This is a genomic window from Azonexus hydrophilus (assembly GCF_905120355.1).
Classification (GTDB): Bacteria; Pseudomonadota; Gammaproteobacteria; order Burkholderiales; family Rhodocyclaceae; genus Azonexus.
The window spans coordinates 1-41,129 of sequence record NZ_CAJHOB010000020.1 but is presented as its reverse complement, the minus strand read 5'-3'; the positions used below and the strand labels follow the sequence as shown (position 1 = coordinate 41,129).

At 62.0% G+C, this 41,129-nt stretch carries 2 protein-coding genes; both read left to right on the top strand.

Features of this window, described 5'->3' with window-relative positions; genetic code table 11:
• Positions 1-130: 130 nt before the first annotated feature.
• On the top strand, positions 131-970 hold the full coding sequence (locus JYJ39_RS12970; protein WP_205204874.1) for an efflux RND transporter periplasmic adaptor subunit: 840 nt from the start codon (positions 131-133) through the stop codon (positions 968-970).
• A 132-nt stretch (positions 971-1,102) separates the two neighbouring features.
• A complete protein-coding gene (locus JYJ39_RS12965; protein WP_205204873.1) occupies positions 1,103-40,762 on the top strand; it encodes a tandem-95 repeat protein in 39,660 nt (13,219 codons plus the stop codon).
• The last annotated feature ends 367 nt before the right edge of the window (positions 40,763-41,129 follow it).

Here is a 41,129-nt window from a genome sequence, read left to right as displayed (position 1 = left end):
ACAATCTTCAGCTATTGAAACTTCGGCGAAAAGACGGTGGTGGCCGGACGGTTACAATAATTCACAAATGACACGTGTATCTAGGCTATAATAAGAAGACATATTCCAATGTTGTTATCAAGGATGCTACATGAGTGCTGCTGCGGGGGGAGGGCGCGTTGCAATCCAAGTTCTGTGCCTAATTTTTAGCATTTCCTCGAATGCTGCAGATTGTCTTATAGAACCCCCTCAGATTGTCGATTTGGCCAGCCCAGTGACCGGCATGCTGGACAAGGTTCTGGTCAAGCGGGCAGATCGCGTAAGTAAGGGACAAGTCCTGGCAACGCTCGAGTCGCGAGCCGAGCAGGCGGCCAGCGAATTGGCCCGCTTTAAATCGGTGCAGGTCGGGCCCAGCCAGATGGCGGAAAGCAAGATCGAATTTGCCAAGCGCAAATTTACCCGCCGCCAGGCCATGAGCAATGAGAAATTGATGGCCGCGCAGGATCGGGATGATGCGGAAGCAGAACTGCGTTTGGCCGAATCGGAACTCCAGGTCGCTTCCGAAAATCGTCAGATCGCCAAGTTGGAACACCAGCAGCAAAGCAGCCTGCTCAACCTGAGGACAATTCGCAGCCCTTTTGAGGGCGTGGTGGTCGATGTGCTGTCCTTTCCCGGCGAGGTCGTCGAGCCGGGTTCGAATAAAAAATCCGTAGTGAAAGTAGCGCAACTCGACCCCCTGAAAATTCAGGTGGTATTGCCGAAAGATGCCTTCGGCACTGTCTTGTCGGGTACGTCGGTCGAGGTTTTGCCGGAAATCCCCGCGAAGGCTCGCTACACGGCCAAGGTCAAATCTGTGGATCGCTTGATCGACGCGGCCAGCGGCACATTTGTCGTGCTACTCGAATTGCCCAATCCAAAGCTAGAAATACCTGCTGGGGTCAAATGCAAGGCCAATTTTCCCAAGGCGCAGGGAGGTGCTCTGGGAAAGTAGTGGTCCCGTGCCGTCAGGGACATGAACAAATAACAATCAAACGAGGCCGTTATCGGGCCACCGTTTTGCCTGGATTTTAAATTCAAGAATTGGGCAGGAAAGAGATGCCCAGCATTATTTAGGGGAAATGCAATGCGTAAGTCTGTCGAAAAGAATGATCGTCCGGATCGTAGCCGCAATCTCTCACTCTCTCCGTTGATGCATGCCCTGCTGGGGGCCTTCCGTCCGGCCAGGCAAGCACCCGCAAAGGCTGCGAAAGCTCGTCAGCCCCAGGCGGCAGCCAGCCAGCCGGCCGTCCGTTTCGAAGCGCTGGAGCCGCGCGTGCTGCTCTCGGGCGATGTCAATCCCTCGGCCCTGTCGATCAACGGAGCGATCTCCGTTCAGGGTGAGCAGGACCAGTACGAATTTTCGGTCGAGGAATCCCGGCGCGTGGTTTTCGACAGCCTGACCAATCGCAGCGACCTCAACTGGAAGCTGGAAGGCCCCAATGGACAACTGACCAGCCGCAGCTTCAGCAATACCGATTACCAGGCCGAATCGCCGGCTTTCGAGCTGACTCCCGGCAAGTACAAGGTCACCGTGGATGGTAATGCCGATGCTGTGGGCGACTATTCGCTGCGCATTGTCGATGCCGATGCGGCGGCGGATTTGACGCCGGGCACCGAGGTCAGCGGCACGCTCGATGGCGGCAACAAGTCGGCGGTTTATCGTTTCCAGGCCAAAGCCGGCGACAAGTTCTTTTTCGATGCGCTGACGGCCAGCGGTAGTGCAGATTGGCGCCTGATCGACCCCTATGCTCGGCAGGAAGGTAGTTATAGCTACCTGGGGAATGACCGCGATACTTTCGTGATCCAACGCACCGGCGAGTACCTGATGGTCGTCGAGGGCGCGGTCGGCAATACCGCGGCGCTCAATTACAGTTTCAATCTGCGGCCTGTCGCCGATACCACGGAAGCACTGGTACTGGGCGCGACGACGACCGCCAATATCGACCAGCCGGGCAAGACCGGCAATTTCACCTTCTCGCTGGCCGAACCGCAGACAGTCTTGTTCGACCGTCTGACCAATAGCGATTTCTTCTGGTCGCTGAGTGGGCCGGAAGGGGTTGTGGTTTCGCGGACTTACGCCAGCTATGGTGCCAGCAATTATGCGGGCGGCTATGGTCGCCTGCTCCTGCCGGTCGGCGACTATGTCTTGTCGGTCGATACCAGCGGTGCGACGACGGGGGTCTTCCCCTTCCGTCTGCTTGCCGACGAAGCCGCCGAGGCGCTTGAGATCGGCGTTGCGACCAGCGCGGTGCTCGACAATGCGCGCGGCACGAAGCTCTACAAGCTCGCCCTGAGCGAAGGCGACAAGATTTTTGTCGATGGCCGTTCACTCGCGGGCGGGGCGCTCAACTGGACTCTGGTCAATCCTTATGGCCTTCAACAGGCGAGCAGTGCGCTGATGACGGCGCAGGCGCCATTGACGGTCGGTGCCAGCGGCGATTACTGGCTGGTCGTCGAGGGCAGCGACGGCAATACGGCCGGCGCGAGCGTCAGCTACCAGCTCGCGGTCAACAAGGTGCCCGATGTCACCGCCACCCTGACCCTGGGCAGCCAGGTTTCGGGCAGCGTCGATCTGGCCGGGCAGGCGACGGTCTATTCCTTCGAGCTGGCCGCCGCCACCCAGGTGGCGTTCGATGCGCAAAGCAATCGTTCGGACATGCTGTGGTCCCTGATCGGTCCGCGCGGAACTGAAATCTCGGCGCGCCGTTTCGACCAGAGCGATGCCGGCAGTGCGCTCAGCGTACTGAACCTGCCGGCCGGCAGCTATCGGCTGGTGGTGCAGGGCAGCGGTCGGGCAAGCGGCAACTACGCTTTTCAGCTGGTTGATCTGGCGGCGGCGCAGACGCTGACCCTGAATACTGCACTGAGTGGAACGCTGACGCCGGGCAATGCCGTTCAGGCTTATCGCTTTAGCGTGGCGGCCGGCGATATGCTTGCCTTCCAGACCAACGGCGTTGCCGGCGGCCATGCCAGCTGGCGCCTGGTCGACATTTACGGACGCGATGTCGTCGGAACGAACAATCTGGCGAGCAACCGCGCCACTTTCGTGCTGACGACCGGTGGCGTATATACCTTGCTGGTCGAGGGGCGCCTGGACAATGCCGCGCCGGTCGATTTCAACATCCAGTTCAATGCGGTCGGCAACCAAGTGCCGACGCCCCTGCCGGCAGGCGATGACCTGACTTTCGGCACGGCGGTAGCCGGCACTCTGGCGACCTGGGACGCAACCAAGACCTACCGTTTCACCCTGGCTACCGATGCGCTGGTGGTCATGGACACGCAGAGCCTGAATTCCAGCAGTGCCCAGTGGTCGCTCGTCGGTCCGCGCGGCACCGAGGTGAGCCTGCAGGATTTGTACTCTAGCGACGCCAACAACCGTTATCCCGTTTTCAGCCTGCCGGCCGGAAGTTATGCATTATCCGTACAAGGGGCGCGCTACTCCGGTTGGCTCTCCAATAACGGCGCCTACAGCTTCCGCCTACTCGACGCCGCGAATTTTTCGGCGCTGACGCTGGGGCAGCAGGTTTCTATCACGCGTTCGCCCAATAACGCGACTTTGGGCTACCGTTTCGAGGCCAGCGCGGGTAGCACGATGGTACTCAACTGGAGTGACAGCTACAGCAGTTCCGTGTGGACCCTGGTGGATCCCTACGGACGCAAGGTCCAGAGCATTAGTGGCGACAATTCCGGAACTTCCTACGTGATTTCGGTTTCGGGAAGCTACACGCTGCTGAACGAGGGGTACTACTACAACTCCGGTACCAACAACGTTACCTTTACGCTCGCCCAGCAGAGCCTGACCGTTGCGCCCCTGGTTTTCAACGATCAGGCCTACGGCACCCTGAACGGTCGCCAGGCCATCGCGCGCTACGATTTCACGCTGGACGAAATTTCGCCGGTGATTTTCGACGCGCTCAATACCTCGGCAGCCAATGTCGGTAACCTGCAATGGCTGCTGCGCGGTCCGCGCGGGAATGTCTCCGGCTGGAACTCGTTTACCGATTATTACGCCGGTTCGGGTCTGGGCAAGCTGCCGCCGGGCAAGTATTCACTCTTGGTCCGGAATACCACCGATACCTCGACCGATTACAGCTTCCGAATGCTTGATCGCGATGCGGCACTTTCGCTGGTGCCGGGCACGGCAGTCAATGAAACGATTCCGGTCGGCGAATCGCGCGTCTATCGTTTCAATGGCAACGCCGGGGATAGTTATTACTTCGATGGTCAAAATTCGTCGAACTACTCCTACGTCAACGGTGGCTACCATTACGAATATGCTTACTGGTCCCTGCTCGATCCGTTCGGTCGCTCGGTCACGAGCGGCTATACCTACGGCGATAGTTCAAATATCGGCTTGACGGCCAGCGGCGAATATTTGCTGGTGGTGAGTCCCATTGATTCCGTTGCTGCCGCCAATGTGCGTTTCAACCTGCTCGCCAAGACGACGGTCAGCGAGGCCCTGATCCTCGATCAGGACATGGCAGGTTCCATTGCGATGCCCGGCCAATCGGTCAAGTACGGTTTTACGCTGGCCGCGCCGACGCGCGTCATGGTCGATGCCTGGGATGGTTCAGGGTTTTACTGGAGCCTGAGCGGCCCGCGCGGCAGCGAAGCCAGCGGCAACGGATTTGGCAATTCCCCGCGCTACTTCGATCTGCCGACAGGCAATTACGAATTCACGGTGAATGCGAATGATCCAAGGACCGGGGCATTCCATTTCCGTCTTTCCGACCTGGCTTCGATTGAAACCATGGCGCTCGATAGCGATACGCTGCTGAGCAATGTCGCCGGCGACCGTTCGCAGACCTATCGCCGATTCGAACTCGGCGAAAGCACGGAGTTGCTGTTCGATGCCGTTGGCAGCAGCAATCCCTACGCTTCCTGGTCACTGTACGATACCCGGGGACAAGTGCGTTCAAGCGGCGACGTTCGCTATGACTCCTCGCGCTTTACACTCGCTGCAGGTAGCTATTACTTGGTCGTTTATACGAACGGAACGGTCGCGGCCGAATACAATCTGGCGCTGCGCCGCCCGACGGTGAAGAGCGAGTCGCTTGTGATGGGCAGCCAGATCAGCGGCAGCGTGTTGCCGGCCCAGGAAAGTCGTTATAGCTTCGAGGCAAGCAGCCCGACCTCGCTCCTGTTCGAGAGCCAGACCGACAGCAACGACCTGCGTTGGGAATTGAGCGGACCGTCAGGTGTCGTGCGTAGTGCGACCAGTTTCAGTTCCCTGGGCGTTCTGACCCAGATTAGCAGTGCCGGCACTTATACCTTGCGCGTCTATTCGCAGAGCAATGCCGCGAGTGATTTTGCCTTCCGCTTGCTCGATCTGCACGCGGTAATGCCGCAAGCCCTGCCGGGGTCCGTGAACCTCGCGCTGACGCTGGAGAAGCGCACGCAGGCGTATGCCTTCGACAGTGCGGCCGGCGACTTCCTCAGTTATCAGGTGAGTAGCCTGAGCGCCGGTGCAGCGCTGAACATGCGCCTGGTCGATGCTTCCGGCAATGTGCTGGATTCCCGGGACGCCAGTTACGGCTACAGCCGCCAACTGAGCAATCCCGGTCGCTACTATCTGCTGATCCAGGCCGGGCCGGCCATGCAGGAAACTGTTGACCTGGTCGGCAAACTGCTGCTGACGCAAAACCATGAATTTCCGTTGACCGTAGATGCCGTCTGCGAAGGCAGTCTCGATTCAGGCCAGACCAGCGACACCTGGAGCTTTACCCTGGATGCCGGCAAGCGCCTGCTGCTGGACGGCCTGGCAAGTTCGCGCGTGAACTGGGCGCTCGAGGATGGCTTCGGGAATAGTCTCAACCGTTCCGGATGGTTTTCCGGCCCGCTCCTGCTCGATCTGGCGGCGGGTAGTTATCGCTTGAAGATTACCGGCAATACCGGTAGCAACAGCGTCCCGGGCAGTTACGGTTTCCGCCTGTTAGACACGGCGGGGGCGACCAGTCTTGTCGACGGCGTGGCCGCAACAGGCAGCCTGGCAACGCATGCCGCCGCAGTCTTCCATCTGGCCGGGCAGCCCGGCGAGTTGCTGAACCTGGCGTCCGAACTGACGGGCGGCGAGGGGCGGGTGACACTATTTAATGCAGCGGGCAACTACGTCTGGTCGAGTTATGCCGGCGGCGATACGCGTTTCACGGTGGGCGATCAGGCGGGGGATTATCTGCTTGTTGTCGAAAGCGAACTGGCCACGACCGAGAGCGTCGCCTACAGCGTTCTGCTCAGCAAGCCGCAGGAGCAGTTCGCGGATGCCGCGATCGGTGACGTACTCAGCGGGCATCTGGCGGCTTCCTACGAATTCCATAGCTATCGTCTCGACCTGACGACCGAGCAGCGCTTGCTCATTGCCGATACCGGCACGGACGGTGGCCTGACCTGGCGCATCGTGCCTGAAGGCATGGGCCTGCAGCAGGGCGGTTGGCGTAGCGGCAGCAACTTTGAATATCTGGGCGCCGGTCGCTATGTGCTGACCGTTTCCAGCAGCAATCACACGGGTGGGGATTACCGCATTCAGTTGCGGGATCCGCTGGCCGCAACGGCATTGCCCGAAGCCGGCTTCGCTGGCCAGTTGGCCGATGGCCGGGATGCCGCAATCTACACGTTTGAAACCACGAGTGCACAGCGCCTGACGGTCAATCTGGCCACGGCTGATCCGAGCCAGCTACGCTGGGCTCTGTACGACAATAACTATTATCCCCTGCTGAATGTTTCTTCGGGTGTGGTGCGCGACACGCCGGAACTTTCCGCCGGGCGCTATTTCCTGGTTGTTTACGGCATGGGTGCTGCGACCGATATCGTCGATTACGCCATCAATGTGGCACCGATTGCGCCCACCGTGCTGACGCTCGGCGAGTCGGTCCGCGACAGTTTCCCGCTCTCCGGCGATCAGGTGGATTACAGCTTCAGCCTGACCGAGAACACGACGGTCCTGTTCGATGCCCTGCAAGGGGCGTCATCCGGTATTTCCTACTCGCTCTACAACGAATCTGGCAGCCAGATCGCGTCGGCGATGTTCTACGACAACAACATCATGCCGCGGGTGCTGGAAGCCGGCGATTATCGCCTCCGAATCCAACGCTACAGTACCCTGAACGGTGTGGCCGTGGCAGAGCCCTTTGCCTTCCGTCTGGCGAGCATGCCCCAGTTGCAGCAGGGAATGATCGAATATGATGTACCGGTGAGCGGAACGCTTGCCGACGGGACGCAAACGGCGGCCTACCAAATCGATATGCAGGCTGGTGACTGGACCGCCTTCACCGTCGATAGCGTCAGTGCCGGCAGCCTGAACTGGCGTCTGCTCGATGCCAGCGGCAATGTTTTCTATTGGGCGAGCAGCGGTAATCGCAGCAATATTCACATTTCCTCGAGCGGGCGTTATACCGTGCTGATCAATGGCGATATAGCCAACAGCGAGTCGCTCGATTACCAGTTCACGATGGCCCTGGAGCGCCATGTCGACAACCGCCCGGCTGGCGATCCACTGCCCTTGGGCACCTTGACCGACATCGTGGTGCCGGCTGACGACAGCACGAGCTATCGTTTCCATGTGGATGCCGATACGGTGATTGCCATTTCGGGCAAGACAGCGGATGGCCGTTCACTGCAATGGCAGTTACAGGGGATCGAATCCAGCCTGGGTTGGGGTAATTTCTCGGGTACGAGTGCTAGCGCAGGTATTTATCGACTGGCGGCCGGCGATTATGCGCTGACCTTGAACGAGACTTCCGGTGATAGTGATGCGGAGGTCTCTTTCATCCTCGAAGACCGGGCACATGCCCAAAGCGTTGCGACCGAGGGCGATATCGTCAGCACCGGCGCGCACATGTTCAAGGCTGCGCTGGCTGCCGACGAAACCCTCTATTTCCGTTCTTCCGGCCAGGCGAACTGGCGCATCTACGGACCGGATAACAATTACAACTACTGGAGCGGCGGTGAAAGTGCCGGTTTCTCGAGCTTCACGGCCGGGACGGCCGGAGAATACCTTTTCATTCTCGAAGAGGATTACTCGGCACTGCCCGTCAACGCCAAGCTCGAGTTGCGTCACCAGACCGACCGGAGTGACGTACTTGACCTGGATACGGCTGTCTCGGGCAGTATCGAGTCTTACCAGACGGACAGCTACACCTTTGCCCTGGCCGAGAGCCGGCAGGTGTTGTTTGATCTGCGTTTCGCCACGGGGTCCTTTTCCTGGGAACTGTCCAGCAATGGCGAGGCGCTTGCCGACGGTTATTGCTACGGCAATGCCACACCCTATGCTTCGAGTAATCCATTGCTCGATCTGGCGGCAGGCGACTATGTACTGAAGGTCGTTCCGTCGTCATGGCAAACCACAACCTACGAATTCAGCCTGCGCGACCTGGCGCAGGCCGCTGCGCCCAGCCTTGATGGTGACACCCTGATCAGCGCCGTTCCCGGTATCGCCCAGGTTTTCAAATTTGAAGCACAAGCCGGGGACAGTTTCGTTTACCAGCCCGGTGATGTTTCCGTCTGGGGTTACTGGCGTTTGGTCGCTGCAGACGGCAGCGTGCTCGGCGATTCTTACTCGAATTATCTCGATAGCACACAGATCATCTACGATCTGCCGGAAACAGGTTCCTACTACCTGATCTGGGATAGCCAGAATAACGGCGAAACCGACGTTTTTGACAGCGACTTTGCCGTTCGTGTCATCACACCGGCGGCGCCGGCCGTGATTCCCGCGCTAGGCCAGGCCGTAAGCGGCAATCTGGCGGACGACGGGACCCTCCGCTACAGCTTCCATGTGGATGCCGAGAGCAATCTGTTTATCGACGCGCTAGATGCCGCCTCAGTCGATTCCTGGAAAATCGCCAATGCACTGGGCGAGGTTGTTGCCTCTGACCAGTGGGGCGGCGGGGCATCAATGCTGGCGCATGTCTATGAGGCCGGCGACTATACGCTGACCCTGAAAGGCCCGATTTTCGATGGTTCGGCGGTCGCGTTCCGCCTGCTCGATGTGGACGCGTCGGCTGTCACCGGCGGCGTCAGTGGCGAGGTAAGTGGCTTAGCAGCTGCCGGACAGGCCATCGTGGCGCGTGTCGATGTATTGGCAGGGCAAAGCCTGGTTTATGAACCGACCGATCTGGGCGGATTGACGGGCCGTTATCTGGTCTTCGATGCATACGGGAATCTCCAGCTCTCAGGTGATGCCAGCCAGAGTTGCGTGCTGCGCGGATTGGCAAGCGATAGCACCTATTTCCTGGTGTTCGATACCGATTTTAATGCCGACCTGACAGCGGCCACCTATGCCTTCAAGCTGCAATCCGTGCTGCCGGCAACGCCAGTGGATCTGATCCTGGGGGCCTCTGTCGAGGACACGCTGGGGGCAGATGGCTCGCGCAGCTACCAGTTCGAAATTACGCGCAGCAGCCTAATGTGGCTGGATATGCTCAATTCCATGCAAGGCAGGTGGTCGATTTCCAATGCCTTGGGAGATGTGCTCAATAACGGCTGGTTGAACGGCTCTGACGGTGTACTGATCAGTCTCTCATCCCCGGGCAGGTACGTGCTGACCCTGAATTCGGGCGAGCGCCTGCCGGTCGACGGCAACCTGGCTTTCAAACTGCTTGATCTTGCCGACAGCGCCCTGACCATTAACCCAGAAACACGGGTCGATGGCGAACTCAATCCAGGCAGCAGTACTCAGATTTACCGCTTCAATGCGCTAGCCAGCGACAGCTTCAAGTTCGTCTCCTATGGTTCCAGCCTGAGCGGCGGCCTCTGGCGCCTCTATAACCGGAACGGAAGCCTGTTAAGCAGTGGCGATATCAATAACAGCGGCAACATCATCAATCTGAATAATTCCGGCTCCGGTCAATACTACTTGGTGATTGACGGTTCCACCGCAAATTCGAACGCCGGAACCTACGGATTTGCCGCCAGCCTGAATCGCATTGCGCTGGACACCGTTTATAGCGGCACGGCCACCTATTATTCGCCGACGAGCTACAGGCTGCACTTGGATCAGGCCGCCTGGCTGGATTTCGACGCCTTCAAGGCGAGCTCGGGTGGATATGGCGACTACTATGCCTATTGGACTCTGAGCGGGAGCAACGGCCAAGTCTTCTCGAACAATCTTTATTACTATGGCCGTGATGCGGCGCAGATGCTGGCGGCAGGGGACTACACCCTGACCGTATCAAGTTCCTATTACTACTACTCGACGCCGTACCAGTTCCGGATTCTGAGCGCGGCGAGCGCCGAAGTCATGACGCCGGGCAGCACGGTCAGTGCCACGCTGACACCGGGGAATAGCACCAAGATCTACAGCTTTGAGGGAACGGCCGGGGAGGTGCATACCTTCCGCAGCCTGCAGAGCATTTCCGGGTATTGGCGCCTGATCGATCCCGAAGGCAAGGAGCTCTTCAATACCTCATTCTCGACCACCCAGGATATGCTGAGCTTGGCGAAGAGCGGTCGCTATCTGCTACTTATCGAAGGCTACGACACATCCTTTTCGAATCAGGCCTATTCCTTCGTTGTCGCCAAGGCCATCGACAAGGGGGCAATACCGCTCAATACGACGCAAGGCAATGCCTTGGCAGCAGGTGCCGTCGAGCGCTACAGCCTGCATCTCGATCAGGCGGGCACCCTGGTCTTCGACAATCTCGGGACCAACAGCACACCGACCTGGCGCCTGGTCGACTCGGCCGGGACGGTCGTCTTCAACCAGACCATGGGGTACTACTACTCGTACGATTTCAAGGGACAACTGGCGGCCGGTGATTACACGCTGATAGTCGGCAACAGTTCGGCCTCCGCATCGCCCTATGCTTTCCGCGTTCTCGATCTGAGCGCAGCCACCGCGGTACAGCCGGGCACGCCGGTGAGCACGACGGTGACGCCGGCCAATGGCGCGCAGGTCTTTACCTTCGATGCTATTGCCGGAGAGCGCTATTACTTCGATGCGCTGTACACTCAGTCCGAGCTTTCGGATACCTACCTGTATCGTTCGGTGCCTCACTGGACCCTGCTCGACCCGACGGGACGCGCGGTTTTCAGCAATTCCACCATGGGGTCGGCATCGGTCAGTAGCTACTGGGATTCCGCCTTGGGGCGCTATCGTTATCGTGATGTGTTCACCGGATACGATCAGGAACCGGCGGCGCTGGGCATGACCGGCACCTATACCCTGGTGCTCGAGGGGGGGAATTCCGAAACGACCCCCCAGGCCAAGGTTTCGTTTAACTTGGTCAAGGTCCCGAACAACCCGGTAGTCGTGCTCGACACGCTGCTCGTCAAGCCGGCACCGGACATCACGGTCAATAGCCTAGTCGTTGATCCGGTCGACAATCTGCAGACTGGCCAGACCGTCACCCTAACCTGGGTAATCGAAAACCGGGGCGTACTGGCGACCAGCGGCAACTGGAACGACCGCATCGTGATCCGCAATCTCGATACCGGGGTGATCATTGCCAACCAGTCCGTTCCTTACGATGCGGCGGTCGATGGGGCAATTGCAGCCGGCGAGAGCCGGATGCGGACGTTCGAGTTGCGCCTGCCGGAGGGTTCGCCAGCGGCAGGGCGCTTGGGTATCACGATCCTTGCGGATGGCGACAACGCCATTCGTGAGGGCAATATGACGGGGACCAGCGAAAGCAACAACGCGCAGCAGATTGAGGTGAACGTCGCACTGGCACCTTATGCCGACTTGGCCGTGACCGACCTCATGCTCGATCCGGCCGGCAACTACCAGCCTGGGCAGGTGGTCGATGTTGCTTGGACCACCAGCAACAGTGGCACCAAGGCGGTCGATGCGCCGTGGAGCGAGCGCCTCGAGGTGCGCAACCTGTCCACCAACGAAGTGGTGGCGACGGTCGTCGTGCGTGACGAACTGGCCGATGGTGCGCTCGATGTCGGCGGCAGCCGTGCGCGGACGGCGCAATTTACCTGGCCGAGCGGCGCCTCGGCGTCCGGGCGTTTTGCCATCCGCGTGCTGGCCGACAGCCTCAATGAAATTCCCGAAGCCAATCTGGCCGGTACCGGCGAGAGCAACAATCAGGGCGAAGTGCTGCGTACGGCCGGGCCGGACATGCAGATCCGCAACCTCAAGGTAGACAGCACCGATATCCAGGCCGGCGGCTTGGTGACGATCAGCTGGGAAGACTGGAACCTGGGCAGCAGCGCGACCGGCGTCGGCTTCGACGACCGCATCGTGGTCCGCAACACGGCGGGGAACCTGCTTCTGCTCGACACCAGCCTGGCCTACGACCCGCTGCAACAGGTCGACGGTACGCCGCTGGGCGCCATCGCGCCGGGCCAGTCGCGGGCACGCAGCTTCACCTTCCGTCTGCCCTACGGCCTGAAAGGCACGGGCGACATCGCGATTGCCGTCACCGCCTACCAGAATGCGGGCGGGATTGGCGTGCTGTTCGAAACCAACCTGACCAATGACGCCGAAGCCAACAACACGGCACGCGTCTCGACCATCGCGGCGGCGGTGCCCTATGCCGATCTGCGCGTGGACAGCCTGGTGGCCCCGGTGACCGGGGTGGGCGGTGAGCCGCTTTCCTTCTCGTGGACCGTCAGCAACAACGGCGCAGTGGGCACGACTGCCGACTGGAACGACCAGATCGTGGTCAGTACCGACAACGTGATCGGCAATGCCGACGACGTGGTGATCGCCAATGTGCGCCACCAGGGCGGCTTGGGCAAGGGCGGCACGTACACCCAAAATGCGACCATCCGCGTGCCCCTGCGCAACGAAGGGCGCTATTACCTAGGCGTCAAGACCGATACGGGCAATGAGGTCCTCGAGCCCGACACCCGTGCGGACAATGTCAGCAGCGCCCAGGCCATCGACCTGGCCGCGGCCTACGCCGACCTCAACGTCCTGACGCTGAGCGCGCCGGAAACCGCGCAGAGCGGCGAGAACATCCTCGTCACCTGGGAAGTCCGCAACGACGGCAATGCCACGACCGATCTCGCCCTGTGGGGGGATCGCCTCGTGCTGTCCACCGATGCCAACCTGGGTGGCAGCGACGACATCATCCTGGCCGGCTCGGTGACCCATGCCGGCCTGCTGGCCCCGGGCGGCAGCTATATCGGCCGCGCCACCATCACCCTGCCGCGCGACCTCAACGGCGAGTTCTACGTGCTCGTCTCCACCGACATCAATCGTTCGATTACCGAACTGGGACGCACCGGCAACAACACGCGGGTCAGCGTCGCCAAGCTGCGCGTCGGTCTGGCGCCGGTCGCCGACCTCACGGTCAGCGAGGTCAGCGGTCCGGCCGTCCTGCGGCCGGGCGATGCTGCCACGGTCAGCTACACCGTCGCCAACCAGGGCGGTGCCGCCACGGCCACGGCCTGGCGTGACCGGATCTACATTGATCGCGGCGCCAACGGCTTGTACGAAGTCGCCAGCGTCTTCTCCTCGACCCCGCTCGACGCGGGGAGCAGCGTCGAGCGCACAGCCAGCTTCACGCTGCCGTCGTGGTTTGGCGAAGGCGAATTCCGCTGGGTGGTGCGTGCCGATGCCGACAACACCATCTACGAGCGTGACGGAGAGAACAACAACCAGACTGCCGCCAGCGCAACCGTGCAAGTGGTGCGCCCCGACCTGACAGTGAGTAGCTTCAGCGGCCCCGGCCTCATCGAGTCGGGCAATGCGCTGCATGTCGAATGGACGGTCAGCAACACCGGCGGTGTCGCCACCGGCGACTGGAAGGATGTCGTCGCTCTGTACAAGGACGGCGTGCTGCAGAAATCCGTTGACGTCGTCCATGCCGGCGGCCTGGCGGCCGGCGCCAGCTATGTTGCCAGCGTCGATCTCGACATCCCGTTGGGCTATAGCGGCGAATACGAAATCCGCGTGCTCACCGACGGCGCCCGTGTCGTCGATGACCGCAACCGCAACGACAACCAGGCGACGGCCGCGCTGACAGTCGGTCTGGCACCCTATGCCGACCTGGCCGTCACGGCGGTGAGCGCGCCGGAACGCATCATCGACGATCCGGCGCCGCTCGAAGTGAGCTGGACGGTGGCCAACCAGGGTACCGGGGTCGGTCGGACGACGGCGTGGACCGACCGTGTCATCCTGTCGCAGGACGACACGCTCGGCAACGCCGACGACAAGGTGATCGGCGAATATCGCCACGACGGCGCGCTGGCCGTGGGCGAATCCTACAGCCGCACGGAAAGCATCCTGCTGGCGCCGGGCAGTTCGGCGCGCTACAAGCTCTTCGTGGTGTCGGATGCCAAGGGCGAAGTCTTCGAAAACGCCTCGGAGGCCAACAATGTCGGCCGCGTCGCGCACGACGTCGATGTCATGCCGATTCCCTATGCCGACCTCCAGGTGGCCTCGGTGACGGCCACCGGCACGGCGGCCAGCGGCCGTCCGCTGCGCGTGACCTGGCAGGTGGTCAATAACGGTATCGGCCTGACCAATGTCGCGGACTGGTCCGACACTGTCTGGCTCAGCCGCAAGGCCGACGGCAGCGATGTCGTCGTCTCGCTCGGCTCGGCCAGCCATGCCGGTCAGCTCGCGGTGGGCGACAACTACACCCGGAGCATGGATATCGTCCTGCCCGAAGGCATTGAGGGTGACTATTACCTCAATGTCCGCACCGGCGGCCCCTTCGAGTTCGTCTTCGGCAACAACAATACGGGCAGCTCGGCGGCCATTCCGGTCACCCTGTCCAAATCGCCCGACCTCGTGGTCGAAACGGTTTCCCTGCCGGCGACCGCCCAGGAAGGCGCGCTCATCGACGTAACGTGGACCGTGGTCAACCAGGGCGAAGTCGCGGCCGCGGGATTGTGGGTGGACTCGGTCTGGCTGGTGCCGGCCGACGGTACCGGCAATGCCGTGGCGCTGGGCAGCTTCACCTATGATCGCGGCCTGGAATCCGGTATCCGCTACACGCGGACCGAACAGGTCCGCCTGCCGTCCAAGATCGAGGGTCTGTACCGCATCAAGGTGGTGACCAACGCCAATCTCGGCGGCGGTGGCAACCAGGTCTATGAACATGGCGATGCGCGCAACAACAATGCGCTCGTTTCCGCCGAAATGACCGAAGTCAGCATGCTTGACCGGCCCGACCTGCGGGTCTCCGCGATGACTGTGCCGGAGCACGTCACGGCCGGGACCGGCGCGGCCATCCGCTACACCATCAGCAACATGGGCGCGGTGGCGACCAGCGGCCGGTGGACCGACAAGGTGTACCTGTCGCTCGACGGCACGCTGAGCGGCGATGACCGCCTGGTCGGCCAGTTCGAGAGCGGCGCCGCGCTGGCGCCGAGCGAGTCCTACGCCAACGAGACGGGGATGGTCGATATTCCCATCCGATATCGCGGCGATGCCTACCTGATCGTCGTCGCCGACGGCAACAACAAGGTCGACGAATACCCGAACGAAGCCAACAACGTACGGGCCGCCCATCTCTTCATCGACCCGGTGCCCTTCGGCGACCTGGTGACCAGCGACGTCGTGGCGCCCGATCAGGCGGTTCATGGCTCGAACATCGAGGTGCGCTACGCGGTGACCAATCTCGGCAGCCAGACGACGCGCGGTGAGGCCGCGGCGCTCAACAGCTGGACGGACACCGTCTGGCTGGCGCGCGACAAGCGCCGTCCGGGCGCCTACAAGGGCGACATCCTGCTCGGCTCGTTCACCCACGTCGGCAATCTTGCCGTCGGTGAGGATTATCTCGGTACGGCGCAGGTGGCGATTCCCGACAATGTGCTGTCCGGCGAATACTTCATCACGGTGTGGAGCGACACCTACGACGTCATTCTCGAAGACACGCTGGCCACCAACATCAATCCCGACGACGCGGCCCAGATCGACAACAACAACTACAAGGCCCGGCCGATCAGCGTGCTCGGCATCACGCCGCCGGACCTCGTGGTCAGCAGCGTCGTGGCGCCCGATGCGCAGGATTCGGGCGGCAGCTACACCTTCACCTACACGGTGCAGAACCGTGGCGACATCTTCGAGGGCAAGTGGACGGATTCGGTGTTCATCACCGACAACCCCGACCTCAACCTGGCCACCGAAGTGTGGGCCATCGGCAGCTACGAACAGCAACGCAGCCTCGGCAACAGCGAGAGCTATACCGTGACGCAGACGGTGCAACTCGCACCGTCGGTCAAGGGGCGCTATGTCGTGGTCAAGGCCGATGCGCTGCTCAACAACCATCGTGTTGGCAATATCGGCGAAACCAACGAAGAGAACAACGCCCGTGCCCTGGCCTCGGTCGTGACGGCCCGTCCGGCCGATCTTCAGGTGACGGAGATCCATACCGAGCCGAGCAATTACTCGGGCGAGGAAACGACCATCAGCTGGACCGTGACCAATTTCGGCGATGCCGTCTGGTCGGGCACCCGCAGCTGGACGGATGCGGTATACATCAGTCGCGACCTGAGCTTCATCAAGGAGCGGGCAATTGCCCTGGGCTCGGTCGTGCACGCCAACGTTAATGGCCTGGCGGCCGGCGCTTCTTACGTGACCTCCGGCAAATTCAAACTGCCGCCGGGGACGGATGGTCAGTACTACATCTACGTGATTGCCGACAATTACGACAGTCCAAGTGATGTTAACCAGCGCCAGCCGAAGATGGAGTATTTGCGCAGTGCGAACAACAGCGATGCCTTCGAGTTCTATTCGGTCGGCCGTAACGGCGGGGCCGGCAGCGTCTTTGAGGGCCCGCGCAACGACAACAACACGGCGCGCGGCACGCTCGACATCACCTATCGTGAGCCGGACCTGCAGATCGACAGCATCGTCGTGTCCGAACCCAACCCGCACTCCGGCGAAACGATTACCGTGACCTGGACGGTGACCAACCGCGGGACGCGTGACACGCGCACCAGCGGCTGGTTCGAAGGCCTGTTCCTGTCGCGCGACGCCTCGCTCGACTACAGCGATTACCCGCTGGTCGACCGGGGCTTCGAGGCCGAAGTGATGTTGCGGGCGAAGTACGTCAGCTTCTCCGAGAATTACAAGCCGAAATACATCAAGCCAGGCGAGTCCTACACCGCCTCGGCAACCTTCACCCTGCCCGAGTCGATCAGCGGCGATTTCAATCTCATCGTCAAGACCGACACGGCCATCTTCAAGGATCCCTGGGGCTATCACCCGAGCACCATCCGCGACGGCCTGCCCGGCCTCGAACGCCTGATTGATCCGTCGGGCACGGTGCTGGAGTTCAAGGACGAAGGCAACAACGTCAGTTCCATCGCCCTGCCGATCACGCTGGCCACGCCGCCGGACCTGCAGGTTGCGTCGGTGACCACGGTCGAGCACGTCTATGCCGGCCAGAGCTTCACGGTGAATTACCAGGTGGTCAATCAGGGCGGCAACACGCCGAGCGACCAGTCGAGCTGGAACGACCTGATCTACTTGTCCAAGGACCGTTTCCTCGACGTGAACAAGGATGCCTACCTTGGCTATGTCGCGCATAACGGCGGCCTGGCCGCATCGGCGACTTACGACGCCGCGCTGACGGTGACCGCGCCGAAGAACATGGACGGCCCGTACTACGTGTTTGTCGTCACCGACCCGGCGCGCGCCTGGGGAACGGGCGAATACGGCCGGGTGCGCGAATTCGGCCGCGAGCAGAACAATGCCACGGCCGCCGCCCAGCCGATCATCGTCGAAGTGCCGCCGCCGGCCGACCTCAAGGTCACCAACGTGAGCCTGCCGGCGAGCGCCAAGGTCGGGGAGGAAATCAGTCTCGACTACACGGTGACCAACGATTCGATCAACACCGCCTACGGCCGGTGGACCGACGCCCTTTACCTGTCTTCCGACAACACCTGGGATCTCGGCGACATCCTGGTCGGCAAGGTCGACCATGTCGGCGATATCGGCGCCAACGGCAGCTACAGCGGCACCTTGCGGGCCAAGTTGCCGCCCCTGAAGGACGGCAACTGGCGCGTCATCGTGCGGCCCGATCTCTACAACGAGGTGTTCGAAGGCAAGATCAGCTATACCGCGACGGGCCTCAACCTGCCGCCGGGCGAAGCCAACAATCGTACCGCTTCGGGTGCCACCCTGCAGGTCACCGTGCCGGTACTGCAGGTCGCCAGTCCCGAAGCGACGACCCTGAGCCCCGGCCAGAGCCGGCTCTACAAGGTCAGCGTTGCGGCCGGCGAAACCCTGCGGGTCAGCCTGGATGCGGCGGCGAACACGGGCAGCAACGAAGTCTACGTTCGTTACGGCGATATCCCGACCGGCTATGTCTTCGATGCCGCCTACACCAACCCGGTGGCGGCCGACCAGGAAGCCCTGATCGGCAGCACCAAGGCCGGCGATTACTACGTGCTGGTCCGTTCCCGCCAGGGCGCGACCGATGCGCCGGTGACCGTGCGCGCCGACCTGCTGCCCCTGTCGATCAGCAAGGTCACGCCCGACCAGGGCGGGACCGGCGACGACAATCATCGCTGGGTGACGCTCGACATCTACGGTGCCCACTTCAAGGCCGGCGCGCTGGTCAAGCTGTCGCGTCCGGGCGTCTTCGAAGCCGAGCCGACGCGCTGGCAAGTGCTTGACGCCACACACATCCAGGCGGTCTTCGACCTGCGCGACTTCCCGCTCGGGCTGTACGACGTCAGCGTCACCAACCCGGACGGCCAGACGGTCACCGAGGCGCAGCGCTACCTGGTCGAACGCGGCATCGAAGCCGACGTAACCATCGGCATCGGTGGCGCGCGTACCCTGACGCCGGGCGAGAACGGCCTGTACAGCGTCTCCCTGCAAAGCCTGAGCAATGTCGATACGCCCTACGTGCGCTTTGATTTCGGTGTACCCGAAATGGGTTACAGCGCTGATGTGCTGGAAGGCCTGAGCCTGCCCTACATCGTCTTCGGCACCAATGTCGCCGGCCAGCCGGTCGGGACGACCACGGATACCGCCGGCAACACCCAGACTTACGGCCAGACGCCGACCAGCGGCACGAGCCGCAGCGACATTCCCTGGGCCAAGCTCGACGGCGCGCAGAACACGGCCGGCGTCAACCTGGCGCCGGGCTATGCCTTCGACGTGCCGGCCGGCGGTTTCGTTGGCATGACTTTCAGCGTGCAGACCTATCCGGGCCTGGCCGAATGGCTGGCCTACGATTTCGAGGGCCTGCGCGACAAGCTCTACGCCGTACACCCGGAATGGAAGACGCAGGGTCTGCTCGACGGTGGCGTGCAGGATCTCAACAAGATTTCCAATGGCTTGGCGGCGAAATTCCTGTCGCAGGACCCGGAAGTGCATGTCACCAAGCTTGAAAACCTGGCCATTCCGTTCCGCTTCAACATCGTCGGGGCGGCCACGCCGATCACCCGCGACGAATTCATCGCCGACCAGACGGCGCACGCCAGGAAACTGCGCGCCGCGATCCTTGCCGACAACACGGCACCGGCCGCGTTGGCCGCATTGGCTGCCGACGAGGCGCAATGGGTCAGCGGCTGGCTGGGCGCGCTGGAAGCCGCGGGCTTGTTGCGGCCGCTCGAAGAGGCCCCGCCGATCCGCGAGAACCCGCAGGTACTCAGCCTCAACGCCACGCTGGCGAGCGGCATCCTGCTCAGCAAGGGCGGCGAGAGCTACCGCACGCAGGCCGACATCCTCGGCTTCTTCAGCAAGGTCCAGCAGTGGTACGGCGATACCGCGAAGTATGCGGGCGACCCGAATGCCACCAAGGCGGCGGTTGATTACATTGAGGTGCGTAGCGACGATGAAGGCAACTCGGCCGAAATCCCGGTTCCGGCCATGGCCGATCCGGCGCAGTTCGACATGAACGCCGGCCACGACACGCATTTCATCAATTTCAACATCTTTGCCGGCGGCATCACCGAACTTGAATACCTGCGCCATATCGGCGTGCTCGATGCCGATTTCAAGCCGGTGGCCGGCCAGGCGCTCAATTTGAGCCAGTACCTGCAGCAGGTGGCCCAGCAGGGCACGAGCAGCACCAGCTCGGTCAGCGTGCGCGGGCCGCAGGCCATTCAGGGCGACGACGGCAACAATTACGTGCCGGCCGACACGGCGCTGCCTTACACGATTGCGTTCAACAATCCGAGCGAAACGCCGGCTGGTGAGCTGCGCATCGTCACCCAACTGGATGCCGACCTCGATCCGCGTTCGATCCGCCTGGGCGACCTCAAGATCGGCGATATCAACGTGCATCTGCCGAGCGGTCAGGCCAACTTCCAGGGCGACTTCGACTTCACGGGCAGCAAGGGCTTCATCCTGCGCGTCAGTGCCGGGGTCGATGCGTCCACCGGTATTGCGACCTGGCTGCTGCAAGCCATCGATCCCGATAACGGCGAAGTCATGCACGACGCAACGCGCGGCTTGCTGGTCGCCACGGCCGGTGCGGCGCAAACGACGGCTGAACAGCAGCGCCGGGGCTTTGTCAGCTATACCATCCGCTCGGCCGATGGCGCACTGTCCGGCGCCGATATCGAAAGCACGGCGCGCGTCATCATCGACCAAGCACCGCCGGTCGATAGCGAATTGAGCTCGGTCAAGCTCGACGCCAAGGCGCCGCAAACCGCGTTGAGCGTGACGGCCCTGGGCAACGACGCCCAAGGTGCGCCCACCTTCGACGTGCAATGGCAGAGCGAGGACGACGCCAGCGGCATCCGCTCGGTAACCGTCTATGTTGCCGAAGATGGCGGCGATTTCCGGATCTGGCAACGCCAGGTCGCGCCCGAAACGCACCAGGCCGTCTTCACCGGCGTGGCCGGCAAGCACTACGAGTTCCTCGCCGTGGCGACCGACAAGGCCGGCAACCGCGAGGCCGCCTCGGTGGCCAATGCCGTGCTGCCGGATGACGGCGCACGCCAGGCCGTGCTCGACAGCCTGGGCGTCAACGAAACCCTCTCGTCCACGGCCGAAATGCCGCTGGCCCCGGCGGATCGCAACTACTCGAGCAATGCCTTGTTCGAGCAATCGACCCAGCAGTTGCCGGGCAAGGTGGCGACCAGCCAGGCCAGCGACCTGCGTTCGGTGCTCGCGCCGTTCACGCTGCGCGGCTTTGCCGACGGCTATGCCGCCAGCGCCGCCGATATCGGCGCCCAGGCCATGGTCGAACTGGCCGATCACAGCATCCTGGCCAGCGCCGGGACGCTGCGTAACGAAGTCTTCCGTTACGCCAAGGAAGGCGGCCGCAATACCACGCCGCTGTTCACGCTCGATGCGCCCATCCTCGACATGGCGGTCGATGCCGTCGGCCAGCTCTGGGTCATGACGGGCAGCGAATTGCTGCAGGTCGATGCGACGAGCGGCGCCATCGTGCAGCGCCTCAAGGGGCCGGGCAGCGATCCGCTGACCCATGCCCTGGCGATTGCGCCGACCGGCGAGATTTACGTCTCCTCGGGCAACGGCATCGAAATCTTCAATCCGGCCGAAACGGATGCCGGCAAGGCCTGGAAGCATTTCAGCAACCAGCGCGTCGGCGATCTCGCCTTCGGGCCGGATGGTCGCCTGTGGGGCGTCAAGTGGACGGGCAGCGAAGTGACCGGGGCGGCGCTCGATGCGACGACCGATATCATCAGCTTCCCGATGAGCGGCCGCACCAAGGGCCGCGCCGAACTGGAATACCGCCTGGCCGGCGTCATCGACAGCATCACCTTCGGGGCGGCCGGTTCGCCGCTCGAAGGCCTGCTGCTCGCCTCGAGCAACCTCAAGCAGCGTCCGGTGGTCGAGGGCGCGGGCGAAGTGCCGCACCAGTCCTCGGTGTGGATGATCGAGCTGTTGAGCCGCCGCGTCATGCAGGTGGCGACCGGCGGCACGCGTGGCGAGTCGATTGTTGCCACGGCCGACGGCCGTATTCTGGTGGCCGAAACCGGCCACATCGACGAAATCGCCCCGGCCCGCGCTCCGCTCGTCAAGGCGGTGACCGTGCCGGACGGCGCCCTGGTGCCGCTGCCGATGAACCGTATCGGCGTGGTCTTCGACCAGGCCATGTGGCTGGGCGATGCCGGGGATGCCGGCTGCGTGCTCAACCCGCTCAATTTCTCGCTGACCGTGCTCGGTGCCAACGGCGGGGCCGTGGTCAACCCGACATCCGTCTCCTGGGATGCGGCGACCCGCACGGCCTGGCTCGACGTGGGCGGTCTGGAGGCCGGCCAGTATCAACTGGAAATCGCCCAGGCGCTGCAAAGCAGTGTCGAAGTGCCGCTTGAGCAGGCCTATGTGAGCAGCTTCACGGCGCTCAACGACATGAGCAGCCAGCTGCGCCTCGATTTCTCGCGGACTCGCGCCAACCGCGCCACCGGCGAGATCAGCTACGACCTCAGCATCACCAACATCGGTACCGACGACATCAAGGGACCGATGATGCTGCTCCTTGATCCGGGCCGCTATTTCGCGGGCGCCATCGCCGACGGCACGATTGCCGGCGGCGACCAGTCCGATCTGTGGGTGCTCGACCTCAGCGCCGCCCTGCAAACCCAGGGCGGCAAGCTGGCGGTGGGCGCCACCGTGGCCGACCAGACGGTGAGCATCGTGCCGAGCAGTGTGTTCGCGCCGCGTGCGGGCCTGGCCGATCTGGTCAAAGCCAATCTCGGCCATGGCGTCTATGCGGTGCCGCAGGACAACTTGCCGCCGCAACTCACCGTGCCCGGCGTGAGCGATCCGACGGCCGACGAAGCCTTCGTCTTGCCGGGTGCGACGGTGGGTCAGGCGTGGACGGCCGACATCGAAGCCATCGACAGCGATGGCAGCCGCTTCTACTGGCAGCTCGTCCAGGCGCCGGCCGGCGTGACGCTGACTGCCGGCGCCGATGTGACTTCGGCCGCCGACGGTTACCACCAGCGCGCCACGCTCAACTGGACGCCGACCGCCAATGCCGACGCCGCCAGCGAAATTCTCGTGCGCGTGCAGGACAGCCGCGGTGGCGTGGCCTACAAGTACTACCAGGTCGCCGTGGCCGGCGGCAATCACGCGCCGGTCATCAGCAGCCAGGGCGACATCAGCCTGGCCGAAGGCGAAACCCTCAGTTTGCCGATTGCCGCCGCCGATGCGGATGGCGACACCCTGACGGTGAGTTTCCGCAATCTGCCGCCGGGCGCCGTCTTTGATGCCGCCAGCGGCATGCTGACCTGGGTGCCGGGCTACAACCAGGCAGGTCTTTACGAAAATGTCACGGTCGTCGCCAGCGACGGCAAGCGTACCGTGACGCAACAGTTCAATGTCACGGTCGAACAGGCGTATCCGCAACCGGTGCTACTGCCGGTGGCCGCGCAGACCTTGCGCGAGGGCGACCATTACGCGCTGCAACTCGCCGGCAGCGTGCCGGGTGGCCTGGCTCAGCCGGATGGGACCTCCGTCTCGCTGGAATATGCCTGCCCGTGGTTGCCTGGCGGTGCCACGCTCAATTCCGAAACCGGCTGGCTGGAATGGACCCCGGGCTTCGCACAGCATGGCAGCTTCAAGCTGCCGGTCATGCTCATCGCCACCTGGACGACGCCGGATGGCGAGGTCAGCACGACCACGGTGACGCGCGAAATCACCTTCAACGTGACCAATGCCAACGGCGCGCCCCTGTTCGTGCCGGCCGAGACCTGGCATGCGCTTGAAGGCCAGCCGCTGCGCATCAGCGTCTTTGCCTTCGACCCGGACAATCCAGATTTCGAACCCAAGATCCGTCTGCAAACCGGTGGCCAGGCTGCCGGTCCGGATACCACGGCACCGACCGTCACTTACCAGGTCGACGGTCTGCCCGACGGCGCCAGGTTCGATGCCGAAACCATGGAAATCGTCTGGACGCCGGGTTATGCCCAGGCCGGTACCTACAGCATCAATGTCACGGCCACCGATGACGGCGACGGCACCGGTACGCCGGCAGTCAGCCATCTCGTGCTGCCCATCGAGGTGACCAATGCCAATCGTGCGCCGGAAATCGGCGACATCAGCAATGCCTTCGTCGACAAGGGCGGCGTGATCGAAATTCCGATCAGCGCCAACGATGTGGACGGCAACCCGGTGCAGCTGACTTTCTCCGGCTTGCCGCGCTTTGCCACGTATACCCAAAATCCGTCGGCCGATCCGAGCCAGCTAAGCGGCGTGTTGCGCTTTGCGCCCGGCGCGGGCGACCGTGGCGACTACACCATCACGGTGGTGGCCAGCGATAACGGCGACGGCGATGTGAACCAGGTGCTGACCCAGGCCAAGAGCTTTGTCCTGACGGTCAAGAGCACGAGCGAAGCGCCGGTGATCGTGGCGCCCAAGCAGGTTGTTGCCCTGGTCGGCCAGCCGCTCTCGGTGGCCTTGCTGGCCAGCGACCTGGATCAGGATGCCCTGACCTGGTCGACCGACGGCCTGCCGGCCGGTGCAACGCTGACGCCGGCCGCGCAGTACGGCCACGCCATGCTGGCGTGGGTGCCGGAGGCCGCGGCGGTCGGCGTCTACGACGTGACCATCGCGGTGACCGACAAGGGCCTGCCGCCGCAGGATGCCGGCTATACCAATCCGGCCAACCCGGTACCCAACATCAGCTGGCAAACCCTGCGCATCGTCGTCCGTGCCGCCAACGCGGCGCCCGACGTGCTCGGCGTGGAAGTCAACGGCAAGCCCGTGGCCGATCCCGGCCTGGGCGAGGTGCTGCGTCTCAACGCCACGGAAGGCGTGCCGCTCTCACTGGCGCTCTACGGCAGCGACGCCGATGCCGACCGCCTGGACTGGACGGCGAGCGGCTTGCCGCGCGGCCTGGTGTTCACGCCGGCCGGCGATGGCAGCAAGGCCAACCTGTCCTGGACGCCGGACAACTTTGCCGCCCAGGACAGCAACACCGGCACGCCGGGGCTGTGGCGCTTCACGGTGACGGGCAGCGACGGTGCGGCGAGCTTCTCGCGCACCGTGGAAATCGTCGTGGCCAATGTGAACCAGACGCCGCGCATCCTGCCCTTGCCGCTGCAACTGGTCAGCGAAGGCGACACCGTGAGCTTCACGGTGCTGACTGGCGATGCCGACCACGACGCCATCCAGCTCAGCCTCATCCATGATGAAAACACCCCGGCCGGCGTGATGTTCGATGCCGCCAGCGGCTATTTCGAATGGACCCCGGACCAGCAGGTGGTTGATAACGCCCTGGCCAGCAACAAGGCCTTCACCTTCACCTTCCAGGCTACCGATGGTACGGCGACGACGACCCAGACCGTGCAGGTCCGCGTCTTCGACGTCAATCATCCGCCGGTCGTCACGGCCCACAACCATGCCGTGGTGGTCGGCGACTCCCTGTCCATTCCGGTCAGTCTGGGCGGCGCCGATGCGGGCGGCATCCTTGCGGTTGATCCGGACGGCAGCACACAAACGACGGCCCTGACGGTCAGCTTCACCAACTTGCCGGAGGGCGCCAGCTACGACGCCGTGGCCCATCGCCTCAACTGGACGCCGGGGGCCGCCCAGATCGGTGACTTCACGGTCAGCGCACTGGTTTCCGATGGCCGCAACACGGTCAGCGAAACCTTCGTCCTGCGCGTCGTGGCCGACGCTTCGGCCAACGTGCCGAAGATCCTCGTGTCGACCACGCCGAGTACCCCGGTCATTCCGGGACAAACCGTGGTCGCCACCGTACGGGCCGATGCCTGGAGCGGCATCGCCACGGTGAGCGCCGAAATGCGCCTGGGCGAGTCGGGCAACTGGCAGGCCGTCGCGCTCGACAGCGCCGGTCGCCTCAAGCTGGTGCCGGAACTGCCGGGTCTCATCGACATCCGGGTCACCGCGACCGATGTCGACGGCTTTAGCAACACGCAAACCCATACCGTCCGCGTCAAGGACCCGGCCGACACCCTGGCGCCGCAACTGGCCTGGCAAGGCGCCCTGGCGGGCGCCACCGCCTACGGCGAGCCGCGTACCCTGAGCGACGTGACGAGCGTCGTCGCCCAGCTTGGCGAAGCCCAACTCATGGGCTGGCGCCTGCAACTGGCCCCGACCGGCACCGACACCTGGACCACCCTGGCCCAGGCCGATGCCGCCGCGAGCTCGGTAAACCAGGCACTGAACCTGGCCAGCCTCGATCCGAAACTGTTCCGCAACGGCGTTTACCAGTTGCGCTTCACGGCCTGGGATCTGGTCGGCCGGACCAGCGAAATCGCCGCCGGCATCATCATCGACACGGCCGACAAGCGCTTTGTCAGCAACGTCCAGACCGATGCCACGGTGACCTTGGGCGGCCATACGCTGGCGCTGGCGCGTCAGTGGAGTACGACCAACGATGCCCAGGGCAATGATCTGGGCAACTGGCGCCTGCCGCTGCTCGCTACCGGCTTGACCAGCGACCAGCCCGCCACCCTGGCCTCCGGTGCGACGGCGCCGTGGATGGATGGGGCTCGCGTCTGGCTGAGCATTCCGGCCGACCTGGCCAATGCCGATGCCGGCTTCAAGAATCTCAGCTTCACGCTGGGCACGCAGAGCGAGCGCCTGGGAACTGAAGCCGGTGCGCCGCAGGTCTGGCACCCGGTCTTCAGCACGGCCCAGGGCTGGCAATTGCAGGCCCACGGTGTCGATGGCGGCGAGAGCGTGCCGTCCCTGACCCGTCAGGGCGATCGACTCTACGATCAGGCGACCGGCATGCCCTGGGTCCCGACCGGGTACACCCTCATTGCGCCCGACGGTACCCGCTACGAACTCGACGCACAGGGCAAGGTGAACAGCATCGGCTTTGCCGATGGCCAGCGCTGGCTGGTGTCCGATGCCGGCATTGCCGCGGTCGGTGCCTCCGACAGCAGCACGCCGGCCGGCCGGATCGACTTCCTGCGCGATGCCGAGGGACGCATTTCTCGCATTACCTATCCCGATGCAACCGGTGCCGGCAGCGCCATCGCCTACCGTTTTGGCAGCGACGGCAAGCTGACCCTGGTCCGTCGTCTCGACGACACGGGTCTGGGAACGCCTGTTGCATACGCAAGCAACGGTCAGCCGGTGAGCGAAACGCTGACCGCCAACCTGGGTGCGGTGGTGAACTGGAACGGCAGCAACAATGCCTGGAGCGGCACGCTGAGCGCCGATCAGGGTGTGACGCTGGCCTTCGCAGTGCGCGACAGTGAAATTGCGTCCACGATCCATACGGCGGGCGGCCAGGGCGCGGTCATCGTCGCCCTGCAATCCGCCTTGCCGGACAATGCCGTACTCGAAGTGAGCGGCGCCCAGATCATCGGCACCACCACTCTCAATGGCAAGGTGACCCGCCTGTTGCGCGTGACCGAGGCCGGCGTCAAGCTGATCCGCATCAGCGGTGTAGGGCAGGCCGACATCCGCCTCTCGCTGGCCGGCGACATCAATCGCGACGGTGCGGTTGACGGTGCCGACGCCGGCCTGTGGGAACAGGCCCGCATCGACCAGACACCCACAGGGGATATCAACGGCGACGGCCTGATCAACGCCGCCGACCGCCAGGCGCTTTACGCCAATACCGGCTTCAATGCCAACCAGGCACCGGTTGCAGTCAGCAATCTGCCGACCCTTAAAACCCACACCGACCTCGGCCTCACCAGCGCGCTCGCCAGCATTGCCGAAGACCTCGAAGGCGACACCGTCTTCTGGCGCATCATCGGCACCACCCACGGCACCGCACGCCTGGGCGCCGACGGCCACACCCTGAGCTTCACCCCCGAAGCCGGCTTCAGCGGCGAAGCCACGCTAACCCTGCAAGCCGACGACGGCTTCGCCACCGGCGCGCCGATTGAACTCAAGGTCAATGTGAGCGGGGCGAAACTGTTGCAGATTCACCTCGCCCAGTTGCCCAGCCTGTTTGCCGGTCAGTTTGCCAAACTGCAAGCCACAGCCGACTTCGAGGATGAAAAGGGCGTGGCGATTAACAGTGGCACCTACCTCGATGCCAGCGTTATCGATATTGCCAGCATGGGCAGCGTCGGCGGTAATGCAGTACAGGTGGATGACAACCTCGATCTGGTTCGCGCCAATACCCAGGGCGCGTCGCTGATCATCGTCAAACGCGTCGATGCCGACGGCCGTTTGATCCAGGCGGTGCAATCGCTGAATGTCAAGACCGCCAGCGTCGCCAGCGAAGGCGAGGAATATTACGCTGAAGACAGTCTGACGATCGAACCCGACGTCTATCCCGGCACGTTGACCCTGATCCCCGGCGGCACCCGGCAGCTCAAGGTGCACCTGATCGATTCTGGCAACGGCCAGCAGACCGACATCCACGGCGCCAGCCAGATCGAATTCGCCGGCTCGCCCGAGCAGGTGGAAACCTGGCTCGACCCCAGCACCCAATTGCCCTTGATCGACCCGGATACCGGCGATTATCTCTACGACCCAGATACCGGTGAAATCCTGCTCGATCCCAATACCGGGGAAACGATCACCTATGTAACGCCTGCCATGCCGGAAATACGCAGCGGCACCCGTTATGTCATCAGCGACGAATCGATCGCCACGATCAGTGAAGACGGCCTGATCACCGCCCTAAAGACCGGGCGGGTCACCATTTCGGTGGTTCATCTGAAGAGCGTCACCGATGAGTACGGCGCCATCAGCGAACAAGTCATCGGCCAGACCGACATCTCGCTCAACGTCGAAGCGCCCAAGGTCGTCGACACCGGCGTCGGCATCACCATCGCCGCCGACTTGGGTGGGGCAGTGCAAGCGACCACCGGCGAGACCGTGCTGATCGGCGCCGGCGCACTGAAACAAGATGCCGCCGTCAGCATCAAGCGCATCGACCTGGCCAACGTGCAAGCCGAAACCGGCATGGAGATGCCAGTGCCGGAAGCCGTGCAAGCCGTGGCGGCCTTCCGCATCGACATTGGCGACCAAGCCAGCAATACCCCACTGCAACTGGCGATCCCCCTGCAAGACACCAGCGATCTGCAAGCCGGCGAAGAAGTGCTGTTCTTCAAGAAGGGCCAGGCGCTGCAACCCGACGGCAGCTTCAAGGATATCTGGTGGATCATCGACAACGGCTACGTCGGCGCCGACGGCATCGCTCGAACGGCCAGCCCCCCCTATGTCGGTCTGGACGAATCCGGCGAATACCTGGTCGGCAAGAAACTCCCCGGCGTCATCACCAGCGAATTCGAACTGTGGGGCAACGCCGGCGACTGGCTGACCCTGGACAACGTCGGCCTCGGCTTTGGCGCTAGTGGAGATATTGCGGCAAAGATGGTCACCGGCAGTATCGTCAGCATGATCTGCAGCATGGCGAAAAACATCGGCGCTGCCTCCTACCATTTCGGCGTGCCGCAGTTTGCCAAGATCGACATGCCGGTGATTCAGCCTGGCGAGCGTTTCCAACTCAATACCGGCAACTACCTGAAACCGGCGCCCACGCCCTGGGGCAACGTGGTCGTGCCGAACATCACCGACGCCAGGATTACCGATGCCAACGAATTCCAGATCACCATCAACAACCCGGACCCCGGCCAATTCCAGGGTAAGCTCATGCTGCGCATGGTCTTCGACAACGGCACCACGCAAGATGCTTGGGCCACTGCAAGAAATGGCGATCTAAGCGGGGCCATTACCGTAACGCCGCCCAAGGGCATCGCCATCGGCAGCGTCGGCTGGCAATTGGTCCGCCAGATTTCGACAGAACAGCTCAAGGGATCGGGCACCTTTACCGATGGCGAACGACTGGTGTTTGCCGGCAACGTCGCGCGCATCACCCCGCGCCCGCATATGGCGGCCACGCTGACCCGCACCGGTGTCGAATTCATTCGCCAGACCGATCAGTCCGTGGTGGCATCGGTCAACCTCGTGGAATATCTGGGCGCCAAGGAGCTCGATTACATCACCGGCAGGAAGGTTCAACCCATCGTCTTTACCGACGACCTGTCGCGGGTTTTCATTGCAGGCAACAAGAAGTTGATTGTTGTCGACATGCTTACCCTGAAGGTAATCAATTCGGTTGATATTCCCTTAGCCCAAAATATCACTAGTCTTGCCACGGTCGGCAACCTGCTTCTTATTGGTGAGGGCGGCTATAGTGGTGGCAATCGCCTGTTGGCACTCGATATCAGTTCGCAAAATATTGATCCAAAAACGGGGAACTACAAAAAGGCACCTGTTTCGCTTAAAGGTACCGGCATCGAGGCCAGCCCTCTCGGCATCAGCGGGATGGTGGTTGGGCCAGACGGTCGAACCCTGGTTGTTTCAGTACCGACCCAGCCGGATAGCTTAAGTTGGGGGGCTCGGGATTTCACGCGCCGGGGCAACGTTCTGGTTTTCGATCTCAATTCTCTGAACATGCTGACCGGTAAGATAGCCAAGCCGGTCGTTGCGAAATTGCCGGGTGATGGACGCAGCGGCAAGGCGCCAATGACCATCATGGCGACTCGTGATGCTGACCGTTATCTGGTGGCCGATATCATGGATTACGACGCTGGTCTTGGGACCTTGGTTCTTAATCGTGATGCGGATGGAACGGTAACCAGCGCCGAAATGAAGGCCATCAGCATGTTCCAGCGCGATGAGCAGGTCCGGATTGACCGCCTCAACATCCAGCGGGCACAAAGCGCCGTCCTGGTGGAGGTTGATGGCGTCGAATACGCCCTCGTTTCCGACGATAACTTCTTTGGCAACGATCCGTACTGGTGGCAGATGTATGAGGCGCCGACGTTCATCTATACGCCTTCTGGCCCGCCGATTGCGGTGGGCGGCAGCGCGAACGCCAAGAAGGTTAACGTGGGCGGCAAGCTGGGCATCGTCAAGGACCCGTTTGGCACGCCGGAATATCTGGGTGCGACGCTGCCGCTCGATGGCTACGGCGTTCAGAACCTGGGGCTTTCTGAAGACGGCAAGGTCCTGATCGGCCAATTGCGCGGACTGGGAAGCGCCAATATCTTCGACAACAGTCCGCGCCCGAGCCAAGCCCATGCCTGGGATGTCGCGGAACTGATCAAGGCCGCCCTTGCCCAGCCGGAGAAGGATCGGCTGTCGAAGCACATCAAGCTGCCGACCAACGCCGAGCAACTGATCTCCAAAACCAGCCAGCAGGCCTCGTCCATTGCCAATGGCTGGCCGATTGGGACGTTTTTTGATGCGGATGATGTGAAGATCAATGTGACCGGCAATATGGGCGATGTGATCGAAGTCGATGTGAAGCGCCTCATCGCCCACAAGCTACTCAAACTGCCTGATCCGGGCAGCACGAAAGCAGCCGACAAGGCAGCAATTGCCGCCAGAAAGGCCGACATTGATCAACTCATCAACAACCTCAGCGTGGACTTCGTGGCAGCGGAGAAGCGCACGCTTATCGAGGGCGATCAGCGTGGCATGACCTTGGTGGTCATGAACGACAAGGACAAGACCATCATTTCCCGCACGGATGCAGGGGCGGATGCCAAGTTCGAAGACTCGGGACGTTTCTTCGTGGCGCCGAATCTGACGGAGAAAGACCTCAAGACACTACGCGCCGGTGAGTCCCTGAAAGAAGGGAAAACGGCCAACGTCGAACTGAGCTACACCTTGAAAAAGGATATGGCCGGACAGAAGGCAGGCTCCGCGAAGGCATCGCTGACCATCAATGCCGTGGATTATGCGAAGGCCAATGGGGCGGTCTTCTTCGGGGATCGGCCGCTCGATAACCCGGGGTATAGCGAATTCAAGTTGGAGGGCAGCGTCGGTGCCGGTCAGGCAAATGCCGTCCTTGATGTCTTCAAGGTCGAGCAGCGCCTCAAGTATCTCGGCTATCCCGCCTACGATCTCAAGGCGTCGCAGGAATTCAATGTGGATGGGAAGTTTACCGATGCCGAAAGACGGGCATTGCAACTATTCGAAAAGGTGGCGTATACCGGAAGCTACGGCTTTGCCATCGCCGGGACGTACACGCAAACGATCTATACCTGCGCCTACTTTGTTGCTACGCAGACGGTCACGGTGATCTATGACGAGGTCACCAACACCTATGGCGAGCCGAAAATCGGCGACATTACCTACAACACTGCTGGCAAGAAGAAGCCCACACCGGACAATGCCGCCGCGATCGAGCAAGAAAAAGCAAAAGCGATTGCCGCTTCCGCAGCGATATCGTCCGGTACGTGGCAAGTGGCCATTGAAGCTGCCAAGAGAGACGCCAAGGCCAAGTACGACAAAGCCGTGGATGAGACCCGGCGTTTCAATCCGGCCAAATTCGGTGCGGACGGAATACTTGAAGTGGATTCTTCGGCTGCCGGAGGTAACGGCAGGAAGACACTGGGCTGGCTCAACGCCTACAACGCGCCGCACTGGATGGATTTCAGTTCCATGCTCAAGACCAAAGGCACGCTCGCCAGCGGCTGGGTCGATAAGGTTGATGCGGGAAAGAACATCCAGGGCAGCAGTTGGATTTACGACACCATGCTGCTGGGGCAGGATGCGGCGGTCAAGCAAGGTCGCACGAAAGATGAGCAAAAGCTCTGGTTCAAAGGCACGGGCGAAATCGGCGCCATGCTCAATTTGGGGATTAATGAGAAATATGTTTCGAAAGACAACCAGAGCAGGGTTGCCGGCAAGGATGTCGTATTGGGATTAACCTCCGATACGCCGCCAGGTTTGATTTCCGATGCCAACAAGGCGGACTACCAGAATAAATTGTGGAATGCCGCCAATGCCCAAGCCTTGGCTGGCATGCTGGGTAATCCCAATATTGATAACAGCTACGATGCGAAGAACAAGACGTTTGGCAGCAAGACCGACAACGCCCAGGGCGCCAACCGGCAAGGTGACGCGCTCAAGGACTTTCTGGCGGTCTACAGTGCGACGCTCACTGACAACCAAGCCGGCAACGGCGTCGGATGGGACGATATCAAGATCGCCAGCGCTGGAAATCAGGCCAAGATCAAGGCGGCTTTGTTCGGTACGGGTAACCAAGCCAGCGGGCTGATCGACGCCAATGGCATATTACTGGGTGGCACAGCGGCCACGCTGGGGTCGATGATGACGGCGGAGTCGTTGGCCAAGTTCATGGGTTGTTCCGTAGCAACAGCAGGCCAATGGGTCAAGCCGCTACAGGAATCCATGTCTGCTTATGATATCGATACGCCGCAGCGGATTGCGGCTTACTTAGCACAAGTCAAGCAAGAGACAGGGGGCTTGACAAAAATGAAGGAACAAATTGGGCCGTATCGGGTATCGGTGCTGATAGACACCTTCCCTGGTATGTTTGGAGGACGCTCTTTAACTCGGGAACAACGCTTCGCCAACCTAAAGATCTTCGCTAAAGATGTGCTTGGATTAAATACGCTTGAGGGCAAGAGTCTTAACGATCCGGGCGTAGACGCACCTTTAGTTAATGGAAAGAGAGACAATAGCAAGAGTATGTTCCTCGCTTCCGGTTCGGATTGGGAGGCTGTAGAGGATAAGTTTGCCGACTACTATTTATCTACAGATAAGGGCAATGGTCTAACAGGTAATGGCCTTGCGTCTGAGAAGATTGCTCACAATTGGATTGGAAGAGGCTTTCTGCACGTTACCCATTTTGCTACTTATGTGGACTTTTTCTATGCGATATCCCAGTCCAATAAATACTCCGTGTTGGTTCCAGAGTTTCAGGGGCAAACCAAAGCAGGAATCGAAGCGTTATTGAAGAAGACACCCGGCATCACAGACCGTCTCTGCCAAAACACTGACCAAGGTCGGCAACTGGCTGCACTGGCAGGTTCTTGGTATTGGGGAACGAGAAATGCGAATGATGGCAACAGGCTGAACGACAAGGCTTCGACGATTACATGGGTTGCCACTACGGTACCAGATACACAAAAAAATGAATTTCAGAAAATATCGTTCGGCATCGGCAAAGATGCATCTGAGAAGCGTTGGAATAACTACAATCTAAACGTTCAGAATGTACTTGATGGTGGCAATCCCTACGAGAGCATGCGTTCTGTCCTAACGCGTATCGGCATCTCCACTCTTACCGCTAAGAACTACAACCAGCAGTTTGGCATCGCTCTCACCGCACACAAAGTGGTTGAGATTGGTGGTGAAAAATCGAAGAGCAACCTGGTGGTGGACGAGGAAATTGCACTTCCCGAAACTCCGGACGGCGTGGATTTGACGGCAGAGCAGGTCACTCAACTGTGGGTGCAAGCCGAACCATTGTTTGCACAACTGAAGCAATCGAATGAGGGTAGCGCAATGTGGATACCGGATATAAAACAGAATGCTGGCCTTCTGCTTGGTACGACGGTTGCCATGGCAATTATTTCTTCTGTACAGGCAGCCGATAACTATGCGTATGGCGTGTGTACTACGTCAAGGCCGGATACTGGTGCTGAAATTAGGCCCGTAATTGCAGCAGGTGGCTATCTGTTCGAGTATCACGGCAATGACTCTCGGTATGCAAAAGGGCTTTCTAGCGGACAGTTCTTTTCTGATGCAAAGGTTACCTTGGTCAAAGCACCCGCGCACGGCAAGGTAGTCCTGGAAAACGATACGTATGCAGCAGCCAGAAGCTTGTATCGCTACTTGCCGAATAAGGGTTATATTGGGCTAGACCGTTTTGTAATGCAGGTAGAAAAAAACGGCGTCAAGGTTCGTATCCAGTACATGATTGATGGACTTGATGCTGAAGAGTCGGATGTGGGGCGCTGCTTAACTGAGACTTGGAAAATCTCCACTCCCACCACCGGAGACACTCCTGCCCTCGCCAACGTCCTCACTACCGCCACCCAAAACCTCACCTTCGCCGACTTGACGGGTAACGAAGTAGGCCAAACCACTGACAGTGGCAAAGACGCCCAAATCACCCTCGACGCCAACGCCGCCGGCCACAACTGGTACATCGACTACACCCCGTACCTGAACGATGAATACCTCCCGACCAGCAACCCGCTGGAATGGATCGCCAAGCCGGGTTCTGAGGCCGAAGGCAAGATGGACCTCCTCACCGTACTCCTCCACGAATACGGCCACGCCTTGGGTCTGGATCACAGCGCAGACGGCCACGATCTAATGGCTAGCACGCTGCAACCCGGCATCCGCCGCCTGCCCAGCGCCGAAGAACTCGACCTCATGGCACAGCTACTCGGTCTCGCCAAGGAAACCGGCGCATCCTCGCCCGTTCCCTACGACCCCTTCAGCCCGCCGGGCACGCCCCTGCCCATGACCATGAGCCTCGCCGCCTTCGTTGCCGTCCGCCAGCGCCGGTCTTCGCTTTCGTCTGCGCTGACGCAATTCGAAGTCGCCGCCAACCCGACCCTGACCAATCCGCAATTTGCTGATAACCAAGGCTGGGCTACGCAAGGCGATGTCGCCATCGCTTCCGGTGCCGCCATCCTCAAGGAAACCGCCGCTACCCAAACCCGCCTCAACCAGGCCTTCGTGCTCGGTTCCAACGACCGCTTCCTGTCCTTTACCTTGTCCGGCATCGCACTGGACGATGTCAGCAATGCTCCGGACGATGCCTTCGAAGTGGCACTCATCGACGCCAATACCGGCTTGTCGATGCTCGGCGGCACGGGGCTCAGCCATAACGATGCCATTCTCAACCTGCAAGCCGATGGTACGGAGTACAAGGCTTCGGGCGTGACGACAGTGAGGAACGCCGACGGCAGCCGCACGGTGCTGGTCGATCTGGCCGGTATCGCTGCGGGCACGGTGGTCAATCTGTCCTTTGACCTCATCGGCTTCGGCAAGGGCGCGGCGGCGACGAGCAGCCACGTCACGGTCAAGGATCTGCGCCTGGGCGTGCCGCAGGAAGCGCGCGACGATGCGGTGACCTTGGAAGAGGATGCAACGCTGGATATCGACGTCGTCGCCAACGACATTGGCGCCGACCAGGTTGGCGTCAAGCCGGTCCTGGTCAGCGGCCCGGCGCATGGCACGCTGGAAATCACGGCCGACGGCCGCTTCCGCTACCAACCGGCCGCCAACTGGGCGGGCGAGGACAGCTTCAGCTACCGCCTCTCCGATGGCAATCTCGACTCCAATATTGCCGAGGTCAAGCTCACGGTGATGCCGGTCAACGACGCGCCGGTCGTGGCCGCCAACACGGTGACGCTGGACGAGGACGGCCAGGCGGTGATAGACCTGCTGCAAGGCGCGACGGATGTCGACGGCGACTTGCTGACGGCCAGCGTCAAGATCGCTCCGCAACACGGCAGCTTGGCGCAGAACGCCGATGGCACCTGGACCTTCGCGCCGAATGCCGACTGGAATGGCACGGATGCCATCGTCTATGAAGTCAGCGACGGCAACCTCGTCACCAGCGGCGTCATCGCGCTGGTGGTGACGGCGGTCAACGACGCGCCGGTCATCGCGCCGCGCACGGTGACGCTGGACGAAGACGGCCAGGCGGTGATCGACCTGCTGCAAGGCGCGACGGATGTCGACGGCGATGTGCTCACGGCCACCGTCAAGACCGGTCCGCAACACGGCAGCCTGACGCAGAACGCTGACGGCACCTGGACCTTCGCGCCGAATGCCGACTGGAACGGTACGGACGCCATCGTCTACGAAGTCAGTGATGGCCAACTCGTCACCAGTGGCGTCATTGCCCTGGTGGTGAAGGCGGTTAACGACGCGCCGGCCATCGCGCTGCGCACGGTGACGCTGGACGAGGACGGCCAGGCTGTCATCGATCTGCTGCAAGGCGCCACGGACGTAGATGGCGACGTGCTCACGGCCACCGTCAAGACCGGTCCGCAACACGGCAGCCTGACGCAGAACGCTGACGGCACCTGGACCTTCGCGCCGAATGCCGACTGGAACGGTACGGATGCCTTCGTCTATGAAGTCAGTGATGGCAATCTCGTTACCAGCGGCGTCATTGCCCTGGTGGTGAAGGCGGTCAACGACGCGCCGGTCATCGCGCCGCGCACGGTGACGCTGGACGAAGACGGCCAGGCCGTGATCGACCTGCTGCAAGGTGCGACGGATGTCGATGGTGACGTCCTGGCGGCTGCCGTCACGAGCGGCCCGCAACACGGCAGCCTGACGCAGAACGCCGACGGCACCTGGACCTACGTGCCGAATGCCGACTGGAACGGCACGGATGCCATCGTCTACGAAGTCAGCGACGGTACGCAGAGCAGCAGCGGCGTCATCGCGCTGGAGGTGAAGGCGGTCAACGACGCGCCGGTCATCGCGCCGCGCACGGTGACGCTGGACGAAGACGGCCAGGCCGTGATCGACCTGCTGCAAGGCGCGACGGATGTCGACGGCGACACTTTGAGCGCCACGGTCGTGACACTGCCGCAACATGGTCAATTGACCCTGGAAGCCGATGGCAGCTTCAGCTATGTGCCGGAGGCCGACTGGTTCGGCGAGGACAGCTTCAGCTACAAGGTCAGCGATGGTCTGCTCGATTCGAACCTGGCAACGGTCACGTTGAGCGTGCGCCCGGTCAACGACGCGCCGGTCATCGCGCCGCGCACGGTGACGCTGGACGAGGACGGCCAGGCCGTGATCGACTTGCTGCAAGGTGCAACGGACGTGGACGGCGACGTGCTGACGGCCACCGTCAAGAGCGGCCCGCAACATGGCAGCCTGACGCAGAACGCCGATGGCACCTGGACCTACGCGCCGAATGCCGACTGGAACGGCAGCGACGCCATCGTCTACGAAGTCAGCGATGGCAATCTCGTTACCAGCGGCGTCATTGCGCTGGTCGTCAATGCGGTCAACGACGCGCCGGTGGTCAGCCCGATTGCCGCCATGCTGCAGGAAGACGGCTCGCTCGTCCTCAACCTGCAGGCCAGTGCCAGCGATGTCGATGGCGATGCGCTCAGCATCACTGTTGGCCTGCCGGGCCATGGTCAACTGACGCAAAATGTCGACGGCACCTGGACCTATCGCCCGGCGGCCGATTACCACGGGCCGGACAGCTTCAACTGGACGGTCAGCGACGGCCAGGTCTCGACGACCGGCGAAGTGCATCTGGTGATCAACGCGGTCAACGATGCGCCGCTCGCCCTGGGCGATACCGTCACGCTGAATGAAGACGGCCTGGCCGCCTTCCCGCTGCGTGCTTCGGATGTCGATGGCGACGTCCTGAACGGGCGTATCGTCAGCCAGCCGCTGCACGGCAAGCTCGTGCAGCTCTCGGCCAACAGCTTCTCCTACGTGCCGCAGGCCGACTGGAGCGGCGAGGACAGCTTCACCTACGTGGTCAACGACGGCCAGGTCGATTCCAATGTCGCCACCGTGCGCCTGATCGTTACGCCGGTCGCCGACGCGCCGACCCTGGTGCTGTCCGACACGGGCGGCGCGACGCGCGAACTGTTCCGTACCGGCTGGGAAAGCGTTGCCGACAAGAACAGGACCTCGACGTTGCTCCAGCAGAAGGAACTCGAAGGCTGGACGCTGATCACCCGGCCGGATACCCGCTGTGGTGGCAGCAACGGCTTCGAAGTGTGGAGCACGGGCGACCAGATGGCGGATGCGCAAAACCGTCTGCGCACGGTCAGCGCGGCCAGCGGCAACGGCAAGAACTGGCTGGAACTCAACAACTCCGGCGGCAGCATGGCGCAGACCCTGGGCATCGAACGCAGTGTCGATACCCTGGCCGGCGCCACCTATACCCTGAGCCTGGATGTCGCAGGTCGCCCGGGTTATGGCGCCGAATACACCAAGATCGGCATCTATGTCGACGGCGTGCGCATCGGCGGCGACGGGACAACCAGCGGGGCGACCGCCCTCAACTGGCAGAACCGCAGCTTCCAGTTCGTCGGCAAGGGCGGCAAGCAGAGCATCCGCATCGTTTCGGAAGCGACCAAGGTCGATGCCAACGGGCGCGGCATGATGCTCGACGACATCGTCCTCAGCGAAAGCCTGCCGGCCAACACCACCCTGGAAGATACGGTACTGCGCCTGCCGGCGATCAGTGCCGCTCTCAAGGATACGGACGGCTCGGAAACGCTGGCATTGAGCATCGAAGGCCTGCCGGTCGGCAGCGTCCTGAGCGACGGGGTGTATAGCTTCACGGCGCTGGCCGGCAACACCACGGCCGACATCACCGGCTGGAATATGGCCCAGCTCAAGCTGACGCCGCTGGCCAACTACAACGGCAGCTTTACCGTGAAGGTGGTGGCGACGGCAACCGAGCAGGCCAACCAGAACACGGCGAGGAGCGAAGCCGATCTGACGCTGACCTTCCTGCCGGTCAATGACGTGGTGGCGCTGCAGAACGATACGCTGGTCCTCGACGAGGATGCGCGCGTCGTCCTGACGCCGGTCAGCCATGATGTCGACGGCGACGCCCTGGCGATCCGCATCGTCAGCCAGCCGAAGAACGGGGTGCTGAACGCCACGGTCGACGGTCGTCTGATCTATACGCCGCGCGCCGACTGGAGCGGCGAGGACAGCTTCAGCTACGTGCTCAACGACGGGACGGTGGATTCGAATGTCGCCACCGTGCGTCTGGTCGTCAATCCGGTGGCCGACGCGCCGACCCTGGTCGTCACTGATGGCACGGGTCCGCAGCGCGAAGTCTTCCGCACCGGCTGGGAAAGCGCGGCCAACCGCGACAACAGCTCGACCCTGGTCCAGCAGTCCGAACTCGAGGGCTGGAAACTGCTGACAGCAGGCGATGCGACGGCCGGCGGTCTCAACGGCTTCGAAATCTGGAGCAGTCACGACCGCATGGCCGACAGCGCCGGCCTGCTGCGCCCGGTATACGCGGCTGCCGGAAACGGCGGCAACTGGCTGGAACTCAACAATGCGGCCGGCAACATGGCGCAGACTCTGGGCATCGAGCGCAGCGTGGATACCGTCGTCGGCACCACCTACACCCTGAGCCTGGATGTCGCCGGGCGCCTGGGTTATAGCGCGGATTTCACGCAGATCGGCATCTACGTCGACGGCGTGCGCATCGGTGGCGATGCCGGCACCAGCGTCACGTGCGGGCTCAACTGGCAGACCAGGACGTTCAGCTTCGTCGGCAAGGGCGGCACGCAGTCGATCCGCATCGTTTCCGAAGCCGGCAAGTTCGATGTCAATGGCCGCGGCATGATGGTCGACGACATCGTTCTCAGCGAAACCCTGCCGGCCAATACCGGCCTGGAGGACACGGCGATCCGCCTGTCGGCGATCAGTGCCAGCCTCAAGGATACGGATGGCTCTGAAACTCTGGTCGTGCGCATCGAAGGGATTCCGCCCGGCGCCACGCTGACCGATGGCGTCCGCCGCTTCACGGCAACGGCCGGCAACACCGCGGCCGACGTCAGCACCTGGAAACTCGGCCAGCTCAGCATCACTCCGCCAAAAAACTATAACGGCAAATTCGCCCTCAAGGTCGTGGCTTCCGCGACCGAACAGGCGAGCAAGGCAGGCGCGGTGAGCGAAGCCATGCTGCAGGTGACGGTCCTTGCGGTGGACGATGTGCCGGTGGCGAAGAGCGCCAGCCTGAGCCTGCCGCGCAACGGAAGCATCGACATCGACTTCGCCGCCCTGGTGGGCGATGCCGACGGCGACATGCTGACCCTGAGCCTGGGCAATCCGAGGAACGGCACGCTGACCCGCAACAGCGACGGCACTTACCGCTACACGCCGAAGCCGGGCTTTGTCGGCTGTGACAGCTTCAGCTACACGGTCACCGACGGCAAGCACAGCGCCACCGGCACGCTCAGCCTGAGCGTCCTGGCCTGCGGCGCGAAATCGGCTCAGCTCAGTGTTGATTCGGCCTGGGTCTCGGGTCCGGTCCGCGTCCAGGAAGGCGGCGGCTACATCGTCCTCAACCAGGGCAAGGTGCGGGTTTCGCCGGTGCTTTCGGTGGACTGGCATGCCGCGGTACCCGACCTCGGCCAGACGCAAGACCCGGCCTGGTTGACCGAGTACTTCATCGGTACCGGCAAGGAAGAGCGGAGTTTGGCGGAGATCACCGGGTTGGTGATCAAGAGGTAAGGGTGGAAGGAGGCGTTATCTAGACCGCATCAATGTCTTGCCGTTATCCAGAAGCACCCACGCTTCGCTTGATGAGCGTGGGTGCTTCGATTTCTTGGCGGATGGCGTTCATGTGGTTTGATAAGAGATAAGTTCTCGGGCTTTTTACCAAGGAAATCTCAATGAAGCACTACTCGATACCCAAGGACGCCGTAGGTACTCTATTTCGGTACATGCTCGTATTGGGCGTGTGCGCAAGCTGTCAATCAGCTCTTTTCGCTTCTACAAACAGCGATATCCCATCTCTTTGCAAAAAGCGTGAGATTGTTTTTCTTAACAGGCCGTTGAAAAACCCCGCAAATTCCATGCAAATGGTATAATTTGTCTT

Excerpts from the sequence above, each read along its gene's own strand:
- JYJ39_RS12970 (WP_205204874.1), top strand. The coding sequence starts at position 131 with ATGAGTGCTGCTGCGGGGGGAGGGCGCGTTGCAATCCAAGTTCTGTGC.
- JYJ39_RS12965 (WP_205204873.1), top strand. The coding sequence starts at position 1,103 with ATGCGTAAGTCTGTCGAAAAGAATGATCGTCCGGATCGTAGCCGCAAT.